At 61.1% G+C, this 56,592-nt stretch carries 53 protein-coding genes and 1 pseudogene; 22 read left to right on the forward strand and 32 right to left on the reverse strand.

Features of this window, described 5'->3' with window-relative positions:
* The coding region (locus BM321_RS23695) for a transposase (protein WP_139218366.1) at window positions 1–323 on the forward strand (323 nt) is incomplete at its 5' end.
* 51 nt (window positions 324–374) lie between these two features.
* On the opposite strand, the gene BM321_RS23700 is transcribed toward BM321_RS23695, so the two are convergent.
* From BM321_RS23700 to BM321_RS23720, 5 genes are all read right to left on the reverse strand, one after another.
* On the reverse strand, window positions 375–1,532 hold the full coding sequence (locus tag BM321_RS23700; protein WP_092445117.1) for a phospholipase D-like domain-containing protein: 1,158 nt from the start codon (window positions 1,530–1,532) through the stop codon (window positions 375–377).
* 1 nt (window position 1,533) lies between these two features.
* Complete coding sequence (locus BM321_RS23705; protein WP_092445119.1) at window positions 1,534–2,124, reverse strand: YceI family protein; 591 nt, start codon at window positions 2,122–2,124, stop codon at window positions 1,534–1,536.
* A 118-nt stretch (window positions 2,125–2,242) separates the two neighbouring features.
* Window positions 2,243–2,554, reverse strand: a complete 312-nt coding sequence (locus BM321_RS23710) for an amidase (protein WP_092445121.1) — start codon at window positions 2,552–2,554, stop codon at window positions 2,243–2,245.
* Window positions 2,551–3,645 (reverse strand): serine hydrolase domain-containing protein, encoded by a 1,095-nt coding sequence (locus BM321_RS23715; RefSeq protein ID WP_092445123.1) that lies wholly within the window; start codon window positions 3,643–3,645, stop codon window positions 2,551–2,553. The genes BM321_RS23710 and BM321_RS23715 overlap by 4 nt, the downstream gene beginning before the upstream one ends.
* Before the next feature lie 180 nt (window positions 3,646–3,825).
* Window positions 3,826–4,698 carry an acyl-CoA dehydrogenase family protein gene (locus BM321_RS23720; protein WP_092445125.1) on the reverse strand — a complete coding sequence of 291 codons (873 nt, stop codon included), beginning with the start codon at window positions 4,696–4,698 and terminating at the stop codon, window positions 3,826–3,828.
* 146 nt (window positions 4,699–4,844) lie between these two features.
* On the opposite strand from BM321_RS23720, the gene olsB reads away from it, so the two are divergent.
* Both olsB and BM321_RS23730 read left to right on the forward strand, forming a co-directional pair.
* The gene (olsB, locus tag BM321_RS23725; protein ID WP_092204386.1) at window positions 4,845–5,600 is read left to right on the forward strand and encodes an L-ornithine N(alpha)-acyltransferase; all 756 of its coding nucleotides are present in this window, start codon (window positions 4,845–4,847) and stop codon (window positions 5,598–5,600) included.
* On the forward strand, window positions 5,600–6,391 hold the full coding sequence (locus tag BM321_RS23730) for a lysophospholipid acyltransferase family protein (RefSeq protein WP_092445128.1): 792 nt from the start codon (window positions 5,600–5,602) through the stop codon (window positions 6,389–6,391). The genes olsB and BM321_RS23730 overlap by 1 nt, the downstream gene beginning before the upstream one ends.
* Before the next feature lie 113 nt (window positions 6,392–6,504).
* Here BM321_RS23730 and BM321_RS23735 read toward each other — a convergent pair whose 3' ends face one another.
* A complete protein-coding gene (locus tag BM321_RS23735) occupies window positions 6,505–7,089 on the reverse strand; it encodes an acyl carrier protein phosphodiesterase (protein ID WP_092255063.1) in 585 nt (194 codons plus the stop codon).
* Window positions 7,090–7,246: 157 nt separating this feature from the next.
* On the opposite strand from BM321_RS23735, the gene BM321_RS23740 reads away from it, so the two are divergent.
* The 4 genes from BM321_RS23740 to BM321_RS23755 all read left to right on the forward strand — a co-directional run bounded on the left by BM321_RS23740 (window position 7,247) and on the right by BM321_RS23755 (window position 10,654).
* A complete protein-coding gene (locus BM321_RS23740) occupies window positions 7,247–7,549 on the forward strand; it encodes an ArsR/SmtB family transcription factor (protein WP_003198672.1) in 303 nt (100 codons plus the stop codon).
* A gap of 17 nt (window positions 7,550–7,566) precedes the next feature.
* Window positions 7,567–8,733 (forward strand): MFS transporter, encoded by a 1,167-nt coding sequence (locus BM321_RS23745; RefSeq protein ID WP_092445130.1) that lies wholly within the window; start codon window positions 7,567–7,569, stop codon window positions 8,731–8,733.
* 34 nt (window positions 8,734–8,767) lie between these two features.
* Entirely contained in the window at window positions 8,768–9,817 is a 1,050-nt protein-coding gene (locus BM321_RS23750) for an alkene reductase (RefSeq protein WP_092445133.1), read from the forward strand.
* Between the two features lie 321 nt (window positions 9,818–10,138).
* Window positions 10,139–10,654, forward strand: a complete 516-nt coding sequence (locus BM321_RS23755; protein WP_092445135.1) for a hypothetical protein — start codon at window positions 10,139–10,141, stop codon at window positions 10,652–10,654.
* A 213-nt stretch (window positions 10,655–10,867) separates the two neighbouring features.
* Here the strand turns inward: BM321_RS23755 and BM321_RS23760 are convergent, their stop codons facing one another.
* A complete protein-coding gene (locus tag BM321_RS23760; RefSeq protein ID WP_060738814.1) occupies window positions 10,868–11,500 on the reverse strand; it encodes a TetR family transcriptional regulator in 633 nt (210 codons plus the stop codon).
* Between the two features lie 265 nt (window positions 11,501–11,765).
* Between BM321_RS23760 and BM321_RS23765 the strand changes: the two genes are divergently transcribed.
* Genes BM321_RS23765 through adeC form a run of 3 tightly spaced genes read left to right on the forward strand, consistent with a single transcriptional unit; the run spans window position 11,766 to window position 17,545 of the window.
* Window positions 11,766–12,923, forward strand: coding sequence for an efflux RND transporter periplasmic adaptor subunit (locus tag BM321_RS23765; protein WP_092445138.1), 1,158 nt, complete (start codon window positions 11,766–11,768; stop codon window positions 12,921–12,923).
* 3 nt (window positions 12,924–12,926) lie between these two features.
* The gene (gene emhB / locus BM321_RS23770; RefSeq protein ID WP_092445141.1) at window positions 12,927–16,091 is read left to right on the forward strand and encodes an efflux RND transporter permease subunit EmhB; all 3,165 of its coding nucleotides are present in this window, start codon (window positions 12,927–12,929) and stop codon (window positions 16,089–16,091) included.
* The gene (adeC, locus tag BM321_RS23775; protein WP_092445143.1) at window positions 16,088–17,545 is read left to right on the forward strand and encodes an AdeC/AdeK/OprM family multidrug efflux complex outer membrane factor; all 1,458 of its coding nucleotides are present in this window, start codon (window positions 16,088–16,090) and stop codon (window positions 17,543–17,545) included. The genes emhB and adeC overlap by 4 nt, the downstream gene beginning before the upstream one ends.
* Window positions 17,546–17,689: 144 nt before the next feature.
* On the opposite strand, the gene BM321_RS23780 is transcribed toward adeC, so the two are convergent.
* Window positions 17,690–18,052 carry a DUF6124 family protein gene (locus BM321_RS23780; RefSeq protein ID WP_092445145.1) on the reverse strand — a complete coding sequence of 121 codons (363 nt, stop codon included), beginning with the start codon at window positions 18,050–18,052 and terminating at the stop codon, window positions 17,690–17,692.
* A gap of 710 nt (window positions 18,053–18,762) precedes the next feature.
* On the opposite strand from BM321_RS23780, the gene BM321_RS23785 reads away from it, so the two are divergent.
* The 3 genes from BM321_RS23785 to BM321_RS23795 all read left to right on the forward strand — a co-directional run bounded on the left by BM321_RS23785 (window position 18,763) and on the right by BM321_RS23795 (window position 22,962).
* Window positions 18,763–20,661, forward strand: coding sequence for an S-type pyocin domain-containing protein (locus BM321_RS23785; RefSeq protein WP_092445147.1), 1,899 nt, complete (start codon window positions 18,763–18,765; stop codon window positions 20,659–20,661).
* A 17-nt stretch (window positions 20,662–20,678) separates the two neighbouring features.
* Window positions 20,679–20,909 carry a bacteriocin immunity protein gene (locus BM321_RS23790; RefSeq protein ID WP_256573476.1) on the forward strand — a complete coding sequence of 77 codons (231 nt, stop codon included), beginning with the start codon at window positions 20,679–20,681 and terminating at the stop codon, window positions 20,907–20,909.
* Between the two features lie 799 nt (window positions 20,910–21,708).
* Window positions 21,709–22,962, forward strand: a complete 1,254-nt coding sequence (locus tag BM321_RS23795; protein ID WP_092445149.1) for an OprD family porin — start codon at window positions 21,709–21,711, stop codon at window positions 22,960–22,962.
* A 209-nt stretch (window positions 22,963–23,171) separates the two neighbouring features.
* Here BM321_RS23795 and pcaC read toward each other — a convergent pair whose 3' ends face one another.
* The 11 genes from pcaC to pcaR all read right to left on the reverse strand — a co-directional run bounded on the left by pcaC (window position 23,172) and on the right by pcaR (window position 34,210).
* Window positions 23,172–23,564 carry a 4-carboxymuconolactone decarboxylase gene (gene pcaC, locus BM321_RS23800; RefSeq protein ID WP_092445151.1) on the reverse strand — a complete coding sequence of 131 codons (393 nt, stop codon included), beginning with the start codon at window positions 23,562–23,564 and terminating at the stop codon, window positions 23,172–23,174.
* Window positions 23,565–23,575: 11 nt separating this feature from the next.
* Window positions 23,576–24,376, reverse strand: a complete 801-nt coding sequence (gene pcaD, locus BM321_RS23805) for a 3-oxoadipate enol-lactonase (RefSeq protein ID WP_092445152.1) — start codon at window positions 24,374–24,376, stop codon at window positions 23,576–23,578.
* Window positions 24,377–24,388: 12 nt separating this feature from the next.
* Window positions 24,389–25,753, reverse strand: a complete 1,365-nt coding sequence (locus tag BM321_RS23810) for a 3-carboxy-cis,cis-muconate cycloisomerase (RefSeq protein ID WP_092445155.1) — start codon at window positions 25,751–25,753, stop codon at window positions 24,389–24,391.
* A 127-nt stretch (window positions 25,754–25,880) separates the two neighbouring features.
* A complete protein-coding gene (locus BM321_RS23815) occupies window positions 25,881–27,179 on the reverse strand; it encodes an MFS family transporter (protein ID WP_092203838.1) in 1,299 nt (432 codons plus the stop codon).
* 256 nt (window positions 27,180–27,435) lie between these two features.
* A complete protein-coding gene (gene pcaG / locus BM321_RS23820) occupies window positions 27,436–28,002 on the reverse strand; it encodes a protocatechuate 3,4-dioxygenase subunit alpha (protein ID WP_092445157.1) in 567 nt (188 codons plus the stop codon).
* 1 nt (window position 28,003) lies between these two features.
* Window positions 28,004–28,708, reverse strand: coding sequence for a protocatechuate 3,4-dioxygenase subunit beta (pcaH, locus tag BM321_RS23825; RefSeq protein WP_092144292.1), 705 nt, complete (start codon window positions 28,706–28,708; stop codon window positions 28,004–28,006).
* A gap of 37 nt (window positions 28,709–28,745) precedes the next feature.
* Window positions 28,746–29,951 (reverse strand): 3-oxoadipyl-CoA thiolase, encoded by a 1,206-nt coding sequence (gene pcaF / locus BM321_RS23830; protein WP_175459519.1) that lies wholly within the window; start codon window positions 29,949–29,951, stop codon window positions 28,746–28,748.
* Window positions 29,948–30,727, reverse strand: coding sequence for a CoA-transferase subunit beta (locus BM321_RS23835; RefSeq protein WP_053182625.1), 780 nt, complete (start codon window positions 30,725–30,727; stop codon window positions 29,948–29,950). Before BM321_RS23835 ends, pcaF begins: the two co-directional genes overlap by 4 nt.
* Window positions 30,724–31,584: a CoA transferase subunit A gene (locus BM321_RS23840; protein ID WP_072409760.1), complete on the reverse strand. Its 861-nt coding sequence runs from the start codon at window positions 31,582–31,584 to the stop codon at window positions 30,724–30,726. Before BM321_RS23840 ends, BM321_RS23835 begins: the two co-directional genes overlap by 4 nt.
* 296 nt (window positions 31,585–31,880) lie before the next feature.
* Window positions 31,881–33,227, reverse strand: a complete 1,347-nt coding sequence (locus BM321_RS23845; protein ID WP_092445158.1) for a 4-hydroxybenzoate transporter PcaK — start codon at window positions 33,225–33,227, stop codon at window positions 31,881–31,883.
* Window positions 33,228–33,367: 140 nt separating this feature from the next.
* A complete protein-coding gene (pcaR, locus tag BM321_RS23850) occupies window positions 33,368–34,210 on the reverse strand; it encodes a pca regulon transcriptional regulator PcaR (protein ID WP_072409756.1) in 843 nt (280 codons plus the stop codon).
* 575 nt (window positions 34,211–34,785) lie between these two features.
* On the opposite strand from pcaR, the gene BM321_RS23855 reads away from it, so the two are divergent.
* Window positions 34,786–34,986: a hypothetical protein gene (locus BM321_RS23855; protein ID WP_003184509.1), complete on the forward strand. Its 201-nt coding sequence runs from the start codon at window positions 34,786–34,788 to the stop codon at window positions 34,984–34,986.
* 366 nt (window positions 34,987–35,352) lie between these two features.
* Window positions 35,353–36,828, forward strand: coding sequence for an inorganic phosphate transporter (locus BM321_RS23860; RefSeq protein WP_092445160.1), 1,476 nt, complete (start codon window positions 35,353–35,355; stop codon window positions 36,826–36,828).
* A 254-nt stretch (window positions 36,829–37,082) separates the two neighbouring features.
* Here the strand turns inward: BM321_RS23860 and ccoM are convergent, their stop codons facing one another.
* The 3 genes from ccoM to BM321_RS23870 form a co-directional block, all read right to left on the reverse strand.
* Window positions 37,083–37,199 (reverse strand): cytochrome c oxidase subunit CcoM, encoded by a 117-nt coding sequence (gene ccoM / locus BM321_RS31145; RefSeq protein ID WP_025212288.1) that lies wholly within the window; start codon window positions 37,197–37,199, stop codon window positions 37,083–37,085.
* A 144-nt stretch (window positions 37,200–37,343) separates the two neighbouring features.
* On the reverse strand, window positions 37,344–37,505 hold the full coding sequence (locus tag BM321_RS30605) for a hypothetical protein (protein WP_003184513.1): 162 nt from the start codon (window positions 37,503–37,505) through the stop codon (window positions 37,344–37,346).
* Between the two features lie 94 nt (window positions 37,506–37,599).
* Window positions 37,600–37,941: a hypothetical protein gene (locus tag BM321_RS23870; protein WP_060738828.1), complete on the reverse strand. Its 342-nt coding sequence runs from the start codon at window positions 37,939–37,941 to the stop codon at window positions 37,600–37,602.
* A 230-nt stretch (window positions 37,942–38,171) separates the two neighbouring features.
* Between BM321_RS23870 and rapA the strand changes: the two genes are divergently transcribed.
* On the forward strand, window positions 38,172–41,018 hold the full coding sequence (gene rapA, locus BM321_RS23875; protein ID WP_092329039.1) for an RNA polymerase-associated protein RapA: 2,847 nt from the start codon (window positions 38,172–38,174) through the stop codon (window positions 41,016–41,018).
* Window positions 41,019–41,280: 262 nt separating this feature from the next.
* Here rapA and BM321_RS23880 read toward each other — a convergent pair whose 3' ends face one another.
* The 4 genes from BM321_RS23880 to BM321_RS23895 all read right to left on the reverse strand — a co-directional run bounded on the left by BM321_RS23880 (window position 41,281) and on the right by BM321_RS23895 (window position 45,280).
* Entirely contained in the window at window positions 41,281–42,123 is an 843-nt protein-coding gene (locus BM321_RS23880; RefSeq protein ID WP_092445162.1) for a cache domain-containing protein, read from the reverse strand.
* 230 nt (window positions 42,124–42,353) lie between these two features.
* Entirely contained in the window at window positions 42,354–43,229 is an 876-nt protein-coding gene (locus BM321_RS23885) for an ATPase (RefSeq protein ID WP_092329043.1), read from the reverse strand.
* Between the two features lie 106 nt (window positions 43,230–43,335).
* Window positions 43,336–44,328, reverse strand: coding sequence for an NAD-dependent epimerase/dehydratase family protein (locus BM321_RS23890; RefSeq protein WP_092445164.1), 993 nt, complete (start codon window positions 44,326–44,328; stop codon window positions 43,336–43,338).
* 43 nt (window positions 44,329–44,371) lie between these two features.
* Entirely contained in the window at window positions 44,372–45,280 is a 909-nt protein-coding gene (locus BM321_RS23895; protein ID WP_092445166.1) for a LysR family transcriptional regulator ArgP, read from the reverse strand.
* Window positions 45,281–45,377: 97 nt separating this feature from the next.
* Here BM321_RS23895 and BM321_RS23900 point away from each other — a divergent pair, with 97 nt between their 5' ends.
* From BM321_RS23900 to BM321_RS23915, 4 genes are all read left to right on the forward strand, one after another.
* Window positions 45,378–45,980: a LysE/ArgO family amino acid transporter gene (locus BM321_RS23900; RefSeq protein ID WP_092445170.1), complete on the forward strand. Its 603-nt coding sequence runs from the start codon at window positions 45,378–45,380 to the stop codon at window positions 45,978–45,980.
* A gap of 175 nt (window positions 45,981–46,155) precedes the next feature.
* Window positions 46,156–46,752: a superoxide dismutase gene (locus BM321_RS23905; protein WP_003198616.1), complete on the forward strand. Its 597-nt coding sequence runs from the start codon at window positions 46,156–46,158 to the stop codon at window positions 46,750–46,752.
* Between the two features lie 294 nt (window positions 46,753–47,046).
* Window positions 47,047–49,098, forward strand: coding sequence for a putative bifunctional diguanylate cyclase/phosphodiesterase (locus BM321_RS23910; protein WP_092445173.1), 2,052 nt, complete (start codon window positions 47,047–47,049; stop codon window positions 49,096–49,098).
* A gap of 259 nt (window positions 49,099–49,357) precedes the next feature.
* Window positions 49,358–50,701, forward strand: a complete 1,344-nt coding sequence (locus tag BM321_RS23915) for an imelysin family protein (protein ID WP_092329053.1) — start codon at window positions 49,358–49,360, stop codon at window positions 50,699–50,701.
* A gap of 203 nt (window positions 50,702–50,904) precedes the next feature.
* Here the strand turns inward: BM321_RS23915 and BM321_RS23920 are convergent, their stop codons facing one another.
* The 4 genes and pseudogenes from BM321_RS23920 to BM321_RS23935 form a co-directional block, all read right to left on the reverse strand.
* Window positions 50,905–52,143: an RNA polymerase sigma factor gene (locus BM321_RS23920; protein WP_092329055.1), complete on the reverse strand. Its 1,239-nt coding sequence runs from the start codon at window positions 52,141–52,143 to the stop codon at window positions 50,905–50,907.
* Entirely contained in the window at window positions 52,143–52,286 is a 144-nt protein-coding gene (locus BM321_RS31380; RefSeq protein WP_371856647.1) for a hypothetical protein, read from the reverse strand. Before BM321_RS31380 ends, BM321_RS23920 begins: the two co-directional genes overlap by 1 nt.
* Window positions 52,287–52,313: 27 nt before the next feature.
* The gene (locus BM321_RS23930; RefSeq protein ID WP_092203866.1) at window positions 52,314–52,658 is read right to left on the reverse strand and encodes a YciI family protein; all 345 of its coding nucleotides are present in this window, start codon (window positions 52,656–52,658) and stop codon (window positions 52,314–52,316) included.
* Window positions 52,659–52,726: 68 nt separating this feature from the next.
* Window positions 52,727–53,161 (reverse strand): annotated as a pseudogene (locus tag BM321_RS23935) (nuclear transport factor 2 family protein).
* 140 nt (window positions 53,162–53,301) lie between these two features.
* Between BM321_RS23935 and BM321_RS23940 the strand changes: the two are divergent.
* Complete coding sequence (locus tag BM321_RS23940; protein ID WP_092445175.1) at window positions 53,302–53,787, forward strand: GNAT family N-acetyltransferase; 486 nt, start codon at window positions 53,302–53,304, stop codon at window positions 53,785–53,787.
* Between the two features lie 136 nt (window positions 53,788–53,923).
* Here the strand turns inward: BM321_RS23940 and BM321_RS23945 are convergent, their stop codons facing one another.
* Both BM321_RS23945 and BM321_RS23950 read right to left on the reverse strand, forming a co-directional pair.
* Window positions 53,924–54,412, reverse strand: coding sequence for a GyrI-like domain-containing protein (locus BM321_RS23945; RefSeq protein WP_092329061.1), 489 nt, complete (start codon window positions 54,410–54,412; stop codon window positions 53,924–53,926).
* Window positions 54,413–54,492: 80 nt separating this feature from the next.
* On the reverse strand, window positions 54,493–55,155 hold the full coding sequence (locus BM321_RS23950) for a LysE family translocator (RefSeq protein ID WP_092445177.1): 663 nt from the start codon (window positions 55,153–55,155) through the stop codon (window positions 54,493–54,495).
* 208 nt (window positions 55,156–55,363) lie between these two features.
* Here BM321_RS23950 and alaC point away from each other — a divergent pair, with 208 nt between their 5' ends.
* Entirely contained in the window at window positions 55,364–56,581 is a 1,218-nt protein-coding gene (alaC, locus tag BM321_RS23955) for an alanine transaminase (RefSeq protein ID WP_060738844.1), read from the forward strand.
* The last annotated feature ends 11 nt before the right edge of the window (window positions 56,582–56,592 follow it).

Consider the following 56,592-nt stretch of genomic DNA (forward strand, 5'->3'; position numbering starts at 1 on the left):
TGCTCACGTCGTTTCAGCGTGGGGATTTCAGAAATGCCGATGCCTTCATCGCTTTTCTGGGCCTAGACCTGCGTATATCGGACTCAGGGAAAAAGAAGGGACGCCGCTGCCTGTCTAAGCGAGGTGACCCAGAGGCCCGTCGATTGATGCATAACGCCGCGATGTCGGCGAGGCGCACAGCGGCATGGAAGGGTTTTTATGAGGCACTAAGGGCCCGGGGACTCAGCACAACCGAAGCATTAGTAGCACTGGCCCGCAAGCTTGCCCGAGTGGTATTCGCCCTGCTGAAGAATCAGAGCGAATACTTACCGAAAGGCATTTAGGGGGTAGCCCTGCACCATAGAATCTCCCACAGTTGTATCTGGGTGCTCGAGCTAACCGCGCCGATCCAACAGATTCACCACCACCCGATCCACCAACCCCCACACCCGCTGCTTGAACCGCTTCCACAGCGGTCGGCGCTGCCAGGCGTCGAGGCTGACTTGCAGGCTCTGGGCGAAATCCCGTTCGAAACTGGCCGCCACGGCGCTGCTGAGCCTGGAATCCAAGGCTTCCAGATTGGCTTCCAGGTTGAAGCGCAGGTTCCAGTGATCGAAATTGCAGGAGCCGATGCTGACCCAATCATCCACCAACACCATCTTCAGGTGCAGGAAACACGGCTGGTACTCGAAAATCTGCACGCCGGCCCTGAGCAATCGCGGGTAGTAACGGTGCCCGGCGTAGCGCACGGACGGGTGATCCGTGCGCGGGCCGGTCAGCAGCAGGCGCACGTCGATGCCCCGGGCGGCGGCCTTGCGCAAGGAGCGGCGCACGTTCCAGGTCGGCAGGAAATACGGCGTCGCCATCCAGATGCGCTTCTGGCCGCTGTTCAATGCCCGGGACAGCGACTGCAGGATGTCGCGGTGCTGGCGGGCGTCGGCATACGCCACCCGGCCCATGCCCTCGCCCGCTGGCGGGACGCGGGGCAGGCGCGGCAGGCCGAAGTTGGACGCCGGTTTCCAGGCTCGACGATGTCGGTTGGCGAGCCATTGGCGGTCGAACAGCAACTGCCAGTCGAGCACCAGCGGGCCGACGATTTCCACCATCACCTCATGCCAGTCACTGTGGTCGTCGAGAGGGTTCCAGAATTCATCGGTCACCCCGGTGCCACCGACCACGGCCAGGCGTTGGTCCACCAAGAGCAGCTTGCGGTGATCCCGATAAAGGTTGCGCACCCAGCGGCGCCAGCTCAGGCGATTGTAGAAACGCAACTCCACCCCGGCCTCGGTCAGGCGTTTACGCAGGGCCAGGGTAAACGCCAGGCTGCCATAGTCATCGAACAGGCAGCGCACGCGAACGCCCCGCTCGGCGGCCTGCACCAGTGCCTGGACCATCGCCTCGGCGCAGGCCCCCGCCTCCACCAGATACAGCTCCAGCTCGACCTGCTCCTGGGCACGGGCGATTTCCACCAGCATGCGTGGGAAGAACTGTGGGCCGTCGATCAACAGCTCGAAGCGATTGCCTTCACGCCAGGGAAAGACCGGGCCGCTCATGTCAGCGCGCCGTGAAGATCAGCACCGCATTCACCGGCACCGACAGACTGATGGCCGACAGCCCGGCCAGGTGGCGCAGCTTTTCCAGGCCCGGCGCCAGATCGAAATCCGCCGCGTTGAGCACCACCGGCTCCAAGGTCACCACTTGGAAGCGGCGTTCATCCAGGCGCGTCGCCAGCAGTTCGACGGGGTACTCATGCTGCTTGCCGTGCAGGTTCACCGTCAGCGGCAGGCGCAACTCCAACTGCGCGCCGTTGGCCAGGTCCTGGATCGGCGCCAGGTCGATCTTGGCGGTAACGGTGGCTTCGGCGAATTGCTTGATCTGGAACAACTCGGCGCGCATGCGCTCGTCCCGCAGGGGAATGCCGCTGTTGATGGATTCCAGCTCCACTTCCAGGCGCGCCAAGCCGTCGGGCTGGACTTGGCCGTGCAGCACCAGGAAACGCTGGACCTCGGAAACGTTGCCGTTTTTGCTGCTGATAAACGACAACCGCGACGACTCGCCGTCCAGGTACCAGTCGGCCTGGGCCGGCAGCGCTGCGCAGGCCAGCAGCAAGCTGGCGACCGCGTGAGGGGAAAACCGCTTGAACATACACACTCGGGGGGCAGATAAACCTGTGGCGAACCTTAACCGGGCCGAGGGCGCTTGCAAACAGTCTGTTTCAACAACTGTACCTGCTCGCCACAACAGCGGTCGTTGCAGGCCAATCTCAAGGCTCCAGCCGACACCCCTGCCGCTCCCCCAACCATTGCGCACTGTGGCTGCGCCCCAATCCACTGACGGTGACGCGCTTGGCTTCAGGGGTTTCGAGAAAATCGCGGGTGGGCACTGACTGCTTCACATAACCCCGACAATACTCGACCGGTTGCTGCATCACATAGCGGCATGAGCAGTATTCCTTGGCGGTGTAGGCACTGATGATGTCGGGGAAGGCCCGCAATGCCACCCGCTCCAGCCAGACCCAACTGAACAGGGCAATAAGTAGCGCCGACAGCAAGGTCAGCAAGATTTTGCGCCTCATGGCTGCCCCTTCCCGACGAACGCCGCCATGGCACGCTTGAGCAGTTCGTTATGGCGATAGCTCCCGTCGCGGTCGTCGCCGTAGCGCACGATCACCAGTCTGGCGCTGGGGATGACGTACAGCGCCTGGCCCCAATGGCCCAGTGCGGCGAAGGTATCCGGCGGCGCATCGGGCCAGGGGTGGAGCCCCGGATCGGCGCCGCGGTTGAGCCACCAGTGCCCGCCCGGCACGGCTTCGTCCTGGCCGGCCTGGAAGTGCACGAACGGTTCGCGGCTGAACGCGACCCAATCCTTGGGGATCAGTTGCCGTTCGCCCCAGCGGCCGTCCCGTTGCATCAACAACCCGACACGCGCCAGGTCCCGCGCCGTGAGGTAGGCATAGGACGATCCCACGAACGTGCCGCTGGCGTCGGTTTCCCAAGTCGCGTGGCGGATGCCCAGGGGCTCGAACAGGGCCGTCCAGGGATAATCGGGATAACGTGCCGCACCGACGATGTTTTTCAGGGCCGCCGCCAACAGGTTGCTGTCACCGCTGGAATAACGAAACGCCTGCCCCGGGGGGCTGAAGCTTTCATGCCGCGCGGTAAACGCCGCCATGTCATGACGCCCGCGGGTATAGAGCATCGCCACCACCGAGGACTTGAGCGGCGCGTATTCGTAGTCCTCCTGCCAGTCCAGGCCAGACGCCCAGTGGAAAAGATCGGCCAGGGTCAGGCCCGGATGCCGGTTCAAGGGTGGGTAGTACTTGGCTGCCGGATCGTCCAGGGCAAAGCGCTGTTCACCGTAGGCCACGCCGAACACCGTCGCCAGCAGGCTTTTGCTGATGGACCAGGTCAGGTGTGGGGTCTGGGCGGTGGTCGGTCCGGCGTAGCGTTCATAGACCAGTCGACCGTCCTGGATCACCAGCAGCGCATCGGTGCGGATGCCCTCACGGCTGGCATCGTCCCGGAGCGGGAAGGCGTAGTGTTCCAAGGCTTCGATGGCCGGCCCGCTCGGGGTCGGGCCGCTTGGCCATTGCTCGCCGGGCCAGTCTTCGGCCTGGACGCTCAGGTTGAGTATCAGCAGCGGGATCAGGAACCAGCCTTTGGACATGCTTGGGGCTCGCAGGGTTTAACCTTCAGAGCCTATGCAGACTTGATGACAATTTGAGTTTGTATGCCCCCTGTGGGAGCGAGCTTGCTCGCGATAGCGCCGGATCAGCAACAGTGATGTTGGCTGACACGCCGCCATCGCGAGCAAGCTCGCTCCCACAAGGGATGGTCGTCTGGAGGGCTATCCCAACGCCTTGGCCAACCGCTTGGCCCGGGCCCCCGCCGCAAGGTCCATCACACTTTTATCCCGCGTCCACATCTCGCGCCAGGCCGCGGGCCCGGCAGCCAGGGCAGCGTCGAGTTCGCCGTCGAGCCCTTGGAACTGGGCGAACAACCCGCCCAGCAGCACATGCCCGGCAGGGCTGGAAGGGTTGTGGCGACTCACCTCCGCGCAGCCGGCCAGCAACGCCAGCAGGCGCAGTTGCAACACCTGAGGCCAGGCACATTCCTGCCCGACGCCATACAACCAGGCCGTCATCGCGCTGAGAACATAGAGGTCTTCCAGGGTGCGGAACGGTTTGACGTAGGCGTCCCAGCCATCACCGGCCAGCAACTCGCACAGCGCGCCTTCGAGCCGCACGCGGCCATGGCTGATGTCCGGCATCAGGCCCATGGCGGGGAGTTTTTCCAAGGTCACGCCGGGCTCGCCCGCATAGGCCACGGCCAGGTTCAGCCGTGGCGTTTCGCCGGGCGCTTCGCTGCGAGCGGCAATCAATAGCCACTCGGCGGCGTCGCCAGCGGTGACGAAATCCTTGCGCCCGCTCAGGCGCAAGTCGTCGAGGCGGGTTTGCATGTCCGCCGGACGCAGGCTGCGTTGTTCGGTGGCGCACAGGGCGCCAAGGCTCTGGGGCGCGCTCGGCCAAAGCACCCGCAGCGCCGCCTGGTACCCCACCAGGAACGCCAGCCCCGGCGTGGCCATCGACCGAGCCCCGACCACGGCCAACTCGAACGGCGTCACCGGCCCCAGGCGTTGCAGCAACGCGGCATAACCTTCAGCCAGGTTCGGATAAGTGGGCAGGCGCTCGCCACGTTCGATCAGGGTGTGCCAGGGCATGAGAGGGGCTCCTTGAAGGCTGTCATATAAGCATCACCAAAGCTTCATGGCGATGACACCGGGGCTACATAGCCTGACTTTGCACAACATGGCTGCATAAAGAAAGTCGACAGGCTGCAACTGAACAGCCCGCACGGAGATTCGCTATGACCCAGATCGCCCGCATCAGCGACACCGGCAATGAACGCCGCCTGCAAGCCGAACGCCTGATCGGCGCCCACGCCTTGCAAGAAGCCCAGGCCCTGCGCTTCAACGTCTTCAGCGGCGAATTCAACGCCAAGCTCAAAGGCGCGGAAGTGGGTCTGGACATGGATGACTATGATGTTCACTGCGCCCACATCGGCGTACGCGACCTGAACACTGGCCGCCTCGTGGCGACCACGCGCCTGCTCGACCACCAGGCCGCCAGCAGCCTGGGCCGGTTCTACAGCGAAGAAGAATTCAGCCTCCACGGCCTGGTCCATCTCAAGGGCCCGATCCTGGAAATCGGCCGTACCTGCGTCGACCCAGCCTACCGCAACGGCGGCACCATCGCGGTGCTCTGGGGCGAACTGGCCGAAGTCTTGAACGAAGGCGGCTACAGCTACCTGATGGGCTGCGCGAGCATTCCGATGCAGGATGGCGGCATCCAGGCCCAGGCAATCATGCAGCGCCTGCGCGAACGCTACCTGTGCACCGAACACCTGCAAGCCGTGCCGAAAAAACCATTGCCGACCCTGGACGTGCCGTCCAACGTGATCGCCGAAATGCCACCGCTGCTCAAGGCCTACATGCGCCTGGGCGCGAAGATTTGCGGCGAGCCGTGCTGGGACGAGGACTTCCAGGTGGCCGATGTGTTCATCCTGCTCAAGCGCGACGAACTCTGCCCGCGCTACGCCCGCCACTTCAAGGCAGCCGTGTAATGAGCCGGTTACGGGTGTACGCGCGTATCGCGCGAGTCTTGCTGGTGGTGACCCTGGGCCTGAGCATGGCCAGCGTGTTCGGCCTGTTCGAACGCCTGGGGGTTGCCAACTCCATGGTCCGCCGCCAGCGCTGGTCGCGGTTCTTCATGGCGCGGCTGAGCCACGCCCTGCCCTTTTCAGTCACCGTCCATGGTCAACTGCCGCAACGGCCGATGCTGTGGGTCAGTAACCATGTGTCCTGGACCGACATCCCGTTGCTGGGCATGCTCACGCCGATGTCATTCCTGTCCAAGGCCGAAGTGCGCACCTGGCCGGTGGCCGGATGGCTGGCCGCCAAGGCCGGTAGCCTGTTTATCCGGCGCGGGTCGGGTGACAGCCAACTGATCCGCAAACAAATGAGCCGCCACCTGGAACAGGCCCATCCGCTGCTGATGTTCCCGGAAGGCACCACCACCGATGGCCGATCCCTGCGTACCTTCCACGGTCGCTTGTTGTCGGCGGCCATCGATGCCGATGTCGCATTGCAGCCGGTGGCGATCCGTTACCTGCGCAACGGTGAGCCGGATTCGTTGGCACCGTTCATTGGCGATGATGATCTGCTGTCGCACCTGATGCGCCTGTTCGCCCATGATCGGGGCGACGTGCATATTCACCTGCTGCAACCCATCGCCTGCCACGGCCAGGAACGCGCGGCCCTGGCATTCCAGGCGCAACAGGCGGTGCACAAGGCGTTGTTCGGGACGATTCCCGAGAAACAGCAAGCGCCGATGCGGCCTGCCATCGCGGCTTGAACCGGATCTTGTGGAGATCCCTTGTGGGAGCGAGCTTGCTCGCGATAGCGGCTTAATATTCAGCAAATGAGCTGGCTGATAGACCGCTATCGCGAGCAAGCTCGCTCCCACAATTAGATCTGCGGCGTGACTTGGTTTTGGGCAAAATCCTGAAGCTGAGGGTAGAACAAGCCGAAGTCTTCGCTCAGCGGCTCATAAAGCTCGATCAACTCCGCCATCGCCCCGGCCAGTTCCTCGGGTCGGGACAGGCGGCGGGAAATGCCGCGCAGTACCTGACCCAGCACGTCGAATTCCCGATAAGACCCCAGCCAGTCATCCGCCGCCATATACGGCGCGATCTGTGCCAGGCGCCCTGGCAACTGCGGTTCGGTGCGCAGTACCTGGTAGACACGGGACGTGAAATCCACCAGCGGTCCTTCGCCGTACAACGCCCAGTCCCGGGCCAGGCAGTGGTCGAAAAACACGTCGAGCACGATCCCGGCATAGCGCCGTCGCACCGTGGAAAAACGCGACAGGGCAATGTCCACCAAGGGATGGCGGTCGGTGTACATGTCGATGCGCCGATGCAGGGCAATCGCCGCTTCGATCTGCGGATCGTACTGCCCTTGCAACGGCCCTTTGACGAAGTCGCCGTAGAGGCTGCCGAGCAGTTGTTCCCGGCCAGGGCCGCCGAGGTGCAGGTGCGCGAGATAATTCATGGCCCGCAGCTTAGCACCCCTGCGCCCATATCGTTATAACCCGATATAGCGATTTGTTCGGCATTCAGATCAAATCCATATTGGTGTATCGCGAAATAACGATTTAAGGTTCGCTCTATCGCGATATAGCGTTTTACTCACCCTGAGCTTGCCACCCATGACCCTCGACCTCGACGAAATAATAAAAGCCCTGGCGCACCCAGTACGGCGAGACATCCTCAACTGGCTCAAAGACCCCAAGGTCCAGTTCCCCGAGCAGTTGCACAACCACGAGTTCGGCATTTGCGCCGGGCAGATCGACCAGCGTTGCGGCCTGTCGCAATCCACGGTGTCTGCGCACTTGGCGGTGTTGCAACGGGCGGGGCTGATCACCAGCCAGAAGGTCGGTCAATGGCACTTCTTCAAACGCAACGAGGAAGTGATCCAGCAGTTCCTTAAGCAAATGAGCCAAGAGCTCTGACCCGACAAGGACCCATCATGCCCCTCTCACTCCTGATCCTGGCCCTGAGCGCCTTCGCCATCGGCACCACCGAGTTCGTCATCATGGGCCTGTTGCCCGATGTGGCGGCCGACCTGGGCGTGTCGATTCCCGGCGCCGGCTGGCTGGTGACCGGCTACGCCCTGGGCGTGGCCATCGGTGCACCGTTCATGGCCCTGGCCACCGCCCGGCTGCCCCGCAAGGCCGCCCTGGTGGTGTTGATGGGGATTTTCATCGTCGGCAACCTGCTCTGCGCCATCGCTAGCGACTACAACGTGCTGATGTTCGCCCGGGTCGTCACCGCCCTGTGCCACGGCGCGTTCTTCGGTATCGGTTCGGTGGTGGCCGCCGGACTGGTGGCGCCCAACAAGCGCGCCTCGGCCGTGGCCCTGATGTTCACCGGCCTGACCCTGGCCAACGTGCTCGGCGTACCGCTGGGCACCGCACTGGGCCAGGAAGCCGGCTGGCGCTCGACCTTCTGGGCCGTGACCGTCATCGGTGTGATTGCCCTGATCGGCCTGATCCGCTTCCTGCCGGCCAAGCGCGATGAAGAGAAACTCGACATGCGCTCGGAACTGGTAGCGCTCAAAGGCGCCGGCCTGTGGCTGTCCCTGAGCATGACCGCGTTGTTCTCCGCCTCGGTGTTCACCCTGTTCACCTACGTCGCCCCGTTGCTGGGCGAAGTGACCGGCGTGTCGCCCCGTGGCGTGACCTGGACCCTGGTGCTGATCGGCCTGGGCCTGACCCTGGGCAACATCATCGGCGGCAAGCTGGCGGACAAGAGCCTGGCGAACACCCTGATGGGCGTCTTCCTCACCATGGCCGTGGTGTCCACCGTACTGAGCTGGACCAGCGTGGCGCTGATCCCCAGTGAAATCACCCTGTTCCTCTGGGCCACCGCCTGCTTCGCTGCCGTGCCGGCCCTGCAAGTCAACGTGGTGACCTTTGGCAAAGATGCACCCAACCTGGTGTCCACCCTGAACATCGGCGCCTTCAATATCGGCAACGCCCTGGGCGCCTGGGTCGGCGGCAGCGTCATCGACCATGGCCTGGGCCTGACCTCCGTGCCCCTGGCCGCCGGCGCGCTGGCCGTACTGGCGCTGCTGGTCACCCTGATCACTTTCCGCCAGGGCGGCAATGCCGACCTGGCCCCGGCCACTCATTGACTTTTAATCCTTCCACTTTCGAGGTTTTATCTTCATGGCGACTATTTTCGACCCCATCAAACTCGGCGACATCGAGCTGAAGAACCGCATCATCATGGCTCCACTCACCCGCTGCCGCGCCGACGCAGGCCGCGTCCCCAACGCGTTGATGGCCGAGTACTACGTGCAACGCGCCTCCGCCGGCCTGATCCTCAGCGAAGCCACTTCCGTCACGCCGATGGGCGTGGGCTACCCGGACACCCCGGGCATCTGGTCCAACGACCAAGTGCGCGGCTGGGCCAATATCACCAAGGCGATCCACGGCGCTGGCGGCAAGATCTTCCTGCAACTGTGGCACGTGGGCCGGATCTCCCATCCGTCGTACCTCAATGGCGAAACCCCGGTGGCGCCCAGCGCGATCCAGCCCAAGGGCCACGTGAGCCTGGTCCGTCCGCTGGCCGACTACCCGACGCCGCGCGCACTGGAAACCGCTGAAATCGCCGACATTGTCGACGCCTACCGTGTCGGTGCCGAGAATGCCAAGGCCGCGGGTTTCGACGGTGTGGAAATCCATGGCGCCAACGGCTACCTGCTCGACCAGTTCCTGCAAAGCAGCACCAACCAGCGCACCGACCAGTACGGCGGTTCCCTGGAAAACCGTGCCCGCCTGTTGCTGGAAGTGACCGACGCAGCCATTGAAGTCTGGGGCGCCGGCCGAGTGGGCGTGCACCTGGCACCACGGGCCGACGCCCATGACATGGGCGACGAAAACCGTCTGGAGACGTTCAGCTACGTGGCCCGTGAACTGGGCAAGCGCGACATCGCCTTCATCTGCTCCCGTGAGAAGGAAGGCGATGACAGCATCGGTCCGCAACTCAAGCAAGCCTTCGGCGGCCCGTACATCATCAACGAACGCTTCACCAAGGACAGCGCCAACGCCTGGCTGGCAGCTGGCAAGGCTGACGCGGTCGCCTTCGGGGTTCCGTTCATTGCCAACCCGGACTTGCCGGCACGCCTGAAGGCCAATGCGCCGTTGAACGAGCCGCATCCTGAAACGTTCTATGGGAAAGGCCCAGTGGGGTACATTGATTACCCCGTGATGTAAGCTCGCACCAGCCGCTTTATAAAAAAGCCCCGACTCGAAAGAGCCGGGGCTTTTTTATACCTGCAGAACTTCAACCACACTCAGTCATCGCGAACAGCAACATTAAATAACAAGGCAACTTTCATCTGGCATGGATTCAATCACGCAACGGCGCTAATAATAACGCTCGAACGCACCACTCACTTAAACAAAGGATTGAAACTTACAGCTCATTCAACCCCATACTAAGAACTTGAACACTCCGGCAACACCAACTAACCAAACACCATCAGTTTGCAGGCGAACGCCAGCGAGCCGTGTATTTATGAGAGATGCCTCACCATGAACATCCTGAAAAACTTCATTATCGCCCTCCTGCTGGGCCCCGCCATGGTTGCCCACAGCCAGGCCAATACCGAAGTAACCGTGGAGATTGCCAACAACACCCGCGGCACAATGAAAATGAACAACCTGCTAACCGACCCACCCCAGGCCGAGGATTTTTCCTTGAGCGCCCATGACATCGATCCGAAATCAACTTATAGATTCCATATCGAGCACTTCAGGGATTACACCTATCCCGGACCTGGCTGGCGCCCGACATTAAAAAAAGTCAAACCTGTCGAACTGGTCCTTAATTATGAAATGAGCCATTTCAACTTTGAATGTCAAATGCACACCCGCTTGCAAGTCTCCATCGTGCCTGGCGCTTTGGAACCCAGCTATAAGCCGACGTGGAAGAGCAACACGACTTACACCGGCAATGGCGAATACACGTGCCGCTCGGAAATTTCCCGGAAGATGCTTGAGCCACCCTTCAATTACACCGTTCGCCTCATTATCGAACCAGGTCGGTGAGCCTGCGGCCCCGCCAAGACGTTGACATGAGCCTGCGGTTCTCCCGCAAGCTGACTCCGTGGGATCGGGAGCCGACGGAGTCACTGCCGGTCACGAAACAAATCCCCTACAAAATTTGTTCATGATTGCCTTTCAACCACGACAGCATTCAGTTTATAAAAGCTATTTTGAACACTTGTCACGAAACAAGCTGAAGCAATTACTCATTTTGTTTCATTTGCGCAGGCTAGGGCTCAGGCGCAGCATGTCCAGCCCGATATCCACCCAGCGCTCAGCCTCACCGGCCAGGGGGAAGCTATCGGGGGCCAGCAGCCACTGATAAAGAATACCGTCGACATAGGCATGCAGGGCAATCGCCGCCCTTTCCGGCTCCAGGTCCGCCGGTAGCTGGCCGCGATTCATCGCATTGCGCAACGACAAGGCAATACGCACATTACAGTCGAGACTGACTTGGCGCCGCTGCTGGCGCAGGTCGCACATTTCATCGGTGAATTCACACTTATGGAACAGAATCTCATTAATGCGTCGGGTCTTCGGGTCCAGGGCAACTTGTTGAAACAATTGCACCAGCAGCTTGCGCGTACAGCCCAGCGGGTCAAGCTCCTCTTCATTCTCACTGGCGCGGGCCAAGTCATCGAGCGGCTCATGCAAGGTATCGAGCATGGCCTGGAGCAGGTCCGCCTTGTTGCTGAAATGCCAATAGATGGCACCGCGCGTCACGCCGGCCAGCGTCGCGATATCCGCCAGAGTGGTGCGGGCCACGCCTCGCTCGAAGAACGCCTTTTCGGCCGCTTCGACTATCTGGCTGCGAGTCTCCTGGGCTTCCTCTTTGGTACGACGGACCATGGCAGTAAACACCTCAATCAGGATTGCGTCAGCAATGCGTAAGAATCAGCAGAACAGAATATGGGGCGACGTCGCTTGAAGCGCGCCCCCGATCTACCCGTGCCCTTTGTCAGGCTTTTGTAAATCCGGATATTACGCAATTTGGCTGTTTACAAACAACCGTGTACGTAAGTATATTTCTTAGCATCCTACTAATTGAATTACTGCTGTTTTTTACCTTCCACCTTCGAGTGCGCCCCTTGCGCGCCTGGACCCGAGGATTTCCATGCAATTTAAGCCAGCTGTTACTGCTCTGGTTACCGCCATCGCCCTGGCATCGCTGCTCAGCGGATGCAAAAAGGAAGAGGCTGCCCCGGCAGCGCCCCCTCCTCAGGTCGGCGTCGTAACCCTCAAGACCCAGCCCTTCACCTTGACCTCGGAACTGCCGGGCCGCACCAGCGCGTTCCGCGTCGCCGAAGTACGGCCACAGGTCAACGGCATCATTCTCAAGCGCCTGTTCAAGGAAGGCGCCGACGTCAAGGCCGGCCAGCAGCTGTACCAGATCGACCCTGCGGTCTACGAAGCGACCCTCAAGAGCGCCGAGGCCAACCTGCGCTCCACCAAGTCGATTGCCGACCGCTACAAGCAGTTGGTGGATGAACAGGCGGTGAGCCGTCAGGAATACGATACCGCCGTGGCCAATCGCCTGGAATCGGAAGCCAACCTGCAAACCGCCCAGATCAACGTGCGCTACACCAAGGTCTACGCACCGATTTCCGGTCGCATCGGCCGCTCCTCGGTCACCGAGGGTGCGCTGGTGAGCAACGGCCAGACTGATGCCCTGGCAACCATTCAGCAACTGGACCCGATCTATGTCGACGTGACGCAGAGCTCGGTCGAGCTGCTGCAACTGCGCCGCGAACTGGAAAGCGGCCGTTTGCAAAAGGCCGGCGAGAACGCGGCCATGGTCAAGCTGACCCTGGAAGACGGCAGCCAGTATCCGCACGAAGGCAAGTTGGAATTCTCTGAAGTGTCGGTTGACCAGACCACCGGCTCCGTGACCTTGCGCGCCGTGTTCCCCAACCCTGACCACACCCTGCTGCCGGGCATGTTCGTCCACGCGCAATTGCAGGCCGGTGTGAACAGCGCGGCGATCCTGGCACCGCAGCAAGGTGTGACCCGCGACCTCAAGGGCACCCCAACCGCCCTGGTGGTGGGCGCGGACAACAAGGTCGAGCTGCGCCAGCTCAAGGCCAGCCGCACCGTCGGCAGCCAGTGGCTGATCGAAGACGGGCTCAAGGCCGGCGATCGCCTGATCACCGAAGGGTTGCAGTACGTACGGCCAGGCGTGGAAGTCAAGGCCACCGAAGCCACCAACGTTGGCACCAAGAACCCGGCCCCCGCACAGGCAGCTGATAAAGCCGCCGGCGGCAAAGGGGAGTAAACCATGTCGAAATTTTTTATCGACCGTCCGATTTTCGCCTGGGTGATCGCCCTGGTGATCATGCTGGTCGGGGCCCTTTCGATCCTCACATTGCCGATCAACCAGTACCCGAGCATCGCACCGCCGGCCATTGCGATCCAGGTGACCTACCCGGGTGCGTCCGCGCAAACCGTGCAAGACACCGTGGTGCAGGTCATCGAGCAGCAACTCAACGGTATCGACAACCTGCGTTATGTGTCCTCGGAAAGTAACTCCGACGGCAGCATGACCATCACCGCGACCTTCGAGCAGGGCACCAACTCCGATACCGCCCAGGTCCAGGTCCAGAACAAGCTGAACCTGGCCACCCCATTGCTGCCGCAAGAAGTGCAGCAACAGGGCATCCGTGTCACCAAGTCAGTGCGAAACTTCCTGATGGTGATCGGCGTGGTGTCGCGTGACGGCAGCATGACTCGGGAAGACCTGTCCAACTACATCGTGTCCAACATGCAGGACCCGATTTCGCGCACCGCCGGTGTCGGTGACTTCCAGGTCTTCGGCGCCCAGTACGCCATGCGGATCTGGCTCGACCCGGCCAAGTTGAACAACTTCAACCTGACCCCGGTGGACGTGAGCACGGCCATTTCAGCGCAGAACGTCCAGATCGCTTCCGGCCAGCTCGGCGGCCTGCCTGCCGTGCCCGGCCAGCAACTGAACGCCACCATCATCGGCAAGACCCGTCTGCAGACCGCCGAGCAGTTCAAGGCCATCTTGCTCAAGGTCAATCCGGACGGCTCGCAAGTGCGTGTCGGCGATGTGGCGGATGTCGCCCTCGGCGGTGAAAACTACAGCATCAACGCCCAGTTCAACGGTGCCCCGGCTTCCGGCCTGGCGGTGAGGCTCGCCACCGGCGCCAACGCCCTCGACACGGCCAAGGCCCTGCGCAAGACCGTCGACGACCTCAAGCCTTTCTTCCCGCAAGGCCTGGAAGTGGTGTTCCCGTACGACACCACCCCGGTGGTGAGCGAGTCGATCAAGGGCGTGGTCGAGACCCTGGTCGAAGCGGTCGTGCTGGTGTTCCTGGTGATGTTCCTGTTCCTGCAGAACTTCCGCGCCACCATCATCACCACGATGACCGTGCCGGTGGTACTGCTGGGCACCTTCGGGATCCTCGCGGCATTCGGTTTCAGCATCAATACCCTGACCATGTTCGGCATGGTGCTGGCCATCGGCTTGCTGGTGGACGACGCCATCGTCGTGGTGGAAAACGTCGAACGGGTGATGAGCGAAGAAGGCCTGTCGCCCAAGGAAGCCACCAAGAAATCCATGGGGCAGATCCAGGGGGCCCTGGTGGGCATCGCCCTGGTGCTCTCGGCGGTACTGCTGCCAATGGCGTTCTTCGGCGGTTCCACCGGTGTGATCTACAAGCAGTTCTCCATCACCATCGTCTCGGCCATGGCCCTGTCGGTACTGGTGGCACTGATCTTCACCCCTGCCCTGTGCTCCACCATGCTCAAGGCCATTCCGAAAGGCGAGCACGGTACGCCGAAACGCGGCTTCTTCGGCTGGTTCAACCGCAGCTTCGACCGTGGCGTCAAGAGCTACGAACGTGGCGTGGGCAACATGCTCAAGCACAAGGCCCCGTACCTGCTGGCCTACGTGATCATCGTGGTCGGCATGGTCTGGCTGTTCACCCGCATCCCCACGGCGTTCCTGCCGGAAGAAGACCAGGGCGTGTTGTTTGCCCAAGTACAGACACCGGCCGGTTCCAGTGCCGAGCGCACCCAGGTGGTGGTGGACAACATGCGCGAGTTCCTGCTGCGCCCCAGCAAGGACGGTGGCGAGGGCGACGGTGTGGCCTCGGTATTCACCGTGACCGGCTTCAACTTCGCCGGTCGCGGCCAAAGCTCGGGCCTGGCGTTCATCATGCTCAAGCCGTGGGAAGAGCGTAACGCTGACAACACCGTGTTCAAGATCGCCGGCCGCGCCCAGCAACACTTCTTCACCTTCCGCGACGCCATGGTGTTCGCCTTCGCCCCGCCGGCGGTGATGGAACTGGGTAACGCCACCGGTTTCGACGTGTTCCTGCAGGATCGTGCCGGCATCGGCCACGACAAGCTGATGGAAGCCCGTAACCAGTTCCTCGGCATGGCGTCCCAGAGCAAGGTGCTGGCCCAGGTACGTCCGAACGGTCTGAACGATGAACCGCAATACCAGTTGGAAATCGATGACGAGAAGGCCAGCGCGCTGGGCATCACGCTCTCGGAGATCAACAACACCCTGTCGATTGCACTGGGCAGTAACTACGTGAACGACTTCATCGACCGTGGCCGGGTGAAGCGGGTGTACGTCCAGGGCCAGCCGAACTCGCGCATGAGCCCCGAGGACCTGAAGAAGTGGTACGTGCGCAACAGCGCCGGGACCATGGTGCCGTTCTCTGCGTTCGCCAAGGGCGAGTGGGTCTATGGCTCGCCGAAACTGGCGCGTTACAACGGCGTGGAAGCGATGGAGATCCTCGGTACTCCGGCACCGGGTTATTCCACCGGTGAAGCCATGGCCGAAGTCGAAGCCATCGCCAAGAAGCTGCCGGCCGGCGTGGGTATTTCCTGGACGGGCCTGTCCTATGAGGAACGCCTGTCGGGTTCCCAGGCGCCAGCGTTGTATGCCTTGTCGCTGCTGATGGTGTTCCTGTGCCTGGCGGCGCTGTATGAAAGCTGGTCGATTCCGATCGCGGTCATGCTCGTGGTGCCACTGGGGATCATCGGTGCCTTGATGGCCACCAGCTTGCGCGGCCTGTCCAACGATGTGTACTTCCAGGTGGGCCTGTTGACAACCATCGGCCTGGCGGCGAAAAACGCCATTCTGATCGTGGAATTCGCCAAGGAACTCCACGAACAAGGGCGAACGCTGGTGGAAGCCGCCATCGAAGCCTGTAGGATGCGTCTGCGGCCGATTATCATGACCTCGCTGGCATTCGTCCTCGGCGTGGTCCCGCTGGCGATTTCCACCGGCGCCGGCTCGGGCAGCCAGCACGCCATTGGTACCGGTGTGATCGGCGGCATGTTGACCGCTACCATCCTGGCGATTTTCTGGGTGCCCTTGTTCTTCGTGACCGTGTCGTCGATAGGTCGCCGCAAAAATGCGGACCAGGACGATACTCCTGAAACTTCTAAAGAGGCTGGCCAATGAGCAAGTCGCTCCTCTCCCTGACCATCGCCGCCGTCGTGCTCAGCGGTTGCTCGCTGATCCCCGACTATCAGCGGCCCGAAGCACCGGTCGCGGCGCAGTACCCGCAAGGGCCGGCCTACGAGGCAGCCAAGGCGCCCGGCCAAGCCGCCGCCGAGCAAGGCTGGAAGCAGTTTTTCCATGACCCGGCGTTGCAACAGCTAATCCAGGTCGCCCTGGAAAACAACCGCGACCTGCGCGTCGCGGCGCTGAACATCGATGCCTACGCCGCGCAATACCGCATCCAGCGCGCTGATCTGTTCCCGGCGGTCTCGGCCACCGGTTCCGGCAGCCGCCAGCGCCTGCCGGCCCGGGCTTCGCAAAGCGGTGAAGCGTCCATCAGCAGTTCCTACTCGGCCACCCTGGGCATCAGCGCCTATGAACTGGACCTGTTCGGTCGGGTCCGTAGCCTGAGCGAGCAAGCGTTGCAAAGCTACTTCGCCACCGAAGAAGCCCGCCGCAGCACCCAGATCAGCCTGGTGGCCAACGTCGCCAATGCCTACCTGACCTGGCAGGCCGACAAGGAACTGCTCAAGCTGACCCAGGACACCCTCGGGGCCTATGAGCAAAGCTTCAAGCTGACCTCGCGCAGCGCCGAAGTCGGCGTGGCCTCGGCCCTGGACCTGAGCCAGGCGCGTACCGCTGTGGAAAACGCCCGTGTGCAACTGGCCCGCTACACTCGCCAGGTCGCCCAGGACGAAAACAGCCTGACCCTACTGCTGGGCACCGGCCTGCCGGCCAACCTGAACCCGCAACCGTTGAGCGATGACCTGCTCAGCGAAGTGCCGGCCGGGTTGCCGTCGGACCTGCTGCAACGTCGTCCGGACATCCTCCAGGCCGAACGCAACCTGCTGGCCGCCAACGCCAGCATTGGCGCCGCGCGGGCCGCGTTCTTCCCGAGCATCAGCCTGACGGCCAACGCCGGCACCTTGAGCCCGGACCTGTCCGGCCTATTCGAGGGCGGTTCGGGCACCTGGTCCTTCGCACCGCAAATCAACCTGCCGATCTTCAACGCCGGCAGCCTGCGGGCAAGCCTGGACTACGCCAAGATCCAGAAAGACATCAATGTCGCCAATTACGAGAAGTCGATTCAAACCGCGTTCCAGGAAGTCTCCGACGGCCTGGCCGCGCGCCAGACCTACAACGAACAGTTGCAGGCCCAGACCGATTTCGTCGCCGCCAACCAGGACTACTACCGCCTGGCCGAGCGGCGCTACCGCATCGGCGTCGACAGCAACCTGACCTTCCTTGATGCCCAGCGCCAGTTGTTCAGCGCGCAACAGTCGCTGATCACTGACCGCCTTGCGCAACTGACCAGCGAGGTCAATTTGTACAAGGCACTGGGCGGTGGTTGGAATGCCGAGACGGGCAAGAACGAGCCGGTGAAGGAAGAGGCGCCCAAGACCCGGCTGTTCTGATCGTGCTTGAACGCTGAACAAAAAGCCCACCAGAAGGTGGGCTTTTTGTTCACCCAAGGCCTGACGCCAACCTGTGGCGAGGGGATTTATCCCCGTTGGGTTGCGTAGCAACCCCAAAAAAGCCTAATGAACCGAGGCGGCAGGTTAACGCGGATCGACGATATCCAACGCTCGATTGACCAACAGCTCACTCAGTTCAATCATCTGCACCACGCCAAGCACGACATGCCGCCGCGAGCCGTTCAGGTCGAACGTCAGGTCACCGAGCATGGCATTGGCCGAGGCCAGGGTTTCACTGAGGTTCGCCAATAGGCACTCGGTGTCGATGGTATCGATGACGGTGAAAATCTGTGTGGATTTGGATGTGGGCTTTGGTTTGGGATCGGAATTTGTGCCCAGATGGAAATCGAGGGCTCGGTCTGCGGCCTCTTGGAGCTTTTCCGGATCGGGGTCGTTGTAGGGGCAGGTGGATCCAGACGCAGGGGGATTAGGTGTTTCTTTGATCATGGTAGTACTCCTAACGAAAATGAGAGCCGCCAGCATCACTTGCAGATGATAGGTGGCAGCTGTATGCGGGTCTGCAAGACCGAGTCGTTAGGCAACCTCGGCAGACCCGAAGGTCTCCCGCACACAGCCACCATAAAACGATGGCATCCAAAAGTCGCCATGGATTATAGGGGCGCGGCTAGGCGCCTAACAAATTCGGCGGGCTTGCAGTCCCGGTCGCTGGATGCGCAGCGACTACAACAGGCTAAGGATGCGACGTCCTAACGGCAACCCTAAAAGATTGTCGGAAAAATCGGCACGTCTGTCAGACATCCACCGCAAACTTTTCCCTCCCTTAAACGAATTGCTCAAGTAGGGATGAAGAAAAGAACTACAAGAAAAAACCACTGAAGCGTAGGACGTTCTGACAATCACCAAGAATTTTCCGACGAACTTTTAAGGTTGTCCCTCGGAACAAGCAAAACTAATTTATTAAGCCCTACCTCTACTTCAATGCCAGGAAGGCTTATGCAGAACCCCAAAGGACCGCCTCTACAAATTGAACTGCCTCCAACGATTATAAAACCCGAGCTGCCATCATCGCATCCGCCTCTGTCCACGCAGTCACCCGGCTATATTTCGAGACCCTTACCATAGAGTGGAACAGTCGTAGAAATTGCAGAAATTCAGAATTTCTTCAAGAAAAAAATATTAAATCCGAATCCTTGACTATGGCGGTGGTCGTCACCATCGCCACCCAACAAGATCATTTAGAAAAGTCCTACAATTCCTACGTAGGAATTCTGAAAGCAAAACTTGACCATGAAATAGTCACGGCTATCGGAGCAGCCGCGGGAATACACGCTCTTGAAAAAGAGGTTATTGATCAGATCATCGCACGTAAACGAAGCGAGCTGCAGAACAGCTTGGTCACCGCCACCACTTTCTTTGCAAGAGATCCATTCCATAAAAGCATCAAGAAAAATGCAGTTGACTTCGTAAACATACTTCAAGGGAGCAGAGAGCCATCAACAGATGTTTACAACAGATGGTTACGGTCCATCACCGCAGCTTACACAGCGAAGGTCCTGACCGAAGAAATCAGAATTCTGAATGAAAAATTACAAGCAATGACCTCTGCCCGTACAACGTTTGATGCTGAAAAACGAAAGAATCTTCAGGAGCACATCGATACGTTATCTAACCAACAGGGACTCACGCCTTCTCTTGTCACAGTGCAGCAAAGTCTGATTCCCTCCATAACTACGATCCGACACAAAGACGCTGCCCTGCCTATGGAAATACGGCACGATCTTGAAGAAATATTCAACGAAAATCCGCCTCAACATAAAAGCAACATAGAAGAACGAATCAGGCTCGACCATTTTCCCACCAGAACCCACAACACTAGTCTCCTTGAATCGCCTACCAAACAGCGTATCGATGCTTTGACGGAGGAGATTAACCATCAAGCTCGCGTGCCTGGGTTGCACGCGGGGCGCCTCAACCGCGAACCTGATCTTGCCAAAGCCAATCAGTTCCATATAGCTGGAGCTGTGGCTGCTACCCAGCCGATGATCGTTACATCAGCCGGAACGATTGCAGCGGTTGAAGGCGCAGCTTCAGGTTTGGGCAGAGCTATCCAACTGGCAATTGCATCGTTGGCAGATGTTTTGGCGGGCACCGCGTCTGGTTTTTTTGTAGGGATTGCTGCGCTGGTTTATTCGCCAAAGTTGGCAAACGGCGAGTTACCGGAGCGTTTTGCCTTTAGTACACCCCTTTCAGATTTGGTGCCGTTGCAAGACCGCGATCTGCACGCCCTAGCCGCTGCCGGTAAGACGATTGACTTACCTGTGCGCCTAAGTTCCAGAAACGCAGCAGATGGCCAGTCAGAACTTCTCGTGGTCAAAGCCGACGGCCTATCCAATCTTCCCAAAGTCAGGGTTATGGCGGCTACCTATGATGCCCAGCAAAATATTTACACCGCCACGATTGAAAACGCGCCGTCAACAACCTTGACATGGATCCCTATTGTTAAACCCGGTGACGTCTCCACGAAACTTCCCACCGAATCACCTTCGCCGCTTATTTATACAGGTGCCTCAGTAACGCCCATCGTGGGAAGAATCGATTCATTTCCTGAGGTCGCCGAAAGCAGTTTTGATGACTATGTTTTTGTTTTCCCAATCGACTCAGGTCTACCGCCTCTGTACGTTATGTTCAGAGATCGGAGAGAAGATCCTGGGGTTTCGTGGGGTGTTGGCGCTCCAGTGTTAGGAGTGTGGCTGGAAGCTGCATCAGAAGGTGAAGGAGCCCCCATTCCATTACAAATCGCGCGTCAGTTGAGAGGAAAAAAATTTAGAAATTTCAAGAATTTTAGAAAGACATTCTGGAAAGCAGTTGCTAACGATCCGATTATTGCTCAACAATTCAGCTCAGCCAACCGTGTAGAGATGAGGAAAGGTAATGCACCTTTTGTTGTACGGACTGAATACGCTGGAGCACGTATCAGGTATGAACTGCATCACAAGAAATATCTGTCTCAAGGCGGCGAGGTGTTTGGCCTGGACAACATCAATATCACCACCCCCAAGCGCCATATAGAAATTCATAGAGAGAAAATGCAATGAGTCGATTACTAACAGACATGACCGAGTCTGAATTTTTAGCTTTTGTTATAAAAATTTTCGAATCGCAGCATGACTCGGAAAATGAGCAGACCGAAGCTGTATTGGAGTTCATAAGAATTACAGAGCACCCCTATAAAGCCGACCTAATCTACTATCCTGAAGCAGGAAAAGATAATCCTGAGGCAGTAGTAAACGAAATTAAAAACTGGCGCGCCGCCAATGGAAAACCGGGATTCAAGCAATCCTGATTTTTACGCGAAAGCCTTCCTTTTATCGCCAGCATCTGCGGTAAAAAGGGCTCAGTCGACACCTTCGTTGGATGTTCTGGTGCTATCGCGAGCAAGCTCATTCCTACAGGAATTTGTGGTGGACGAAAGATCCATGAACGACGCAGAACCGTGTGGGAGCGGGCTTGCCCGCGAAAGCGTCGGACCATTCAATATCGGTGCAAGCTGATCCACCGCTATCGCGAGCAAGCTCGGCTCCCACAGAGAATTATGGTGAGACGAGGATTCAGGAATGTAGCGGCACCTGTGTGAGAGCGAGCTTGCTCGCGATGACGTCAGCCCAGACACCCCAAATCCCGTGGCGAGGGAGCTTGCTCCCGCTCGGCTGCGCAGCAGTCGCAAGACCTGACCCTGCGGTTTGCCTGAAGGAACGCAGGGGCCTGCTTCGCAGGCCAGCGGGAGCAAGCTCCCTCGCCACGCTGGGTTGGTGTGGAGTCGAAAATTGGAGATCGACCACAGTCCTGTGGGAGCGGTGGATATGAGATTTGTGAATATTCCTTGCCGCAAGTGTTGGGCCATTTGATCAGCCATTTTGCCGTTCGATAATCGCCCAAAACCCGCAATCGCCAATTGAAGCCATCCCGCCCTGCCCTTCACCATCGCTCGCACAAAACCAATAACATCAGGTTCGATGCCATGCCTCTACGCCCCGCCGCGCCCGGCTGATTCTCGATCAGCGCCCCTGTTATCCACCGTTCCGTCTGCAGCCCAAGGTTGTGGCAACGACCCGCTTCGCCCACAAAAAATAGAGACAACGTCCATGAAGCCCTCACAGCACTTGTTCCCCAGCCTCATTGCCGTCGCCCTGACCAGTACCGCCCTGCCCGTCCTGGCGGCGGAATCGGGGTTTGTCGAAGACGCCAAGGCCACGCTGAACCTGCGTAACTTCTACTTCAACCGCAACTTCACGAACCCGAACAACGCCCAGGGTAAGGCCGAGGAATGGACCCAGAACTTCATCCTCGACGCCAAGTCCGGCTTCACCCAAGGCGTGGTTGGTTTCGGTGTGGATGTGCTGGGCCTGTATTCGGTCAAGCTCGATGGCGGCAAGGGCACGGCGGGCACGCAATTGTTGCCGGTGCACGACGACGGGCGTCCGGCCGATGACTTCGGACGCCTGGGCGTGGCGCTCAAGGCCAAGGTGTCAAAGACTGAACTGAAGGTCGGTGAATGGATGCCTGTGCTGCCGATCCTGCGTTCCGACGACGGCCGCTCCCTGCCGCAAACCTTCCGTGGCGGCCAGGTGACCTCCACCGAAATCAACGGCCTGAGCCTCTACGGCGGCCAGTTCCGTGGCAACAGCCCGCGCAATGACGCGAGCATGGAAGACATGTCCATGAACGGCCGCGGTGCGTTCACCTCCGACAGTTTCAATTTCGGTGGCGGTGAATACGCCTTTAATGAAAAACGCACCCAGGTCGGTGTCTGGTACGCGGAACTGTCCGACATCTACCAGCAGCAATATTTCAACCTGACCCACAGCCAGCCCATCGGCGACTGGACCCTGGGCGCCAACCTAGGCTACTTCATCGGCAAGGAAGACGGCAGCGCCCTGGCCGGCGACCTGGACAACAAAACCGCGTTCGCCATGCTCTCGGCCAAATACGGCGGCAACACCTTCTACGTCGGCCTGCAGAAAGTCGGTGGCGATGACGCCTGGATGCGCGTCAACGGCACCAGCGGCGGCACCCTGGCCAACGACAGCTACAACTCCAGCTATGACAACGCCAAGGAAAAATCCTGGCAACTGCGCCACGACTTCAACTTCGCCGCCGTCGGCGTGCCGGGCCTGACTCTGATGAACCGCTACATCAGCGGTGACAACGTGCACACCGCCACGGTCGACGATGGCAAGGAGTGGGGTCGGGAAAGTGAGCTGGCCTATACCGTGCAGAGCGGCGCACTGAAGAGCCTGAATGTGAAGTGGCGTAACTCGACGATGCGTCGGGACTACAGCACCAACGAGTTTGATGAGAATCGGTTGATCGTCAGCTATCCGATCAGCCTGCTGTAGAAGGCAAACATGGATGGAGGTTGTACCACTGTCATCGCGAGCAAGCTCGCTCCCACAGCGGATCAGTGCCGCGCACAAAATTTGTGCTCACTGAAGATCCAATGTGGGAGCGAGCTTGCTCGCGATGGCGGCGGCACAGTCAGCATCCTCGCCGACTGACCCACCGCTTTCGCGGGCAAGCCCGCTCCCACAGGGAATGAGATACGCCCTTAAGCCCGGGATTCGACGCCCAACTCATCCCAGACCGATTCGGCCAGATGGAAGGTGGCGTTGGCTGCCGGGATGCCGCAATAGATGGCGCTCTGCATGATCATTTCCTTGATCTCGCTGCGGCTCACGCCGTTGTTGGCGGCGGCGCGCAGGTGCAGCTTGAGTTCTTCGGCGCGGTTCATGCCGATCAGCATGGCGATGGTGATCAGGCTGCGGGTGTGGCGCGGCAGGCCCGGGCGGGTCCAGATGTCGCCCCAGGCATGGCGAGTGATCATCTCCTGGAATTCGCTGTTGAACTCGGTCAGGGCATCGAGGCTGCGGTCGACATGGGCATCGCCCAGTACCGCGCGGCGTACTTGCATGCCTTCATCGTAACGTTGTTTCTCGTCCACAAAAAAACTCCTCAGGCGCGGCTGGAATCAAGCAGGAAATCCAGCACCCGCGCGCTGAACGCAGCGCCGGCCTGGACGTTGGACAGGTGCGCGGCATGGAACTCGGCATACTCGGCCCCGCTGACCCGCGCCTGGATGAAGTGCCCCCCCGACGGCGGCGTCACCGCGTCTTCGGTACCGGCGATCACCAACAGCGGCACACGGATCAACGACAATTGCTCACGAAAATCGGCATCACGCACGGCCGCACAGTTGGCTGCGTAGCCCTGGGGCGAAGTGGCGGCGAGCATGTCGGTGATTTTCTTCACCTTCGCAGGATGAGCTTCGGCAAAATCCGCAGTAAACCAGCGGGCGATCGAAGCATCGCGCAGCGCCACCATCGCATCCTTGCCGTCGCGCAGCACGGTTTCAATGCGCGGATTCCACACCGACGGGTCGCCGATCTTGGCGGCGGTGTTGCACACCACCAGTTTGTGCAGGCGCTCGCCAGCATTGATCCCCAACCACTGGCCGATCAACCCGCCCATGGACAATCCACAGAAATGCACCTTGTCGATCCTCAACTGATCGAGCATCGCCAGCACGTCGCGACCCAGCTGTTCGATGCTGTAGGGGCCTTCGGTGACCAGCGATTGACCATGGCCGCGCGTGTCGAAGCGCAGCACGCGAAAGTGTTCGCTGAAGGCCGCGACCTGCTCGTCCCACATGTGCAGATCAGTGCCCAGTGAGTTGGAGAGCATCAGCACCGGGGCGTCTTGCGGCCCGTCCAATAGGTAATTCAGATCGCCCTCGGCGAGTTTGACGAATCCCACAACAATCTCCTTTCAAATGTTCAAGGCAAAGTGTTCGGCAACGGCTCGGGCGACCCAGGTCTTGGCTTGGCCGAGGTAGTGCGCCGGGTCGAGCAGATGATCAAGCTCGGTTGCCGATAGCTGAGCGGTGACCTGGGGTTCGTCTCCCAGCACCTCGCGCAGATGCCGCTGTTCGGCCACGGCGCGCTTGCAGCATTGCTCCAGCAAATGATGCGCCGTGTCGCGCCCGACACGCTGGGCCAGGACAATGCTCACCGCTTCGGCCAGCACCAGCCCTTGGGTCAGTTCCAGGTTGCGGGCCATGCGCGCGGCATCCACTTCCAGCCCTTCGGCCAGCAGCCGCGCCTGTTGCAAGGCGCCGGAGACCAGGCAGCAGATTTCCGGCAAGGTTTCCCATTCGGCGTGCCACAGGCCCAGGCTGCGCTCGTGTTCCTGGGGCATGGCGCTGAACAGCGTCGACAACAAACCGGGTACTCGCGTCGCCGCGCCGATCAACACCGCCGCGCCCACCGGGTTGCGCTTGTGGGGCATGGTGGACGAACCGCCCTTGCCGGGCGCGGAGGGTTCGAACGCTTCACCGGCCTCAGTCTGCATCAACAGGCTGATGTCGCGGCCCAATTTGCCCAGGCTGCCGGCGACCAACCCCAGTACCGCGCCAAACTCCACCAAACGATCGCGCTGGGTGTGCCACGGCTGCTCCGGCAGGGACAGTTGCAGTTCGGCGGCCAAGGCTTCGGCGACCGGCAGCGCCTGGTCGCCCAACGCGGCGAGCGTCCCGGAGGCGCCGCCGAATTGCAGCACCAGCAAGCGTGGCTTGAGTTCTTTCAAGCGCTGGCGACTGCGGGTGATCGCCCCCAGCCAACCGGCGATTTTCATCCCCAGGGTCACCGGCGTGGCGTGTTGCAGCCAGGTGCGTCCGGCCAACGGTGTGGCGGCGTAGCGTTCGGCTTGTCGGGCCAGGATGGCGGCCAGTTGCGCCAGCTCGCCCTCGACCAGGCCCAACGCCTGGCGCAGTTGCAGCACCAGTCCGCTGTCCATCACGTCCTGACTGGTGGCGCCCAGGTGCACGTAGCGCTCGGCTTCGGCATCCTCGGCGGCGATGCGCTTGCCCAACGCCTTGACCAGCGGGATAGCCGAATTGCCGGCACTGGCAATCGCTTCGCTCAGTGCCGAAAAATCGTACAGCTGCGCACGACAAGCCTGCTCGATCGGCGCCACGGCACTTTGCGGAATCACCCCGACCCGCGCCTCGGCCCGGGCCAAGGCGGCTTCGACGTCAAGCATGGCCTGGACCCGGCCCGCATCGCAGAACACCTCGCGCATGTCGCGGGCGGTGAAGTAGGCATCGAACAGCTGATTGCCCGGTCGTTCGCTCATAAACAGTCCTTGGGAAGGTAGATGTCCTGTGGCGAGAGAAATTGCTGTGGCGAGGGGATCTATCCCCTCGCCACAGCAAGCCCCCTCGCCACAATGACTCAAACAAGCCTCAAATGATCAGGTGGATTCAAAGGTCGTGATGCAAATACGCCGGTTGCTTGGGCAGGCGCAGGCTGAACAGGAACGCCACGACCATCATCACCGTGACATACCAATAAAAGGCGTTCTCCATGCCCTGGGCTTTCAGACTCAAGGCGACGTATTCGGCCGAGCCGCCGAACACGGCATTGGCCACCGCGTAGGCCAACCCTACCCCCAGCGCCCGGACTTCGGGTGGAAACATTTCCGCTTTCACCAGGCCGCTGATGGAGGTGTAGAAACTGACGATCGCCAGCGCCAACGTGATCAGGATAAACGCCAGGAACGGGCTGCTGATGCTTTTGAGGGTCAGCAGGATCGGCACCGTGCACAACGCCCCCAGGGCACCGAACCAGAGCATGGAATTGCGTCGGCCGATCTTGTCCGCCAGCATGCCGAACAACGGCTGCATGCACATGTACAGAAACAGCGCGCCGGTCATGATGTAGCTGGCGGTCTTGGCGTGCAGGCCGGCGGTGTTCACCAGGTATTTCTGCATGTATGTGGTGAAGGTATAGAAAATCAACGAACCGCCGGCGGTATAGCCCAGCACGGTGACGAACGCGGCCTTGTGGTCGCGAAACAGCGCCGCGATGCTGCCAGCGTCCTTGTTCTCACGCATTTCCTTGCTGCTGGTTTCTTTCAGGGACCGCCGCAGGAACAGCGAAATCAGTGCGGCCACGGCGCCGACCACGAACGGGATCCGCCAGCCGTAGGCACGCAGTTCATCTTCGTTGAGAAACTGTTGCAGGATCACCACCAGCGACACTGCCAGCAGTTGCCCACCGATCAACGTCACGTACTGGAACGAGGCGAAGAAACCGCGCTGGCCCTTGAGGGCGACTTCGCTCATGTAGGTGGCGGTGGTGCCGTACTCGCCGCCCACCGACAAGCCTTGCAGCAGGCGCGCGAACAACAGCAGCACCGGCGCCCAGACGCCGATGTCCTTGTAGGTGGGCAGGCAGGCAATGAGCAACGAGCCGAAACACATCATCAGCACCGAGATCATCATCGAATTCTTGCGCCCGTGACGGTCCGCCACCCGGCCGAAAATCCAGCCGCCGATGGGTCGCATCAGGAACCCGGCGGCGAACACACCGGCTGTGTTGACCAGTTGCACCGTCGGGTTGTCGGACGGGAAGAACGCCGGCGCGAAATAGATCGCGCAGAACGCATAGACATAGAAGTCGAACCATTCGACCAGGTTGCCGGATGAAGCGCCGACGATGGCGAAGATGCGCTTGCTGCGTTCTTCGCCGGTGTAGTGGCTGATGATTGGGGTGGCCATGGATTATTCACTCGTTGGGGAATGGACAAAGTCTAGACACACTTCGTAACAGACCCGTTCCACAAACAGTCTTTCAAGCAGTAGCACCTGTAGCGCCGCCATCGCGAGCAAGCTCGCACCCAAGGACGACGATCGTTCCCACGCTCCGCGTGGGAATGCCTCAACGGACGCTCCGCGTTCGACTCTGGATGTGACGCAGAGCGTCACGGGCTGCATTCCCACGCGGAGCGTGGGAACGATCATCGCCCGTCAACATTCAGTAATCGAAGAACACCGTCTCGGCATCCGTGCCCTGAAGGATCACGTTCCACTGGTACACGCCCGACGCATCAGGCTTGGCCACGATTGTGCCGCGACGTTCTTCGGGGACGCAGGCCAGCAGCGGGTCGGTTTCGTTGGCCGGTTCGCCGTCGAAATAGATGCGCGTCAGCAAGTGCTTGACCAACCCGCGAGCGAACACCAGCACCACCAGGTGCGGTGCCTGGGTCGTGGCACCCAGTCCTGGCACGGTGCCCGGCTTGATGGTGGTGAAGCGAAAACGCCCTTCGGCATCCACCGGCACCCGGCCGAAGCCTTCGAAATGCGGGTCCAGGGGTTTGTCCTGGTCGTCTTCCGGGTGGGCGTATTTGCCGGCGGCGTTGGCCTGCCAGACTTCCAGCATCGCGTCGTTGACGAACTGGCCGTTGCCATCGACCACCTGCCCGGTGATCGCCACGCGTTGGCCGAGGGTTTCGGCGACGGTCAGGTCTTCGCGGTTCAGCCAGGTCAGGCCGATGTGGTAGTACGGGCCGACGGTGTGGGACGTGGTAGCGGTGAGGGTCATCTTATTTCTCCATCGGCGTGGCATCGCGGCCGCGCAAGACGATGTCCCAGCGGTAACCGAGGGCGTAGTGAGGGACGGTTTTTTCCAGGTCGAAACGGGCGATCAGGCGTTCCTTGGCACTCGTGTCCGGCACGCAGTTGTAGATCGGGTCGTATTCCAGCAACGGATCGCCAGGGAAGTACATCTGCGTCACCAGGCGCGTCAGAATGCTCGGCCCGAACAGTGAGAAATGGATATGCGCCGGGCGCCAGGCGTTGTGGTGGTTACCCCACGGATAAGCGCCGGGCTTGATGGTCTGGAACTGATACCAGCCGTCGGCGTCGGTGACGGTGCGACCGGTGCCGGTGAAATTCGGGTCCAGCGGCGCGTCATGGTTGTCACGGTCATGGTTGTAGCGGCCGGCGGCATTGGCCTGCCAGATCTCCACCAGGATGCCTGGCACCGGCTGGCCGTGCTCATCCAGCACGCGCCCGTGAATGATGATCCGCTCACCCAGTGGCTCGCCAGCATGCTGGGCGGTCAGGTCGTGGTCCTTTTCCTGCACGCGGTCGGCGCCGACAGTCGGGCCGGTGATTTCCGACAACGAATGCGGCAGGAACACCAATGGCTTGGACGGCGAGCGCAGGTTGGTGGACTGGTACGGCGGGTGCAGATACTCCGGCTGGGTGCCCGCTTGGGGGCGACGATAACCAGGCTTGTCAGTCATGAAGCATTCCTCGGTTTCTTATTAGTAGAGCGACGCGTCAGACGCGTTCGATGGCCAATGCCAGACCCTGGCCGACGCCGACACACATGGTCGCCAGGCCTTTCTTGCCGCCGGTCTTTTCCAGATGGTGCAGCGCCGTCAGCACCAACCGCGCCCCACTCATGCCCAGCGGATGACCGAGGGCGATGGCGCCGCCGTTCGGGTTGACCTGCGGCGCATCGTCCGCCAGCCCCAGATCACGCAGCACCGCCAGGCCCTGGCTGGCAAACGCTTCATTGAGTTCGATCACGTCGAAATCGGCGACCGCCAGGCCCAGGCGCTCAGTGAGTTTGCGCACTGCCGGTACCGGGCCGATGCCCATCACCCTGGGCGCGACGCCGGCACTGGCCATGCCCAGCACTTTGCCGCGAGGCGTCAGGCCATGTTTTTTCACCGCCTCGGCCGAGGCCAGGATCAATGCCGCCGCGCCGTCGTTCACACCCGACGCGTTGCCGGCGGTGACGGTCTTGTCCGGCCCGTTGACCGGCTTGAGTTTGCTCAAGGTTTCCAGCGTGGTGTCGGCGCGCGGGTGCTCGTCCTGCTCGACCACGGTTTCGCCTTTTTTATGGGCGATGCGCACCGGCACGATTTCTTCGGCGAAAAAACCTGCCGCCTGGGCCGCCGCCGTGCGCTGTTGGCTGCGCAAGGCGAAAGCGTCCTGGTCGGCGCGGGACACGGCGTAGTCATCGGCCACGTTATCGGCGGTCTGCGGCATCGCGTCCACACCGTACTGGGCTTTCATCAACGGGTTGATGAAGCGCCAGCCGATGGTGGTGTCTTCCAATTTCATGTTGCGCGAGAACGCGGTGTCAGCCTTGCCCATCACGAACGGCGCACGGGACATCGACTCCACGCCGCCAGCGATCGCCAGTTCCATCTCGCCGCTGGCGATGGCGCGGAACGCGGTACCGATGGCGTCCATGCCCGAGGCGCAAAGACGATTGAGGGTCACACCGGGAATGCTCTGCGGCAGGCCCGCCAACAGCAGCGCCATGCGCGCCACGTTGCGGTTGTCTTCGCCCGCCTGGTTGGCGCAGCCGAGAAACACCTCGTCCACCGCGTTCCAGTCCACCGATGGGTTGCGTTCCATCAGCGCCTTGATCGGCACAGCCGCCAGGTCATCGGCGCGGACCGCGGACAAACCGCCGCCAAATCGACCGATGGGGGTTCGAATCGCATCACAGATATAAACGTCGCGCATCAGGCTTCTCCCGGTGCCTGGCCGTGGGCCGCCGCGGTGCGAGCTTCAAGGTCGCGCAGTGCACGCAGCTCCACCTCGGTCGGCTCGGCGGTGGTTTGCACCTGGTCGGCGAAACGGATCGCCCACCCGGTGGCCGCAATGACTTGCTCGCGGGTCACGCCGGGGTGCAGCGCGGTGACCACGAATTCATGGCTGCCGGCTTCCGGCTCCATGATGCACAAGTCGGTGATGATGCCCACAGGTCCTGCGCCCGGCAGACCGAGACGCTTGCGCGAATCGCCACCTTCACCATGGCCGACCGAGGTGATGAAATCCAGCTTGTCGACAAACGAACGCGCCGACTGCTTGAGGATGATCAACACGCTCTTGGCCGAGCCGGCGATTTCCGGTGCGCCACCGGCACCCGGCAGGCGGACTTTCGGCTGATGGTAGTCGCCCACCACCGTGGTGTTGATGTTGCCGAAACGGTCGACCTGGGCCGCGCCAAGGAAACCGACGTCGATACGCCCGCCCTGCAGCCAGTAGCGAAAAATCTCACCGGTCGGTACGACGGTATCGGCGGTTTCCGCCAGCTCACCGTCGCCGATGGACAGCGGCAATACGCTGGGTTTGGCACCGATCGGGCCGGACTCGTAGATCAGTACGACGTCTGGCGACGAGGTCAGCCGCGCCAGGTTGGCCGCTTTCGACGGCAGGCCGATGCCAACGAAGCACACGGCATTGTTTTTCAAGCGACGCGCCGCGGCGACGGTCATCATTTCGTTGGTGGAGTAGGTCATGGTTTCACCTGCGAAGCGGCTGCCAGTCTGGCTTGGAATTCACTGAAATCCCGAGTGCCGTGGATGTATTCATTGATCCATGCGGTAAACGTCTCACGGTCGCGGGCGATCGGATCCCACGCCTGGTAGAAACGATTGTCACGCTCGGTGTAGCCGTGGGCGTAGGACGGATGGGCGCCGCCCGGTACGTGGCACACCGCGCTCAGCGCCCAGGTCGGCAGCACGCAGGCGTTCATCGGCGCATTCAGGTCGTCGACGATTTCTTCCACGGTGACGATGCAACGCTTGGCGGCCAGGGCGGCTTCTTTCTGCACACCGAGAATGCCCCACAGCAGCACGTTGCCCTTGCGGTCGGCTTTCTGGGCGTGGATCACCGTGATATCAGGGCGCACCGAAGGCACGGCGGCCAATACTTCACCGGTGAAGGGACAGGTTACGCTCTTGATCAGGGGGTTGACCTTCGGCAGGTCGGAGCCGGCGTAGGCCCGCAACACCGCGAATGGCAGGCCGGAGGCGCCGGCGACGTAGGCGTTGGCCAGGTCGGCGTGGCTGTGCTCCTCGATCTCCAGCGGGTGCGGCCATTGTTTTTCCACGGCATCGCGCAAGCGGTGCAACGACCCGACGCCAGGGTTGCCGCCCCAGGAGAAAATCAATTTGCGAGCACAACCGGCGCCGATCAACTGGTCATAGATCAGGTCAGGTGTCATGCGCACCAAGGTCAGATCTTTCTTGCCCTGACGAATGATTTCATGACCCGCCGCCGTAGGAATCAGGTGAGTGAAGCCTTCGAGCGCGACGGTATCGCCGTCGTTGACGAATTGCTTCACCGCGTCGTGCAGCGAAAGGATTTCAGCCATGGGGCAGGCTCCCGTTTTCCAGTAGACCGACATGAAGAAAAAAGGCGCGAGGTTAAGCGCCGGAGTGACTGGAAGATTAAGCTTCGGGAAAAGGCCAAACAATCCGATAATCGACTGAGTGTTCGTTTATCGAACAGATTGTTGTTTGGCTATCGATTTATTCCAGTACACAGAGATCACCCTGTGGGAGCGAGCTTGCTCGCGATGGCGGTGGATCAGACAGGCAGCAGTTGCTGACACATCGCTATCGCGAGCAAGCTCGCTCCCACAGGTTGCTTACAGGTTTAAGCACTGGCTCATGTCGCATCCGCATGACTGACCATGCCTTTGATCACCACCGCCGTGGTCGCCAGGGCCGCCGGAATGACCAGGGCCGTCAGGACCTGCTCGAAGTTCCAACCCAGGCCCAGCAGGGTCGCGCCCATCCAGGCCCCGAGGATCGCCCCGAAGCGACCGATGCCCAGCATCCACGAGACACCGGTGGCCCGGCCCTGGGTGGGGTAGAAACGTGCCGCCAGGGAAGGCATCGCCGATTGCGCGCCGTTGACACACATGCCGGCCACCAGCACCAGGGTGGCGAGCAAAGTGATGTTGCCCAGGCTCTGCCCCACCGCGTAGGCAAACAACCCGGCCATCAGATAGAAAAGGCCGATGACCTTGTGCGGATTGAACCGGTCCATTGCCCAACCGACGAAGACGGCGCTCAACACGCCGCCGAATTGAAACAACGCGCCGATAAACGCGGCCTGTTCCATGCTCGCGCCGCTGTCGCGCATCAAGGTCGGCAGCCAACTGGTCAGCAGGTAGACGATCACCAGGCCCATGAAATAGGTCAGCCACAGCAGCAAGGTGCCAACGCCGTAGGTGCCGGAGAAAATCACCGCCAGCACGTTGCGAGCTTTCACGGTTTTCTGTTCCGGCACACTGAAGCTCGCCGCTTGGGCCACCGTGTGTGGCTCGATCGGTGCCAGGGTCTTGCGCACTTTGTCGGTACCGCGATTGCGCACCACCAGGTAACGCGCCGACTCCGGCAACCAGAACAGCAACACCACTGCCAGGATCAACGGCAGGATCCCGCCAATCAGCAGCAGGCTGTGCCAACCAAACGCCGGTATCAGCTTGGCGGAGATGAATCCGCCGCCGGCCATGCCCAGGTTGAAGCCGCAGAACATGCTGGTCACCAGCAGGGACTTCTTGCGTTCCGGGGTGTATTCCGAGAGCAAGGTGGTGGCGTTCGGCATCCCGGCGCCCAAGCCCAGGCCGGTCAGGAAACGCAATACCAGCAATTGATCGACGTTGGTGCTGTAGGCCGACGCCAGGCTGAACGCGCCAAACAGCATGACCGCGCCCACCAATACGACTTTTCGCCCGAAGCGGTCAGCCAGCGGCCCAGAGCCCAGCGCACCGAACACCATGCCGATCAGCGCGGCGCTCATCACCGGGCCGAGGCTGGCGCGATCGATGCCCCAGTCCTGGGACAAGGCCGGGGCGATGAACCCCATGGCGGCAGTGTCGAGGCCGTCGAGGAACACAATCAGGAAACAGAGAATCACCACCCGCCACTGATAGCGCGAAATGGGTTGGGCATTGATGAAGGACTGCACATCGAGGCAGTGGCCTACGGAGGTCTGAGGCTGGTTCATTTTATTTTTATTCCACGCAAGAAACGCAGGCGAACGATCAGAGACCGGCGAAACACGCCGGATGACGCTGCGCGACATTAATGAGCCCAGACAAATACCGTCAATTCATCGCCGCCGACTGTGTGCGTTTATCGAACAGCTTAAGTGAACAGTTGCGCGCTCAGGTCGCGACTGGCCCCCAGCAGGCCTGGCAGGAAGCGCTGTTCCAGCTCATTGCGACTGACCCGCCCAGCATGGGTACTGACGTTGAGCGCGGCCACCACTTGACCGGAAGCGTCGTACACCGGCACGGCAATCGAACGCAGGCCCTGTTCCAGTTCCTGGTCGACGATGCACCAGCCCTGTTGCCGCACCTGTTGCAGGCACTCGAGCAACGCTTGGGGAGTGTGCAACGTGCGGCTGGTCTTGGCTTGCAGGTCGGCGTGATCGAGGTAATCGCGCAGCGACGCATCATCCAGGGCTGCCAGGAGAATCCTGCCCATCGAGGTGCAATAGGCTGGCAGGCGTCCGCCCACCGACAGGTCAACCGAAATCAGACGCTGGGTGGTGGCGGAGCGGGCGATGTAGAGAATGTCGTCGCCTTCGAGCGTGGCCATGTTGCAGGCTTCGTGCAGTTGCTCGCTCATGCGGTCCAGGTACGGCTGGGCAGAAACGGCCAGGGGCGTGGAGGACAGATAGGCGTGACCAAGGGTCAGCACCTTAGGCAGCAGCGAATAGGTACGCCCATCCGTGGTGGCGTAGCCAAGCTTGATCAAGGTATGCAGGCAACGTCTGACGGCGGCGCGGGGGATTTCCGTGCGGTGGCTGATCTGGGCGATGGTCAGGTGCCGCTTGCGCTCCTGGAAGGCCTGGACCACCGCCAACCCGCGGGCCAGGGACGTCATGAAATCGGGATCACCGGTCAGGGCCTGGATCCGCTTGGCCGGCGAGGCGACGATCGGTGGCGCGACTGAAGTGAAGGCATTGCGCAATTGGTCGTTCATGTCTGATCCTTCCCCGGGAGTGACGGCTATTCAAGCGGCTGCCCGATGGGCAAGCAAGGGCCGCCGGCCAAGATCGTTCGATTATCGAACCATCGACCGATAATCGCAATCAGGCCAGGCGCCGAATAAGCGGCCTGCCGCGGACGTGATCGATAGTAAGTTTGCGGGAAACAACACAGGGTTTGACCTGACGATGTTAGCCATATTGAACTAGTCGGCGGGAACGGCATCTGGATAGCGGCACTAGCCGGTATCTTCTGCGAGCGACCGTACAAGTTGCACATACAAACATGAGTTCACACAACAACAACGCCTTTTACTTTTTCCCGATAGTGTTATTCGGCTGGGCCGCTATAATGCAAAACAGCGACGGTACGGCCAATCGACCGTTCCCGTACGCAGGCATCGTGGTCGCGACCCTGGTGCCCGAGGCACCTTCATGGTCGCTTCCCCTGTTTGGCAACAACGCGAAGCCCTGATGCTACGTCAGCTGTCAGCTCTGGTGCCGTGGCCGTCTGCATGTCCACATGCAGTGCGTATCACCAGATTCAACTTCAATTAATTTAGGTAAAACTGTGACGAAAGACGAACTGCGCGCGGAACTTGAGCGCCAGGAACAACGTTACAAGGAAGTTTACGGCGGAGAAGTCACCACCTACGCCGCGCAACCTGAACCGGAACGCAAACCCTGGCGTAAGCGCGCCACCGTTCAGGACCAGGCCTTCACCCAGGAACTTCAGAAAATGGAAAAAGAACTCAAAGCCGAAGAGCAGTGACGCTCCGGGGCCGACGTTCTTGTGAAGAGGTCTCCGGCCGCCACCCTGGCCGGAGGCCATAGCGCACGCCCGCCATGAGCGGGCCGCCATCCACTCCCCGTCCGACGATCGGGAAGGGGCTTGGCCGACCTCCTTTTCAGATATTTCATACAATTCCTCGAGGCGTCCTATAGCTGGCGGCGATCCTGGTCGGATGCGCTTTGCGCTCCTGAATCAAGGGGTTACACACCCCGCGGAAAACCTCGGGTTTGAGGCTTTCCTACAAATTATTTCGTTGAAGAATGTTACCGGTGAGCAGGCAGTGCATCGATTACCGAGGTTTTCTGGCATAATCGCGCCCCCTTACGACCGGGTCAGAAAACCTTCATGATCGATTTATTCAGCGGACTGGATGCTTGGGTGCTTGTGAGCCTCTTGCTCGCCCTGGCTTTTGTCCTCGCCTTCGAGTTCATCAACGGCTTTCATGACACCGCTAACGCGGTTGCCACTGTTATCTACACCAAAGCCATGCCGCCTCACCTGGCGGTGTTCTTTTCCGGTGTGTTCAATTTCCTCGGCGTGCTGCTGGGCGGCGTGGGGGTGGCGTACGCCATCGTTCACCTGCTGCCCGTGGAGCTGCTGATCAATGTGAACACCGGACACGGGCTGGCCATGGTGTTTTCGCTGCTCGCAGCGGCCATCACCTGGAACCTGGGCACCTGGTACTTCGGTATCCCGGCGTCCAGTTCCCACACGTTGATCGGTTCGATCCTCGGCGTGGGCCTGGCCAATGCGCTGATCAACGATATCCCGTTGGCCGACGGGGTGAACTGGCAGAAGGCGATCGATATCGGCGCCTCCCTGGTGTTCTCGCCCATGGCCGGTTTCCTGATCGCCGCCCTGGTGCTGATTGGCCTGAAATGGTGGCGCCCGCTGTCGAAGATGCACAAGACACCGGAACAGCGCCGCCAGGTCGACGACAAGAAGCACCCACCGTTCTGGAATCGCCTGGTACTGGTGATCTCGGCCATGGCCGTCAGCTTTGTCCACGGTTCCAACGATGGCCAGAAAGGCATCGGCCTGATCATGCTGGTGCTGATCGGTATAGTACCGGCGCAGTTCGTACTCGACCTGGGCAGCACCACCTACCAGATCGAGCGGACCCGAGACGCGACGCTGCACTTGAGCCAGTTCTACCAACGCAACAACGAGTCCCTGGGTGAATTCCTGGCGCTGGGCAAAAGCGTGGAAGGCGATCTGCCGGAGAAATTCCGCTGCAACCCGCAGCAGACCGAACCGACCATCAATGCCCTGCTCGACACGCTCAAAGGCGTGGCGGACTACCATTCGCTGCCGTCGGAACGACGCATCGAGGTTCGTCGCTACCTGCTTTGCCTGGACGACACGGCGAAGAAGGTTGGCAAGTTGCCGGGCCTGGCCGCTCGTGAGAAAGACGACCTGAACAAGCTGCGCAAGGACCTGACCGCCACCACCGAATACGCCCCGTTCTGGGTGATCCTGGCCGTCGCACTGGCGCTGGGCCTGGGCACCATGATCGGCTGGAAGCGCGTAGTGCTGACCATCGGCGAGAAGATCGGCAAGCAAGGCATGACCTACGCCCAGGGCATGTCGGCCCAGATCACCACCGCGTGCATGATCGGCGCGGCGAACATCTTCAGCCTGCCGGTTTCCACCACCCACGTCCTGTCCTCGGGCGTGGCCGGCACCATGGTCGCCAACAAGAGCGGCCTGCAAGGTGGCACCGTGCGCAACATCCTGCTGGCCTGGGTGCTGACCCTGCCGGCGACGGTGGCCCTGTCGGCCGGCTTGTTCTGGCTGGCATCGAAGGCCCTGGGCAGCTGATTCCAGCGGCTGACGAAAAAGGTGCGACCCTTGCGGTTCGCACCTTTTTTTATGCCCAAAACACCCACCCCATGTGGGAGCGAGCTTGCTCGCGATAGGGGTGTATCAGCCAACGTGGATGTCGACTGACAGGCCCTCATCGCGAGCAAGCTCGCTCCCACAGTTGTTTTGCGTTGAACAGCAAAAATCTGCCAAAAAAAAGGGCGACCGAAGTCGCCCAAAATGCCTTGCGTGCTCGTTGTAGCCGGAAAGACCTACGGTTTTTTCCGCTTGTGTGCGTCTTTCCAGATGAATAATCCGAAACCTGCGAAAAACACGAACATGAGGCCGACCGTCAACACCCCGGCAAACACCACATTATCGAAAAACATGACCGACCTCCTGGTCTTGCCCCTGTTGCGATGGGTTCAAGGTAACCAATCAGGCCTGGATGAAAATTGACCGGGGTCAATAACGCCCGCGACGGGGCGCAAAGGCGGGGAAATAACTGATCTGCATCAATGGATCGAGGGGGTTCAGCGCTTTTTCGGTTTGTTTTTCGGCTTTTTCTTGGGCTTACCCAACGGCATGGCCTGCTCGAAAGCCTGGCGGACTTCATTGAGGCGTTTTTCGTTGAGGTCGTGAACGCGCTTGGCGCGCTCGGCACTGAGGTCGATCAGCTTGTCGTCTTGGCTCATGGCGTGTGGGCATCGTGCAGTGAATTGCGGATGCGCCCATGATGCGGGCTGTTGGCGGCGTTGACCAGCCTGTGCGTGCAGGCAGGCGCCTGGATCAGATCTGGATATCGACCCACAGGCCCTGGCGCGTCTCGTCGTCTATCAGCGGCACCACTGGCACGGTGTTGTCGGCGTTGAGCTCGGTACCCGGTACGGCGAGGTGTACCTCCGGGTCTTCATCGGCCTCGCGGCGGCGTCGATCGCGCTCCTGCTGGCGACGCTGCTCCTCGCGCAACAGCAGCGCGGTCTCTTCCGGGTCGCGTTTTTGCAGGTCGATGGTGCTTTCATTGGAGCTTTGCTGCACCGGGACCACGGGCGGTATGTCCGGTCGCTGGCGAACCGGATCCTGTTGAGCGGTGATGGGTACGGCGCTCAAAGGGAGCATGGGTGGCAACATAAAGTTCTCCTGTCTTCAGGTTGTCGGCGGCTAAAGTGGCAGCTTGAACCGCCGGTCCGAAACTTGTGACCCAGTTGGCAATTGCACCGTTCACCAGGGCCGAGCTTGTTTGATCGCTGGGCAAGCGTAAGTTCCGTGCCGTTGGTAATGAATCAGCGTACGTAAATCCTTTGGTCTGAAGGATCCTTCCGTTAAGATAACCGGCTTTTTCAAGGCGGGAGTCAGGCAGCATGGCGCAGCAGTATCAACCGGGGCAACGCTGGATCAGTGACAGCGAAGCCGAGCTGGGTTTAGGCACCGTTCTGGCACAGGACGGCCGCTTATTGACCGTGCTCTATCCGGCCACTGGCGACACCCGCCAGTACGCGCTACGGAATGCGCCACTTACCCGTGTACGGTTTTCGCCGGGCGACGTGATCACTCACTTCGAAGGCTGGAAAATGACCGTGCGCGAAGTCGATGACGTCGATGGCCTGCTGGTCTACCACGGCCTCAACGGGCAGAACGAAGTCGTCACCCTGCCCGAGACTCAACTGTCGAACTTCATCCAGTTCCGCCTGGCCAGCGACCGTCTGTTCGCCGGCCAGATCGACCCGCTGGCCTGGTTCTCCCTGCGCTACCACACCCTGGAACACACCAGTCGCCAGTTGCAGTCTTCGCTTTGGGGCCTGGGCGGCGTACGTGCCCAGCCCATTGCCCATCAACTGCACATTGCCCGTGAAGTGGCCGACCGCATTGCGCCGCGGGTGTTGCTGGCCGACGAAGTGGGCCTGGGCAAGACCATCGAGGCCGGCCTGGTCATCCACCGTCAGTTGCTGTCCGGCCGCGCCAACCGCGTACTGATCCTGGTGCCAGAAAACCTCCAGCACCAATGGCTGGTGGAAATGCGCCGGCGCTTCAATCTGCAGGTCGCGCTGTTCGACGAAGAACGCTTCATCGAAAGCGATGCCAGCAACCCGTTCGAAGACACCCAATTGGCCCTGGTGGCGTTGGAGTGGCTGGTGGACGATGAGAAAGCCCAGGACGCGCTGTTCGCCGCCGGCTGGGACCTGATGGTGGTCGACGAGGCCCACCACCTGGTGTGGCACGAAGACCAGGTCAGCCCGCAATACGCCCTGGTCGAGCAACTTGCCGAAACCATCCCAGGCGTGTTGCTGCTCACCGCGACCCCGGAACAGTTGGGCCAGGACAGCCACTTCGCCCGCCTGCGCCTGCTGGACCCGAACCGCTTCCATGACCTCAAGGCCTTCCGCGCCGAGAGCGAAAACTATCGCCCGGTGGCCGAAGCCGTGCAGGAGTTGCTGGACAAAGGCCGCCTCTCGCCCGAAGCCCACAAGACCATCCAGGGTTTCCTGGGCAATGAAGGCGAAGCCTTGCTGACCGCCGTCAATGATGGCGATGCCGAAGCCAGTGCCCGCCTGGTGCGCGAGCTGCTGGACCGCCACGGCACCGGCCGCGTGCTGTTTCGCAACACCCGCGCCGCCGTGCAGGGCTTCCCGGAGCGCAAGCTGCACGCCTACCCGTTGCCTTGCCCGGACGAATACCTCGAATTGCCGTTGGGCGATCACGCCGAGCTGTACCCGGAAGTCAGCTTCCAGGCCCAGCCGGACGCCAGCGAAGAGGAGCGCTGGTGGCGTTTCGACCCGCGGGTCGAGTGGCTGATCGACACCCTGAAGATGCTCAAGCGCACCAAGGTGCTGGTGATCTGTGCCCACGCCGAAACGGCCATGGACCTGGAAGATGCCTTGCGCGTGCGCTCCGGCATCCCGGCCACGGTGTTCCACGAAGGCATGAATATCCTGGAGCGTGACCGTGCGGCGGCCTATTTCGCCGACGAAGAGTTCGGCGCCCAAGTGCTGATCTGCTCGGAAATCGGCAGTGAAGGCCGCAACTTCCAATTCGCCCATCACCTGGTGCTGTTCGATCTGCCGGCGCACCCGGACCTGCTGGAGCAGCGTATCGGCCGTCTGGACCGGATCGGCCAGAAGCACACCATCGAGCTGCATGTGCCTTATCTGGAAACCAGCCCACAAGCGCGGCTGTTCCAGTGGTATCACGAAGCCCTGAATGCCTTCCTCAACACCTGCCCGACCGGCAACGCCTTGCAGCACCAGTTCGGCCCGCGCCTGCTGCCCTTGCTGGAAGAAGCCGACGATGGCCAGTGGCAAGCGCTGATCGACGAGGCCCGCGCCGAACGCGAGCGCCTGGAAGCCGAGCTGCACACCGGGCGCGACCGTCTGTTGGAACTCAATTCCGGCGGCGCCGGTGAAGGCGATGCGCTGGTGGAGGCCATTCTCGAGCAGGACGACCAGTTTGCCCTGCCGATCTACATGGAAACCCTGTTCGACGCCTTTGGTATCGACAGCGAGGACCATTCGGAAAACGCGCTGATCCTCAAGCCGAGCGAAAAGATGCTCGACGCCAGCTTCCCACTGGGCGACGACGAAGGCGTGACCATCACCTACGACCGCAACCAGGCGCTGTCGCGCGAAGACATGCAGTTCATCACCTGGGAGCACCCGATGGTGCAGGGTGGCATGGACCTGGTGTTGTCCGGCTCCATGGGCAACACCGCGGTGGCGCTGATCAAGAACAAGGCCCTAAAGCCCGGCACCGTGTTGCTGGAGCTGCTTTACGTCAGTGAAGTGGTCGCCCCGCGCTCGCTGCAACTGGGCCGCTACCTGCCGCCGGCCGCCCTGCGCTGCCTACTGGACGCCAATGGCAACGACCTGGCCGCCCGGGTCTCGTTCGAAACCCTGAACGACCAACTCGAAAGCGTGCCCCGCGCCAGCGCCAACAAGTTCATCCAGGCCCAGCGCGACCAGCTCACGCCACGGATCAACGCTGGCGAAGAGAAGATCGCCCCGCGTCACGCCGAACGCGTGGCCGAGGCCCAGCGCCGCCTGGCCGCCGATACCGACGAGGAACTGGCCCGCCTGACCGCCCTGCAAGCGGTCAACCCGACCGTGCGCGACAGCGAGCTGGTGGCCCTGCGCCAACAGCGCGAGCAAGGCTTGGCGATGCTTGAGAAGGCGGCGTTGCGCCTGGAGGCGATTCGGGTACTGGTGGCGGGCTGATCGCCACAGTAGTCCGAAAAAGGCCCGCAGCGATGCGGGCCTTTTTTGTGCAAACCTGCCGAACACAGAGATGTTGGACTGGGAACACGGTCAACGTGGCGAGGGGATTTATCCCCGCTGGGTTGCGCAGCAGCCCTCTGCGTTCCAACTGACAATCGTGGCGCATGGTGGATTCTGGGGCTGCTGCGCAGCCAACGGGGATAAATCCCCTCGCCACAATGCCCTATCAGCCCCAGCCTTAGCCTTAGTCTTAGCCTTGGCATCAAGGACTGTAATACCCCACCGCCACCAGGAAATGCCCGACCTTCTTCAGGTACGCGTGTTTATCCTCGACCTTGCCGGTCACCGGATTCTTCCAACGGTACTCGTACTCTCCCTCGCCCTGTTTGCCGATCAACGCCAGGATCGGCTCGCCCACCGGTTTGCCATCCGGGTCCTTGACCTTGGCGAAGTCGGTATTGATCAAGCGCAAATTGGTGCCATGGCCGACATAGCGCCGGGTATCGAGGTCGACGACAAAGACATACAAGTCATCCTGCAGGTAACCGCCCTTGAGGGAGTTGACCGCCGTCAGCGTGGCCTTCTCGTTTTTCAGCAGGTCATTCGAGGCCTTGTCCAGCAACGCCCTGGCCTGTTCGGCGGAAGCCCGGGGCAGATAGTAGCCGACAGCCAGGATTCGCTCGCCGACACGCTGGAAATACACATGCTTGCGCTCGACCTTGCCGTCCGTCCAGTTCTGCCAGCGGTACTCGGCTTGCTGGATGCCACTGGCCTCGGGGGTTTTCAAGGCGTCCTTGAAGGCTTTGCGCAAATCCGGCCCCAGCACGTCGGACACGTCCCGCCCGATCAACGCCGAGGACGGCCCGCCGCTGGCGAGCATCACACCTTGGGTGTCCACCACGAACACGTAGCGATCCTTGTCGACGAATTCTCCTTGACGACTGAACGCGGCAAAGGCTTTGTCGCCGTTGTCGTGGTAATAGGCCAAGGCCTTCTCCAGCAACGCCCGGGCCGCCTGGCCATCGTCCGCAGTGGCCGCCTGGGCCTGAGCCAGCCCCAGCATGAGCATTGCACCCAGCCAGGCCATCCTGTGAAAAAACCCCATGCGTGCGCCCCTCGTTCTTGTTGGTGTTTCAAGAGCGTAGACGGCGTGGGGTGATGTTGGAGTATTCAGGGAATTGCTGGGGAGCCTGGGTGAGCCAGTGGCATTGATATTGACTGACAGGACGTCATCGCGAGCAAGCTCGCTCCCACAGGGTCAGCACCCTCCGGTGTGGGAGCGAGCTTGCTCGCGATAGCGGCGGCACATCCAGAAATGATGCGCGCACAAACGGCTTATTGAGCCCCAGCGCGCAGTTGCTGCTGCAAGTTCTGGATCTGCGCCTGCAACGTGTTGATGTTACGGGTGACCTGGCCGCGGAAAGCGTCAAACTCGGCCGTGTTGCCGCCCTTGTCCTGCTGGCTCTTGAGCACGATCACCTCCTGTTCCAGGCGGTCGATGGCGGAGTTGGAGGTGGCTCTTTTCAGGGCGGTGATGTCAGCGCCGATGCTCTTGAGCTGGGCATCCAAGGCACCACCCTCGCCCTGGCTCTTCAGGGCGGTCACTTCTGCCGCCAGCGCCTTGACCTGGGCTTGGAGCTCCTTGTTGGACGCTTGCAACTGCGTGTTGGTGTTCTGCTGTTCCGAGGCCTGGGCGATGAGCTGGGCCAGTTCCTTGTCCAGGTCGGCAGATGGACCGAACGTGGCCTGCTGGAGTTTGTACTGCTCCTGCAGCTTGCCGTCGAATTGCCGCCCCTGTTCCTGCAGCTTGTTGTCCAACTGTTTGATCTGCAGCTTCAAGGCTTCACTGTCGCTCATGACGTTGGACTGCCCGGCGACCACCTTGCCGGAAATGTCCTGCAAGCGCCCTGCCGCATCCTCACTGATCCGGGCGAAGCTTTCCTGGGTCGCCACCAGTTGCTGCTCCATCAGGGAAATCTGCTGGAAGCTCCACCAGGCCAGGAAACCGAATGCACACAGCAGCGCGCCGACCAATGCCCACAGCGGCCCGGTGCTGGGTCCTTTGACCTTGGCCGCGGCAACGGGCGCCGAGCGCGCTTGCACGTGAGGCTGGCGGCTGGGCATGAAATCATCGTCATCGGGAATGTCGGCCCGCATCCGCAGGCTCGGAACATCGTCGAAGTCGTCATTGGCATCGTTACGCATGGGCATGGTTCGACCTTTGGAAAACCGATAATGGCTTGATGCGGCGAGTATAACCCCCTCGCCCGCCGCACCGATTGACCCCGAACCTGGCACTCGGTTCATGATGGGCCGATCAGCGGGCTGTCTGGACACCCCACCAGGCGCAAAATTCATCGAGGGCGGTCCACAGGCTGACCTGCGGATCGTAATCGAGATAATGCCGGGCGCGACTGATATCCAAGGTGAAATTTTTGTTCATGACCTGCATGCCCAGGCGCGACAGCGTCGGCTCGGGACGGCCTGGCCATAACTTGCAGAACCCTTCATTCAGGGCAGCGAGGCTGTAGGCCAAGCCGTAGGAACGATAACGTCGGACCTGTGGGACTTCCATCTGGCGCATCACATAATTGACCACGTCCCACAGCGGGACCGGTGCCCCGTTGCTGATGTTGTAAGCCTTGCCCAGGGCTGAATCGGTGGCCAGCAGACTGCTGAGCAACGCTTCGTTGAGGTTCTGCACACTGGTGAAATCCACCTTGTTCAACCCGTTGCCGACAATGGCCAGTCGTCCCTTGCGCTGCATTTTCAGCAGGCGCGGAAAAATGCTCATGTCACCGGCACCGGTCACGAAACGCGGGCGCAGGGCCAGCACTTCGAGGCCGAACTCCTGGGCGCCGAAGACTTTCTGCTCGGCCAGGTACTTGGTGGCGGCGTAAGGGTGCTTGAAGCGCTTGGGCACCTGTTCTTCGGTCAACCCGAGGTGGTCATGGCCGTCGAAGTAAATGGACGGCGAGGACAGATGAACCAGGCGGCGCACCTTCTGCTTGAGACAGGCTTCGACGACATTTTCCGTGACTTGGACATTGCCCTGGTGGAAATCCTGGTAGCGGCCCCACAGCCCCACGGAGCCGGCGCAATGCACCACGGCCTCGACATCCAGGCACAGGTCGCGGGCCAGCAGAGGGTCGTTCAGGTCGCCTTGGACGAACTGCGCACCGCGACGCACCAGGTGTTCCACACTCTCGGCCCGGCGACCGTTGACCCGTACATCCAGGCCCTGCTCCAGGGCGAAACGCGCAAAGCGCCCGCCAATGAAGCCGCTTGCGCCGGTGACCAAAATCTTCATGCATGCTCCTAAAAAATCAGATTCGAACTACAAGCCACAAGCTTCAAGCCAAGCGCTTTTCACTTACCGCTTGCAGCGTGCCGCTTGCCGCTGCGATCAATCGCTCAGTCAATAAGCCAAGCAACTGCCCACCATTGCGCCAATGATGCCAGTACAGCGGCACATCGATCGGTTTATCTGCCAACAATTCCACCAGCACGCCTCGCTCCAGCTGTTCGCGCACTTGCAGCTCGGGCACCAGCCCCCAGCCCAACCCCACCTCGGCAAGACGGATGAAACCTTCGGACGAGGGGCATAAATGATGCTCGAAACCGCCCTCCACGCCTACGGACGCAAGGTAGCGATGCTGCAGGAAATCATCCGGGCCAAACACCAATGCCGGCGTACGCGCCAGTTGATCGGCGCGCACGCCGTCGGGAAAGTGCCGGGCGATGAAGGCCGGGCTAGCCAACGCCCGGTAGCGCATCGCCCCCAGCAGCACGCTGCGAGCACCCGCCACCGGGCGTTCGCTGGCGCAGACACAGGCCGCCACTTCACCGGCGCGCATGCGCTTGAGGCCCACGGTCTGGTCTTCTACCACCAGGTCGAGCAACAGGTGATGGTCGGCGCAGAAATCTCCCACGGCAGCGGCCCACCAGGTTGCCAGGCTGTCGGCGTTCAAGGCGATGCGCAGACGCTCCGGCAGCCCCTCTTCATCCAGCGCCGGCACCAGGCTCTGCAGGTCGCGCTCGAGCAGCCGCACCTGTTGCACATGGTTGAGCAACCGACGGCCGATTTCCGTGGGCGCTGGCGGCGTGGCACGCACCAGAACGGGCTGCCCGACACGCGCCTCCAGCAGCTTGATCCGTTGGGAAATGGCCGATTGCGACAAACCCAGCACCTGGGCCGCGCGCTCGAAACCGGCCTGCTCGACCACGGCGGCCAGGGCAGAGAGCAATTTGTAATCGAACATCAGTTTCCCTAATGAGCAATCAGCAATATTGGTTTTTCTTATACAACTCGCCACAGGAGAATGGCCAGCAATTCATCAACTGACCGGGGATAAAACGATGTGGCAAAGCTATGTGAACGGGCTCCTGGTGGCTCTCGGGCTGATCATGGCCATCGGCGCCCAGAACGCATTCGTGCTGGCCCAGAGCCTGCGCCGCGAGCACCACTTGCCGGTCGCGGCGCTGTGCATCGCCTGCGACGCCCTGTTGGTCGCCGCCGGGGTGTTCGGCTTGGCGACCTTGCTGGCCCAGAGTGCGTTACTGCTGTCGATTGCCCGTTGGGGCGGCGCGGCGTTCCTGCTCTGGTACGGCAGCCTGGCCTTGCGCCGGGCCTGTTCGAAGCAGAGTCTGCAACAGGGTGAGAATCAGGCTGTGCGCTCGCTGCGGGCCGTGTTGCTCAGCGCGCTGGCGGTGACGCTGCTCAACCCCCACGTCTACCTCGACACCGTGCTGCTGATCGGTTCCCTCGGTGCCCAGCAGAGCGTGCCCGGCGCCTATGTAGTGGGCGCGGCCAGTGCCTCGCTGCTGTGGTTCCTCACCCTGGCCATCGGTGCCGCCTGGCTGGCCCCCTGGTTGGCCCGTCCAAGCACCTGGCGGATCCTGGACCTGTTGGTGGCGGTGATGATGTTTACCGTGGCGATGCAATTGATTGTCGCCGGCTGATTATTCCAAACCGCTCTGGAACCTCTATTCCACACAGTTGTTGCGTGGTTATGCCGCACCCCCGGTGCTATGATCCGACTCCTGCGCCGCAAAGAGTACAAACTCCCCGGCGCTAGTCTGGCCGCCCGTGATCGGCCTTGCGCTCACCGCAACTGACCTGATTAGGAGAATCACCATGGCTTTCGAATTGCCGCCGCTGCCCTATCCACACGATGCACTGCAGCCGCACATCTCCAAAGAGACTCTGGAATATCACCACGACAAGCACCACAACACCTATGTCGTGAACCTGAACAACCTGGTGCCTGGCACCGAGTTCGAAGGCAAGACCCTGGAAGAAATCGTCAAGACTTCCTCGGGCGGTATCTTCAACAACGCCGCTCAGGTCTGGAACCACACCTTCTACTGGAACTGCCTGGCGCCAAACGCCGGCGGTCAACCAACCGGTGCCCTGGCTGAAGCCATCAACAAGGCATTCGGTTCGTTCGACAAGTTCAAGGAAGAATTCAGCAAGACGTCCATCGGCACCTTCGGTTCCGGCTGGGGCTGGCTGGTGAAAAAGGCTGACGGTTCCCTGGCCCTGGCCAGCACCATCGGCGCCGGCAACCCGCTGACCAGCGGCGACACCCCGCTGCTGACCTGCGACGTGTGGGAACACGCCTACTACATTGACTACCGCAACGTTCGTCCGAAATACGTCGAAGCGTTCTGGAACCTGGTCAACTGGAAATTCGTCGCCGAGCAGTTCGAAGGCAAAGCCTTCACTGCCTAAGCTCGATGCCAGACAAAGGAAACCCGGCGCCGTGCCGGGTTTTTTTTGCGCAACAGAATTGATCGCAAGCCAAATACCTCGTGTCTGGAACCCAAGAAAAAATCCCGGCAGGCCTCAAGTTGCGGTGCCTTCCAACCGACACAATGGTCGTAGAGCAATCACTCTGAAAAAAACGTACATCGGCCAGGTTTCAAGCGAAACCCCTTGTGTTTGATTGTCCCTTTGACTGACATCACAGGATTGCCAATACTCATGGCAACTTGACGCTACCCGCACGGAACAAGGAACCACTCTTTGAAGCTGGAACTCAAGAACAGCTTGTCTGTGAAGTTGCTCCGGGTCGTGCTCCTCTCGGCATTGATCGTTGGCATGGTCTTGAGCTGCGCCCAGATCGTGTTCGATGCCTACAAAACCAACCAGGCCGTCGCCAGTGACGCCCAGCGTATCCTCGACATGTTCCGCGATCCATCGACCCAGGCCGTCTACAGCCTGGACCGGGAAATGGGCATGCAAGTGATCGAAGGCCTGTTCCAGGACCAAGCCGTGCGCATGGCCTCCATCGGCCATCCCCGCGAAACCATGCTCGCCGGAAAAGCCCGCCCCTTGCAGCACTCCGAAAGCCGCTGGCTGACCGACCTGATCCTGGGCAAGGAGCGCACCTTCACTACGCAACTGGTGGGACGTGGCCCCTACAGCGAATATTACGGCGACCTGAGCATTACCCTCGACACGGCCACCTATGGCGAGGGTTTCATCGTCAGCTCGGTGATCATCTTCATTTCCGGGATGCTGCGGGCCCTGGCCATGGGCCTGGTGCTGTACCTGGTCTATCACTGGTTGCTGACCAAGCCGTTGTCGCGGATCATCGAGCATCTGACCGAAATCAACCCCGATCGCCCCAGCGCGCACAAGATCCCGCAGTTGCGCGGCCACGAGCAAAACGAACTGGGCCTGTGGATCAACACGGCCAACCAACTGCTCGAATCCATCGAGCGCAACACGCACCTGCGTCACGAAGCTGAAAACAGCCTGCTGCGAATGGCCCAGTACGACTTTCTCACCGGTCTGCCCAACCGCCAGCAACTTCAACAGCAACTGGACAAGATCCTGGTGGACGCCGGACGCCTGCAACGTCGGGTGGCGGTGCTGTGTGTGGGGCTGGATGATTTCAAGGGCATCAACGAACAGTTCAGCTATCAGACCGGCGATCAGTTGCTGCTGGCCCTGGCCGATCGACTGCGGGCCCACAGTGGGCGGCTCGGCGCACTGGCGCGGCTGGGGGGCGACCAGTTCGCCCTGGTCCAGGCCGACATCGAACAGCCTTACGAGGCCGCCGAACTGGCCCAGAGCATCCTCGATGACCTGGAAGCACCGTTCGCCATCGACGATCAGCAAATCCGCCTGCGGGCCACCATCGGCATCACCCTCTTCCCCGAAGACGGCGACAGCACCGAGAAACTGTTACAGAAAGCCGAGCAGACCATGACCCTGGCCAAGAGTCGCTCGCGCAATCGCTACCAGTTCTACATCGCCAGCGTCGACAGCGAGATGCGCCGCCGCCGCGAGCTGGAAAAAGACCTGCGCGAGGCCCTGGCCCGCGAGCAGTTCTCCCTGGTGTACCAGCCACAGATCAGCTACCGCGACCTGCGGGTGGTGGGCACCGAAGCCCTGATCCGCTGGCACCATCCCGAGCACGGCCTGGTGCCGCCGGACCTGTTCATTCCACTGGCCGAGCAGAACGGCACCATCATCGCCATCGGTGAATGGGTGCTGGACCAGGCGTGCAGGCAATTGCGCGAATGGCACGACCAGGGTTTCCTCGACCTGCGCATGGCGGTCAACCTGTCGACCGTGCAACTGCACCATGCCGAACTGCCACGGGTGGTGAACAATCTCCTGCAGATATACCGGCTGCCGCCGCGCAGCCTGGAGCTGGAGGTCACCGAGACCGGCCTGATGGAAGACATCACCACCGCGGCCCAGCACCTGCTGAGCCTGCGTCGCTCCGGAGCGCTGATTGCCATCGATGACTTCGGCACCGGCTATTCGTCCCTGAGCTACCTCAAGAGCCTGCCGCTGGACAAGATCAAGATCGACAAGAGCTTCGTCCAGGACCTGCTCGACGACGAAGATGACGCAACCATCGTCCGGGCCATCATCCAATTGGGCAAGAGCCTGGGGATGCAGGTCATTGCCGAGGGCGTCGAGACGGTCGAGCAGGAAGCCTACATCATCGCCGAGGGCTGCCACGAAGGTCAGGGCTACTACTACAGCAAGCCGCTACCGGCGCGGGAATTGGGTCTTTACCTGAAGCAGGCCGAGCGCAGCAAGGTGTCCATCCTCTGATTCCTCTCTTTTGCCACGTTCCTGTAGGAGCTGGCGAAGCCTGCGATCTTTTGATCTTTCGCTCCAGACTCGATTGGCAGTGGAAAGATCGCAGCCTCGCTTCGATCGGCAGCTCCTACGGACGCTGCCGATCCCTTCATTAAATAAGAAATATTTACAAGCATAACCCTTTACACATAATGCAAATCTTTCGCATTATGTCGCAGTTTTTGCGCACCCTCGCGCCTGTCCCATCCATCACCGAAGCAGGATGTTCGCCATGATTCGTATGCCCCTGGCTACCGCCAGTCTGCTGGCCATCGCTATTTCCCTCGCCGGTTGCGGCGAAGGCAAAGACAAGGCCGCCGCGCCGCAAGCGCCAACGCCGGCCGCCAGCACCTCGGCACCGGTCGCCCCTGCTGCCGCCGGCAAAGTCGACGAAGCCGCCGCCAAGGCCGTTGTCGCGCACTATGCCGACATCGTCTATGCCGTCTATAGCGATGCCGAATCCACTGCGAAGACCCTGCAAACCGCCGTCGACGCGTTCCTGGCCAAGCCGAACGCCGACACCTTGAAAGCCGCCAGGGCTGCCTGGGTCGCCGCACGCGTGCCGTACCTGCAAAGCGAAGTGTTCCGTTTCGGCAACACCATCGTCGACGACTGGGAAGGCCAAGTGAACTCCTGGCCCCTGGACGAAGGCCTGATCGACTACGTCGACAAGTCCTACGAGCACGCCTTGGGTAACCCGGGCGCCACCGCCAACATCATCGCCAATACTGAAATCCAGGTTGGCGAAGACAAGGTCGACGTCAAGGACATCACCCCGGAAAAACTCGCCAGCCTGAACGAGCTGGGCGGTTCCGAGGCCAACGTCGCCACCGGCTACCACGCCATCGAATTCCTGCTGTGGGGCCAGGACCTCAACGGCACCGGCCCGGGCGCCGGCAATCGCCCCGCTTCGGATTACCTGGAAGGTGCCGGCGCCACTGGCGGCCACAACGACCGTCGCCGTGCCTACCTCAAGTCCGTGACCCAGCTGCTGGTCAGCGACCTGGAAGAAATGGTCGGCAACTGGAAGCCGAACGTGGCCGACAACTACCGCGCCACCCTGGAAGCGGAACCTGCCGAAAGCGGCCTGCGCAAGATGCTGTTCGGCATGGGCAGCCTGTCCCTGGGTGAACTGGCGGGCGAGCGTATGAAGGTGTCCCTGGAAGCCAACTCGCCGGAAGACGAGCAGGATTGCTTCAGCGATAACACCCACAACTCGCATTTCTACGATGCCAAGGGCGTGCGTAACGTGTACCTGGGCGAATACACCCGTGTCGACGGCACCAAGATGACCGGCGCCAGCCTGTCGTCCCTGGTCGCCAAGGCCGACCCGGCCACGGACACCGCGCTCAAGGCCGACCTGGCCGACACCGAGGCCAAGATCCAGGTCATGGTCGATCATGCCAACAAGGGTGAGCACTACGACCAGTTGATCGCCGCTGGCAACACTGCCGGTAACCAGATCGTGCGCGACGCCATCGCCGCACTGGTCAAGCAGACCGGTTCGATCGAGCAGGCTGCGGGCAAACTGGGCATCAGCGACCTGAACCCGGACAACGCTGATCACGAGTTCTGATCAACGCCGGCTGGCTACGGGTTAACGCAGCCAGCCAAGCCACAAACCTGTGGGAGCGAGCTTGCTCGCGATGGGGGTCTTATTAGTCGATATTGATGTAGGCTGGTCTACCGCTATCGCGAGCAAGCTCGCTCCCACAGTGCTTTCTGGTGTTTCGAAAATGCGAGATCAGTCATCGCTCCCACAAGGGGCGTCACTGTGGTTCATGGCTGCAACCCGGCAAGCCGCCCTTCGATAAACCGCCGTTCCGGCAGTTGCTGCGTCAGTTCGAGCGCGCGTCGGTACGCGGCCCTCGCCTCGTCCACCCGCCCCAACTGCCGACAGAACTCCGCCCGCGCCGAGTGGGCCAAGTGATAGTCCGTCAAATCCCCCCTGGCGAGTATTCCGTCAACCAGGCGCAGCCCTTCCTGTGGTCCGTCGCGCTTGGCCAGGGCGGCGGCGCGGTTGAGTTCGATCACCGGCGACGGCACGGCCCGCAGCAGCACATCGTAAAGCCCGACGATCTGCGGCCAATCGGTCTGCTCAGCCGTCGGCGCTTCGGCATGCACCGCCGCAATCGCCGCTTGCAGGCAGTACGGCCCGAACCGTCGGGTTTTCAGCGCGGCTTCCACCAACGCACAGCCCTCGGCAATCAGCTCGGCATCCCATAAGGATCGCACCTGCTCATCCAGCAGGATCAGTTCGCCGGTCGACGACGTTCGCGCCGGGCGCCGGGATTCGTGCAGCAGCATCAACGCCAGCAACCCCATGACCTCGGCCTCGGGCAGCAACTCCATCAGCAGACGCCCGAGACGGATGGCTTCGCGCGTGAGGTCTTCGCGAGTCAACTCGGCCCCCATCGAGGCCGAATACCCTTCGTTGAACACCAGGTAGATCACCCGCAGCACGCTGTCCAGCCGCTCCGGCAGTTCCGCGCGGGACGGCACCTGATAGGGGATCCTGGCATCGCGGATTTTCGCCTTGGCCCGCACGATGCGCTGGGCAATGGCCGCCGGTGCGGCGAGAAACGCCCGGGCGATTTGTTCAGTGGTCAGGTCGCAGACTTCCCGTAGCGTCAGGGGCACCTGGGCATCCGCCGCCAGGGCCGGGTGGCAACAGGTAAAAATAAGCCGCAGGCGATCGTCTTCCACGTCTTCGTCACTCCACGGATCCTGCTCCAGCGCCTCGAGTTGAGCGATCAACATCGGTTGGGACGCGGCGAAACGCGCGCGCCGGCGCAAACTGTCGATGGCCTTGAAGCGCCCGGCAGACACCAGCCAGGCCCGCGGGTTGTCCGGTACACCGTCGCGCTGCCAGCGCTCGACCGCGATGAAAAAGGCCTCGTGCAAGGCCTCTTCCGCCAGTTCGAAATCACCCAGCAGGCGAATCAGCGTCGCCAGGATCCGCCGCGAGTCTTGCCGATAAACCTGCTCGACCCGCGCCTTGACCGTTTCGACCGACATCAGTCGGGCATGCCTTGGGCAACCAGCGTCTCAAGCCGGTCCAGGCCCTGGCCCCAACCCTCGGGGAAACCCATGGCGTCGTGCGTCTGGCGAGCGATGACCCGGCTGATGGATAACGCGTAAGGGGCAGTTGTGAGATTCATGAATGAAATCCTGTTTGTGATTGTTGTTCAGGGGTTCAGTTGGCGTACCGGTCGCACTTCAACGCAGCCGACCCGGGCCGCCGGGATATGGCCGGCGACCTGGATGGCTTCGTTGAGGTCCTTGGCGTCGATCAGGTAGAAGCCCGCCAGCTGCTCCTTGGTTTCGGCGAACGGGCCGTCGGTGATCGACAGCTTGCCGCCACGCATGCGCACCGTGGTAGCGGTCTGTACCGACTCCAGGGCTTCGGCGGCCAGCATGCGCCCACTGCCCTGGATCGATTCGGCATAGGCCATGCACTCGGCGTCCTCCGGGCTGTCGGGCGAGTTGTGCAGCGTCTGTTCGTTGCTATACACCAAGCAAAGGTACTTCATGGAAGGCTCCGTGTTCGGACTGATCAACTATGGACGGCAGAATGACGCTCGGCGAAAAAAACCGACGATCAGGGTTGCAGGTCGAACAGCGCCGTCCCGGCCATCGGGTCGAACGGAGCGGACCAATGTTCATGGACGATCCGCCATTATCCGGCTACACGCTGGTAGCAGGCTGTCACACGCATCCAGCAGGCCTGTTCCTCGCCTTTTTCGTTGGTACCACCGCAATAGGCCAACCAGTGGGCGAAGGCGATGGTGTCGGCCGGGGTAATCTTGACCTGATGAAAGTCGAACTTGTGCGGGCCGGGGCACATTTCCATGCAGGCTTGCCAATGGGCCCGGTAAGCGCTTTTGCCCTTGAATTGCAGGGCCTGGATGGCATCGAACGAGACAATGTTCTCGTCATAGAGCGCCATGACTTTTTCGATGTCCTTGGCCATCACGGCTTGGCGATAGGTGTCGATCAGGGCCTGGATTTCGGTTTCAGTGGTTTGGGCATTCATGGTGTTCTCCGCAGTTTTTTTGTTGAAGACACCCTTTGTCGTTTGGAGAAACAGCGAATCGACCATCCAACAAAAATAATTCAAGGAGAAAAATTGGCTAGAATCCCAGTCCTATTCTGCCGGCAACATTGGACGTTTCTGTGACCGCTCAACTCATCCCCTACGAAGACCTGACCGCGCTGCAACGCGAACAGGTCAGCGCTATCGAACTCCACCCCGAACAGATCAAGTTCTCCGGCGATATCCATGGCGCCCTGCACATGCTGCTGTCCCGGCCCGGCCCGGGGGTCAAAGGCTTTGCGCTATTGGCTGGGGAGGTGCCAGTGGCCTTTCTGCTGCTCAAGCGCCCGCCGGCACTGCCCGCCTGGGCCAACGAACACAGTGCCACCTTGCATGCCCTGCAAGTCGACCACCGAGCCCAGGGCCAAGGTTATGGCAAGGCGTGCCTGGAGGCGCTGCCCGCCGTGGCGCGGGCCGCCTGGCCGGAGATCCGCGGGTTGGAGCTCTCGGTCGACGCGGCGAATGACTCGGCCATCGGCTTGTACACCCGAATGGGTTGGGTCGACAGTGGCGAGGCCTACAAGGGCCGCATCGGTTATGAGCGGCGGATGGGGTTGCTGTTCTGACAAATGGAATCAACGATCTATAAGCGCTGAATGTGGGAGCGAACTTGCTCGCGATAGCGGTGTTTCAGTCAACATCAAAGTGGCTGACCTGACGCTATCGCGAGCAGGCTCGCTCCCACAGGGGGACCTGCGACGATCAGCTTGGCTTGAGCGGAATCCAGATCTCCAGGGTGCCTTGGCCGGTCCTGGGGTTGAAGTCTTCGCTGTAGCGCTCGAATTCAGGCTCATCCGCCGCTTCGTAACCGGAATGGGGCAGCCATTCTTTCCAGATGTACTGGAACGTATCCGGCAGCTTTTTCAAGGGCCCGGTGTGTTCGAAGACCGCGTAATGGCCTGGCTGGATTTCGATCCAGCGGTATTGCTCCGGCAAATCATCGAGCCGGCTGATTTCCACGCCGGCGATGTATTCGAACCCACCCTTCCCGTCCGGGTTGCAACACACACCGTAGGTCACTTCATCTTTCTGCCCTGGCACCTTGCCGAGCCAGGGCAGGAACTTTTCCCAGAGCAAAGGGATGTCTTGGGCGGTGTCCTGGGTAAACCGAGCACCAAAGCCGGCGATGAGCTGAAAACGTCCCTGTTCAAAGCGTGGTACGGCTGTGCAATCGCGTTTGGGCTTTTCCATGCGGCAACACTCCAGCAAAACGTGAAGTCGGGCTTGGCAGTATAGAAGCCAAACCGTGATTGCCAGGGCCGTTTCGCTTGTCAAATGCCAGGCAGGGGTCCGGCGGCGACGCTTCCTACAAACTCGTTGTAACCAGAAACAATCACGTACACCGCGAAATAACAGAAGATCGCGGCGGATGCCCAATAGGAATAACGCAACAATTTATCCCCCAACAGTTTGCCGCCCTGGGTCGCCGCCAGGCACAAGGCCGCGCACCACAGCAGCCCGGCGCCGAGAAAACCACTGAGAAACAGCGCCGAGCTGAGCAAGGTTCCGCCGCCCGAACGGGCGATCAGCGTACCGCCCACCGCCGCGAACCAGAGGATAGCACTGGGCGATGACATGGCCAGGAAAATCCCGCGCAAGAACTCCTGGCGCGAAGAGTTGCCCTGCACTTCACCGGCCTCGGCCAGTACCGCGTTGTGATAGATCGCCGAGTGGATCATCTTGGCCGCGAAGTACAGCAACAGCACCGAGCCGCCGACCCACAGCACCCAGCGCACCGCTTCGTATTGCAGCAGCACGGTCATGCCGGCCATGGCCAGGACGGCATAGATCAGATCGCCCACGCAGGTGCCCAGGCCCAGGGCGAACCCCTGGAAATAGCCGCGCTGCATCGCCAGGGTGATCATCGCGATATTGGCCACGCCAATGTCCAGGCACAGCGAAAGGCTCAGCAGGAAACCGCTGGAAAATTCCATCATTCATTCCATCAGGATTGGGTGAGGCAGGTTCAACAAGCCGCTGCGACCATCGATGGCGCCGCGGCCAGGGCGACAGTGTCGTCGAAAATAGTTCGCCGCGGCTACTGGACAATCCGACATCCGCCCGATTATCTTGCGCCGCAGGCCACCGCAGTGGCCAACGTCGCTCGGACGGTTCCGGGCGCTCACGTATCTCGAGGCAACAATGGCCGAACAAGGTTCGCCGCGCCGCTTTGCGCGCATCGATCGACTCCCCCCGTATGTATTCAATATCACTGCCGAGCTGAAGATGGCTGCGCGTCGGCGCGGCGAAGACATCATCGACTTGAGCATGGGTAATCCCGACGGCGCCACGCCTCCACACATCGTGGAAAAACTGGTCACCGTCGCCCAGCGCGAAGACACCCACGGTTATTCCACCTCCAAAGGCATCCCGCGCCTGCGCCGCGCCATTTCGCGCTGGTACAAGGATCGCTATGAGGTGGACATCGACCCGGAAACCGAAGCCATCGTCACCATCGGTTCCAAGGAAGGCCTGGCCCACCTGATGCTGGCCACCCTGGACCAGGGCGACACGGTGCTGGTGCCCAACCCCAGCTATCCGATCCACATCTACGGCGCGGTGATCGCTGGCGCCCAGGTGCGCTCGGTGCCGTTGGTGCCAGGGGTGGACTTCTTCGACGAACTGGAGCGGGCCATTCGCGGCTCGATCCCCAAGCCGAAGATGATGATCCTCGGCTTCCCATCCAACCCCACCGCCCAGTGCGTGGAGCTGGACTTCTTCGAGCGGGTCATCGCCCTGGCCAAGCAGTACGACGTGCTGGTGATCCACGACCTGGCCTACGCCGACATCGTGTATGACGGCTGGAAAGCCCCGTCGATCATGCAAGTGCCAGGCGCGAAAGACATCGCGGTGGAGTTCTTCACCCTGTCCAAGAGCTACAACATGGCCGGCTGGCGCATCGGCTTCATGGTGGGCAACCCGGAACTGGTCAACGCCCTGGCGCGGATCAAGAGCTACCACGACTACGGCACCTTCACTCCGCTGCAAGTGGCCGCCATCGCCGCCCTCGAAGGCGACCAACAATGCGTGCGCGACATCGCCGAGCAGTACCGCCAGCGCCGCAATGTGCTGGTCAAGGGGCTGCATGAACTGGGCTGGATGGTGGAAAACCCCAAGGCGTCGATGTACGTCTGGGCCAAGATCCCCGAAGCCTATGCGCACCTGGGCTCGCTGGAGTTCGCCAAGAAGCTGCTGGCCGAGGCCAAGGTCTGTGTCTCGCCGGGGGTGGGGTTCGGGGAGTATGGGGATGATCACGTGCGCTTTGCGCTGATCGAGAACCAGGACCGGATTCGCCAGGCCGTGCGTGGGATCCGTGGGATGTTCAGGGCGGATGGGTTGGTAAGCAAACCTAACGCCTGACCTAAAACCCA

It is taken from the genome of Pseudomonas sp. NFIX10 (assembly GCF_900111955.1).
In the GTDB taxonomy this organism is placed as follows: Bacteria; Pseudomonadota; Gammaproteobacteria; order Pseudomonadales; family Pseudomonadaceae; genus Aquipseudomonas; species Aquipseudomonas fluorescens_AA.

Excerpts from the sequence above, each read along its gene's own strand:
- BM321_RS23700 (WP_092445117.1), bottom strand. The coding sequence starts at position 1,532 with ATGAGCGGCCCGGTCTTTCCCTGGCGTGAAGGCAATCGCTTCGAGCTG.
- BM321_RS23705 (WP_092445119.1), bottom strand. The coding sequence starts at position 2,124 with ATGTTCAAGCGGTTTTCCCCTCACGCGGTCGCCAGCTTGCTGCTGGCC.
- BM321_RS23710 (WP_092445121.1), bottom strand. The coding sequence starts at position 2,554 with ATGAGGCGCAAAATCTTGCTGACCTTGCTGTCGGCGCTACTTATTGCC.
- BM321_RS23715 (WP_092445123.1), bottom strand. The coding sequence starts at position 3,645 with ATGTCCAAAGGCTGGTTCCTGATCCCGCTGCTGATACTCAACCTGAGC.
- BM321_RS23720 (WP_092445125.1), bottom strand. The coding sequence starts at position 4,698 with ATGCCCTGGCACACCCTGATCGAACGTGGCGAGCGCCTGCCCACTTAT.
- olsB (WP_092204386.1), top strand. The coding sequence starts at position 4,845 with ATGACCCAGATCGCCCGCATCAGCGACACCGGCAATGAACGCCGCCTG.
- BM321_RS23730 (WP_092445128.1), top strand. The coding sequence starts at position 5,600 with ATGAGCCGGTTACGGGTGTACGCGCGTATCGCGCGAGTCTTGCTGGTG.
- BM321_RS23735 (WP_092255063.1), bottom strand. The coding sequence starts at position 7,089 with ATGAATTATCTCGCGCACCTGCACCTCGGCGGCCCTGGCCGGGAACAA.
- BM321_RS23740 (WP_003198672.1), top strand. The coding sequence starts at position 7,247 with ATGACCCTCGACCTCGACGAAATAATAAAAGCCCTGGCGCACCCAGTA.
- BM321_RS23745 (WP_092445130.1), top strand. The coding sequence starts at position 7,567 with ATGCCCCTCTCACTCCTGATCCTGGCCCTGAGCGCCTTCGCCATCGGC.
- BM321_RS23750 (WP_092445133.1), top strand. The coding sequence starts at position 8,768 with ATGGCGACTATTTTCGACCCCATCAAACTCGGCGACATCGAGCTGAAG.
- BM321_RS23755 (WP_092445135.1), top strand. The coding sequence starts at position 10,139 with ATGAACATCCTGAAAAACTTCATTATCGCCCTCCTGCTGGGCCCCGCC.
- BM321_RS23760 (WP_060738814.1), bottom strand. The coding sequence starts at position 11,500 with ATGGTCCGTCGTACCAAAGAGGAAGCCCAGGAGACTCGCAGCCAGATA.
- BM321_RS23765 (WP_092445138.1), top strand. The coding sequence starts at position 11,766 with ATGCAATTTAAGCCAGCTGTTACTGCTCTGGTTACCGCCATCGCCCTG.
- emhB (WP_092445141.1), top strand. The coding sequence starts at position 12,927 with ATGTCGAAATTTTTTATCGACCGTCCGATTTTCGCCTGGGTGATCGCC.
- adeC (WP_092445143.1), top strand. The coding sequence starts at position 16,088 with ATGAGCAAGTCGCTCCTCTCCCTGACCATCGCCGCCGTCGTGCTCAGC.
- BM321_RS23780 (WP_092445145.1), bottom strand. The coding sequence starts at position 18,052 with ATGATCAAAGAAACACCTAATCCCCCTGCGTCTGGATCCACCTGCCCC.
- BM321_RS23785 (WP_092445147.1), top strand. The coding sequence starts at position 18,763 with ATGGCGGTGGTCGTCACCATCGCCACCCAACAAGATCATTTAGAAAAG.
- BM321_RS23790 (WP_256573476.1), top strand. The coding sequence starts at position 20,679 with ATGACCGAGTCTGAATTTTTAGCTTTTGTTATAAAAATTTTCGAATCG.
- BM321_RS23795 (WP_092445149.1), top strand. The coding sequence starts at position 21,709 with ATGAAGCCCTCACAGCACTTGTTCCCCAGCCTCATTGCCGTCGCCCTG.
- BM321_RS23810 (WP_092445155.1), bottom strand. The coding sequence starts at position 25,753 with ATGAGCGAACGACCGGGCAATCAGCTGTTCGATGCCTACTTCACCGCC.
- BM321_RS23815 (WP_092203838.1), bottom strand. The coding sequence starts at position 27,179 with ATGGCCACCCCAATCATCAGCCACTACACCGGCGAAGAACGCAGCAAG.
- pcaG (WP_092445157.1), bottom strand. The coding sequence starts at position 28,002 with ATGACCCTCACCGCTACCACGTCCCACACCGTCGGCCCGTACTACCAC.
- pcaH (WP_092144292.1), bottom strand. The coding sequence starts at position 28,708 with ATGACTGACAAGCCTGGTTATCGTCGCCCCCAAGCGGGCACCCAGCCG.
- BM321_RS23835 (WP_053182625.1), bottom strand. The coding sequence starts at position 30,727 with ATGACCTACTCCACCAACGAAATGATGACCGTCGCCGCGGCGCGTCGC.
- BM321_RS23840 (WP_072409760.1), bottom strand. The coding sequence starts at position 31,584 with ATGGCTGAAATCCTTTCGCTGCACGACGCGGTGAAGCAATTCGTCAAC.
- BM321_RS23845 (WP_092445158.1), bottom strand. The coding sequence starts at position 33,227 with ATGAACCAGCCTCAGACCTCCGTAGGCCACTGCCTCGATGTGCAGTCC.
- pcaR (WP_072409756.1), bottom strand. The coding sequence starts at position 34,210 with ATGAACGACCAATTGCGCAATGCCTTCACTTCAGTCGCGCCACCGATC.
- BM321_RS23860 (WP_092445160.1), top strand. The coding sequence starts at position 35,353 with ATGATCGATTTATTCAGCGGACTGGATGCTTGGGTGCTTGTGAGCCTC.
- ccoM (WP_025212288.1), bottom strand. The coding sequence starts at position 37,199 with ATGTTTTTCGATAATGTGGTGTTTGCCGGGGTGTTGACGGTCGGCCTC.
- BM321_RS30605 (WP_003184513.1), bottom strand. The coding sequence starts at position 37,505 with ATGAGCCAAGACGACAAGCTGATCGACCTCAGTGCCGAGCGCGCCAAG.
- BM321_RS23870 (WP_060738828.1), bottom strand. The coding sequence starts at position 37,941 with ATGTTGCCACCCATGCTCCCTTTGAGCGCCGTACCCATCACCGCTCAA.
- rapA (WP_092329039.1), top strand. The coding sequence starts at position 38,172 with ATGGCGCAGCAGTATCAACCGGGGCAACGCTGGATCAGTGACAGCGAA.
- BM321_RS23880 (WP_092445162.1), bottom strand. The coding sequence starts at position 42,123 with ATGGGGTTTTTTCACAGGATGGCCTGGCTGGGTGCAATGCTCATGCTG.
- BM321_RS23885 (WP_092329043.1), bottom strand. The coding sequence starts at position 43,229 with ATGCCCATGCGTAACGATGCCAATGACGACTTCGACGATGTTCCGAGC.
- BM321_RS23890 (WP_092445164.1), bottom strand. The coding sequence starts at position 44,328 with ATGAAGATTTTGGTCACCGGCGCAAGCGGCTTCATTGGCGGGCGCTTT.
- BM321_RS23895 (WP_092445166.1), bottom strand. The coding sequence starts at position 45,280 with ATGTTCGATTACAAATTGCTCTCTGCCCTGGCCGCCGTGGTCGAGCAG.
- BM321_RS23900 (WP_092445170.1), top strand. The coding sequence starts at position 45,378 with ATGTGGCAAAGCTATGTGAACGGGCTCCTGGTGGCTCTCGGGCTGATC.
- BM321_RS23905 (WP_003198616.1), top strand. The coding sequence starts at position 46,156 with ATGGCTTTCGAATTGCCGCCGCTGCCCTATCCACACGATGCACTGCAG.
- BM321_RS23915 (WP_092329053.1), top strand. The coding sequence starts at position 49,358 with ATGATTCGTATGCCCCTGGCTACCGCCAGTCTGCTGGCCATCGCTATT.
- BM321_RS23920 (WP_092329055.1), bottom strand. The coding sequence starts at position 52,143 with ATGTCGGTCGAAACGGTCAAGGCGCGGGTCGAGCAGGTTTATCGGCAA.
- BM321_RS31380 (WP_371856647.1), bottom strand. The coding sequence starts at position 52,286 with ATGAATCTCACAACTGCCCCTTACGCGTTATCCATCAGCCGGGTCATC.
- BM321_RS23930 (WP_092203866.1), bottom strand. The coding sequence starts at position 52,658 with ATGAAGTACCTTTGCTTGGTGTATAGCAACGAACAGACGCTGCACAAC.
- BM321_RS23945 (WP_092329061.1), bottom strand. The coding sequence starts at position 54,412 with ATGGAAAAGCCCAAACGCGATTGCACAGCCGTACCACGCTTTGAACAG.
- BM321_RS23950 (WP_092445177.1), bottom strand. The coding sequence starts at position 55,155 with ATGGAATTTTCCAGCGGTTTCCTGCTGAGCCTTTCGCTGTGCCTGGAC.
- alaC (WP_060738844.1), top strand. The coding sequence starts at position 55,364 with ATGGCCGAACAAGGTTCGCCGCGCCGCTTTGCGCGCATCGATCGACTC.